Source organism: Corynebacterium nasorum (genome assembly GCF_030229765.1).
GTDB lineage: Bacteria > Actinomycetota > Actinomycetes > Mycobacteriales > Mycobacteriaceae > Corynebacterium > Corynebacterium kefirresidentii.
In genome coordinates this window covers 56,429-112,959 of record NZ_JASPGY010000004.1, presented here as the reverse complement: position 1 = coordinate 112,959, position 56,531 = coordinate 56,429, and the positions used below count along the sequence as shown (strand labels likewise).

The 56,531-nt window shown below is 58.6% G+C and carries 57 protein-coding genes (2 of these 57 running past the window's edge); 25 read left to right on the top strand and 32 right to left on the bottom strand.

Translation table 11 applies throughout. From position 1 onward, the window contains the following. Positions 1-98, bottom strand: partial view of a glyceraldehyde-3-phosphate dehydrogenase gene (locus tag QP904_RS05465; RefSeq protein WP_375545473.1) — the beginning only. It extends 1,357 nt beyond the left edge of the window; 98 of the gene's 1,455 nt are visible here — the first part of the coding sequence; it begins with the start codon at positions 96-98; its stop codon lies off the left edge, out of view. Between the two features lie 64 nt (positions 99-162). Further along, positions 163-1,146 (bottom strand): nitronate monooxygenase, encoded by a 984-nt coding sequence (locus QP904_RS05460; protein ID WP_248099084.1) that lies wholly within the window; start codon positions 1,144-1,146, stop codon positions 163-165. A gap of 35 nt (positions 1,147-1,181) precedes the next feature. Between QP904_RS05460 and pth the strand changes: the two genes are divergently transcribed. After that, entirely contained in the window at positions 1,182-1,829 is a 648-nt protein-coding gene (pth, locus tag QP904_RS05455; protein ID WP_284835680.1) for an aminoacyl-tRNA hydrolase, read from the top strand. Here the strand turns inward: pth and QP904_RS05450 are convergent. Together QP904_RS05450 and QP904_RS05445 are read right to left on the bottom strand one after the other, a co-directional pair. Continuing rightward, positions 1,826-2,518, bottom strand: a complete 693-nt coding sequence (locus tag QP904_RS05450) for a potassium channel family protein (RefSeq protein WP_023021931.1) — start codon at positions 2,516-2,518, stop codon at positions 1,826-1,828. The two genes, pth and QP904_RS05450, sit on opposite strands and share 4 nt — an antisense overlap. After that, positions 2,511-3,863: a TrkH family potassium uptake protein gene (locus tag QP904_RS05445; RefSeq protein ID WP_023021932.1), complete on the bottom strand. Its 1,353-nt coding sequence runs from the start codon at positions 3,861-3,863 to the stop codon at positions 2,511-2,513. The genes QP904_RS05450 and QP904_RS05445 overlap by 8 nt, the downstream gene beginning before the upstream one ends. 80 nt (positions 3,864-3,943) lie before the next feature. Here QP904_RS05445 and QP904_RS05440 point away from each other — a divergent pair, with 80 nt between their 5' ends. Together QP904_RS05440 and QP904_RS05435 are read left to right on the top strand one after the other, a co-directional pair. Beyond that, a complete protein-coding gene (locus tag QP904_RS05440) occupies positions 3,944-4,780 on the top strand; it encodes an SDR family NAD(P)-dependent oxidoreductase (protein WP_239207998.1) in 837 nt (278 codons plus the stop codon). Between the two features lie 24 nt (positions 4,781-4,804). Next, complete coding sequence (locus QP904_RS05435) at positions 4,805-6,439, top strand: peptide chain release factor 3 (RefSeq protein WP_239207997.1); 1,635 nt, start codon at positions 4,805-4,807, stop codon at positions 6,437-6,439. 82 nt (positions 6,440-6,521) lie between these two features. Here the strand turns inward: QP904_RS05435 and QP904_RS05430 are convergent, their stop codons facing one another. Both QP904_RS05430 and QP904_RS05425 read right to left on the bottom strand, forming a co-directional pair. Then, positions 6,522-8,087 (bottom strand): aspartate-alanine antiporter-like transporter, encoded by a 1,566-nt coding sequence (locus tag QP904_RS05430; protein WP_259824448.1) that lies wholly within the window; start codon positions 8,085-8,087, stop codon positions 6,522-6,524. 152 nt (positions 8,088-8,239) lie between these two features. Continuing rightward, a complete protein-coding gene (locus QP904_RS05425; RefSeq protein ID WP_259824449.1) occupies positions 8,240-9,109 on the bottom strand; it encodes a patatin-like phospholipase family protein in 870 nt (289 codons plus the stop codon). A gap of 25 nt (positions 9,110-9,134) precedes the next feature. Between QP904_RS05425 and QP904_RS05420 the strand changes: the two genes are divergently transcribed. The 3 genes from QP904_RS05420 to QP904_RS05410 are packed head-to-tail and all read left to right on the top strand — an operon-like array spanning position 9,135 to position 10,425. After that, positions 9,135-9,476 carry a hypothetical protein gene (locus QP904_RS05420; RefSeq protein ID WP_234288113.1) on the top strand — a complete coding sequence of 114 codons (342 nt, stop codon included), beginning with the start codon at positions 9,135-9,137 and terminating at the stop codon, positions 9,474-9,476. 11 nt (positions 9,477-9,487) lie between these two features. Then, a complete protein-coding gene (locus QP904_RS05415; protein ID WP_284835679.1) occupies positions 9,488-9,865 on the top strand; it encodes a hypothetical protein in 378 nt (125 codons plus the stop codon). Positions 9,866-9,885: 20 nt separating this feature from the next. After that, positions 9,886-10,425, top strand: a complete 540-nt coding sequence (locus tag QP904_RS05410; protein ID WP_284835678.1) for a gamma carbonic anhydrase family protein — start codon at positions 9,886-9,888, stop codon at positions 10,423-10,425. On the opposite strand, the gene QP904_RS05405 is transcribed toward QP904_RS05410, so the two are convergent. Next, positions 10,422-11,075 (bottom strand): hypothetical protein, encoded by a 654-nt coding sequence (locus tag QP904_RS05405; RefSeq protein ID WP_284835677.1) that lies wholly within the window; start codon positions 11,073-11,075, stop codon positions 10,422-10,424. The two genes, QP904_RS05410 and QP904_RS05405, sit on opposite strands and share 4 nt — an antisense overlap. Before the next feature lie 231 nt (positions 11,076-11,306). On the opposite strand from QP904_RS05405, the gene QP904_RS05400 reads away from it, so the two are divergent. From QP904_RS05400 to QP904_RS05390, 3 genes are read left to right on the top strand one after another with little or no spacing between them, the layout of a single operon-like run. Further along, positions 11,307-13,685, top strand: a complete 2,379-nt coding sequence (locus tag QP904_RS05400; RefSeq protein ID WP_284835676.1) for an MMPL family transporter — start codon at positions 11,307-11,309, stop codon at positions 13,683-13,685. Beyond that, a complete protein-coding gene (locus tag QP904_RS05395; protein ID WP_239207993.1) occupies positions 13,678-14,277 on the top strand; it encodes a TetR/AcrR family transcriptional regulator in 600 nt (199 codons plus the stop codon). The genes QP904_RS05400 and QP904_RS05395 overlap by 8 nt, the downstream gene beginning before the upstream one ends. 42 nt (positions 14,278-14,319) lie before the next feature. Next, complete coding sequence (locus QP904_RS05390; protein WP_284835675.1) at positions 14,320-15,495, top strand: DUF6882 domain-containing protein; 1,176 nt, start codon at positions 14,320-14,322, stop codon at positions 15,493-15,495. Here the strand turns inward: QP904_RS05390 and QP904_RS05385 are convergent. Beyond that, positions 15,472-16,515: a 3-hydroxyisobutyryl-CoA hydrolase gene (locus QP904_RS05385; protein ID WP_023021944.1), complete on the bottom strand. Its 1,044-nt coding sequence runs from the start codon at positions 16,513-16,515 to the stop codon at positions 15,472-15,474. The two genes, QP904_RS05390 and QP904_RS05385, sit on opposite strands and share 24 nt — an antisense overlap. Before the next feature lie 68 nt (positions 16,516-16,583). Here QP904_RS05385 and QP904_RS05380 point away from each other — a divergent pair, with 68 nt between their 5' ends. Together QP904_RS05380 and QP904_RS05375 are read left to right on the top strand one after the other, a co-directional pair. Next, positions 16,584-17,381, top strand: coding sequence for a Cof-type HAD-IIB family hydrolase (locus QP904_RS05380; RefSeq protein WP_023021945.1), 798 nt, complete (start codon positions 16,584-16,586; stop codon positions 17,379-17,381). 120 nt (positions 17,382-17,501) lie between these two features. Beyond that, a complete protein-coding gene (locus QP904_RS05375) occupies positions 17,502-21,194 on the top strand; it encodes an acyltransferase family protein (RefSeq protein ID WP_200287914.1) in 3,693 nt (1,230 codons plus the stop codon). Positions 21,195-21,378: 184 nt separating this feature from the next. Here QP904_RS05375 and QP904_RS05370 read toward each other — a convergent pair whose 3' ends face one another. Together QP904_RS05370 and QP904_RS05365 are read right to left on the bottom strand one after the other, a co-directional pair. Then, positions 21,379-21,702, bottom strand: coding sequence for a putative quinol monooxygenase (locus QP904_RS05370; protein WP_023021947.1), 324 nt, complete (start codon positions 21,700-21,702; stop codon positions 21,379-21,381). An 86-nt stretch (positions 21,703-21,788) separates the two neighbouring features. After that, positions 21,789-22,379, bottom strand: coding sequence for a hypothetical protein (locus QP904_RS05365; protein ID WP_200287916.1), 591 nt, complete (start codon positions 22,377-22,379; stop codon positions 21,789-21,791). Between the two features lie 167 nt (positions 22,380-22,546). Here QP904_RS05365 and QP904_RS05360 point away from each other — a divergent pair, with 167 nt between their 5' ends. Beyond that, positions 22,547-23,461: an AEC family transporter gene (locus tag QP904_RS05360; RefSeq protein ID WP_239205268.1), complete on the top strand. Its 915-nt coding sequence runs from the start codon at positions 22,547-22,549 to the stop codon at positions 23,459-23,461. Between the two features lie 4 nt (positions 23,462-23,465). On the opposite strand, the gene QP904_RS05355 is transcribed toward QP904_RS05360, so the two are convergent. Both QP904_RS05355 and QP904_RS05350 read right to left on the bottom strand, forming a co-directional pair. After that, on the bottom strand, positions 23,466-25,199 hold the full coding sequence (locus tag QP904_RS05355) for an alpha/beta-hydrolase family protein (RefSeq protein WP_200287920.1): 1,734 nt from the start codon (positions 25,197-25,199) through the stop codon (positions 23,466-23,468). After that, positions 25,166-26,974, bottom strand: a complete 1,809-nt coding sequence (locus QP904_RS05350) for an ABC-F family ATP-binding cassette domain-containing protein (protein WP_023021951.1) — start codon at positions 26,972-26,974, stop codon at positions 25,166-25,168. The genes QP904_RS05355 and QP904_RS05350 overlap by 34 nt, the downstream gene beginning before the upstream one ends. Positions 26,975-27,066: 92 nt before the next feature. Between QP904_RS05350 and QP904_RS05345 the strand changes: the two genes are divergently transcribed. Further along, entirely contained in the window at positions 27,067-28,410 is a 1,344-nt protein-coding gene (locus QP904_RS05345; RefSeq protein WP_248099115.1) for a hypothetical protein, read from the top strand. Here QP904_RS05345 and QP904_RS05340 read toward each other — a convergent pair whose 3' ends face one another. From QP904_RS05340 to QP904_RS05325, 4 genes are all read right to left on the bottom strand, one after another. Next, a complete protein-coding gene (locus QP904_RS05340; protein ID WP_284798979.1) occupies positions 28,411-29,391 on the bottom strand; it encodes a 4-(cytidine 5'-diphospho)-2-C-methyl-D-erythritol kinase in 981 nt (326 codons plus the stop codon). Then, the gene (rsmA, locus tag QP904_RS05335) at positions 29,391-30,251 is read right to left on the bottom strand and encodes a 16S rRNA (adenine(1518)-N(6)/adenine(1519)-N(6))-dimethyltransferase RsmA (RefSeq protein ID WP_034656465.1); all 861 of its coding nucleotides are present in this window, start codon (positions 30,249-30,251) and stop codon (positions 29,391-29,393) included. Before rsmA ends, QP904_RS05340 begins: the two co-directional genes overlap by 1 nt. Positions 30,252-30,322: 71 nt before the next feature. After that, the gene (locus QP904_RS05330; protein WP_284835674.1) at positions 30,323-31,504 is read right to left on the bottom strand and encodes a resuscitation-promoting factor; all 1,182 of its coding nucleotides are present in this window, start codon (positions 31,502-31,504) and stop codon (positions 30,323-30,325) included. Positions 31,505-31,789: 285 nt separating this feature from the next. Further along, positions 31,790-32,617, bottom strand: a complete 828-nt coding sequence (locus QP904_RS05325; protein ID WP_232212582.1) for a TatD family hydrolase — start codon at positions 32,615-32,617, stop codon at positions 31,790-31,792. 25 nt (positions 32,618-32,642) lie between these two features. Here QP904_RS05325 and QP904_RS05320 point away from each other — a divergent pair, with 25 nt between their 5' ends. Together QP904_RS05320 and QP904_RS05315 are read left to right on the top strand one after the other, a co-directional pair. Then, entirely contained in the window at positions 32,643-33,137 is a 495-nt protein-coding gene (locus QP904_RS05320; RefSeq protein WP_239205262.1) for a GNAT family N-acetyltransferase, read from the top strand. A 10-nt stretch (positions 33,138-33,147) separates the two neighbouring features. Beyond that, on the top strand, positions 33,148-33,648 hold the full coding sequence (locus QP904_RS05315; RefSeq protein ID WP_023021958.1) for a GNAT family N-acetyltransferase: 501 nt from the start codon (positions 33,148-33,150) through the stop codon (positions 33,646-33,648). A 113-nt stretch (positions 33,649-33,761) separates the two neighbouring features. Here the strand turns inward: QP904_RS05315 and metG are convergent, their stop codons facing one another. The 3 genes from metG to rsmI form a co-directional block, all read right to left on the bottom strand. Then, the gene (metG, locus tag QP904_RS05310; RefSeq protein WP_084279147.1) at positions 33,762-35,594 is read right to left on the bottom strand and encodes a methionine--tRNA ligase; all 1,833 of its coding nucleotides are present in this window, start codon (positions 35,592-35,594) and stop codon (positions 33,762-33,764) included. A 151-nt stretch (positions 35,595-35,745) separates the two neighbouring features. Then, positions 35,746-37,602 (bottom strand): BCCT family transporter, encoded by a 1,857-nt coding sequence (locus QP904_RS05305; protein WP_284835673.1) that lies wholly within the window; start codon positions 37,600-37,602, stop codon positions 35,746-35,748. A 247-nt stretch (positions 37,603-37,849) separates the two neighbouring features. Then, positions 37,850-38,704, bottom strand: coding sequence for a 16S rRNA (cytidine(1402)-2'-O)-methyltransferase (gene rsmI, locus QP904_RS05300; RefSeq protein ID WP_200287936.1), 855 nt, complete (start codon positions 38,702-38,704; stop codon positions 37,850-37,852). Between the two features lie 24 nt (positions 38,705-38,728). Between rsmI and pmt the strand changes: the two genes are divergently transcribed. Next, positions 38,729-40,348 (top strand): protein O-mannosyltransferase, encoded by a 1,620-nt coding sequence (gene pmt, locus QP904_RS05295; protein WP_239205256.1) that lies wholly within the window; start codon positions 38,729-38,731, stop codon positions 40,346-40,348. 17 nt (positions 40,349-40,365) lie between these two features. Here the strand turns inward: pmt and QP904_RS05290 are convergent, their stop codons facing one another. Then, positions 40,366-41,067 (bottom strand): zf-HC2 domain-containing protein, encoded by a 702-nt coding sequence (locus QP904_RS05290; RefSeq protein WP_284835672.1) that lies wholly within the window; start codon positions 41,065-41,067, stop codon positions 40,366-40,368. Further along, positions 41,054-41,467: a DoxX family protein gene (locus tag QP904_RS05285; RefSeq protein ID WP_284835671.1), complete on the bottom strand. Its 414-nt coding sequence runs from the start codon at positions 41,465-41,467 to the stop codon at positions 41,054-41,056. Before QP904_RS05285 ends, QP904_RS05290 begins: the two co-directional genes overlap by 14 nt. Before the next feature lie 154 nt (positions 41,468-41,621). On the opposite strand from QP904_RS05285, the gene QP904_RS05280 reads away from it, so the two are divergent. Continuing rightward, entirely contained in the window at positions 41,622-42,338 is a 717-nt protein-coding gene (locus tag QP904_RS05280) for a DNA-3-methyladenine glycosylase I (protein WP_248099119.1), read from the top strand. Between the two features lie 14 nt (positions 42,339-42,352). Here the strand turns inward: QP904_RS05280 and sepX are convergent, their stop codons facing one another. The 4 genes from sepX to QP904_RS05260 all read right to left on the bottom strand — a co-directional run bounded on the left by sepX (position 42,353) and on the right by QP904_RS05260 (position 46,897). Then, positions 42,353-43,750, bottom strand: coding sequence for a divisome protein SepX/GlpR (sepX, locus tag QP904_RS05275; RefSeq protein WP_284835670.1), 1,398 nt, complete (start codon positions 43,748-43,750; stop codon positions 42,353-42,355). A gap of 143 nt (positions 43,751-43,893) precedes the next feature. Further along, positions 43,894-44,604, bottom strand: a complete 711-nt coding sequence (locus QP904_RS05270; RefSeq protein ID WP_023021967.1) for a GNAT family N-acetyltransferase — start codon at positions 44,602-44,604, stop codon at positions 43,894-43,896. Beyond that, positions 44,604-45,914 carry a molybdotransferase-like divisome protein Glp gene (gene glp / locus QP904_RS05265; RefSeq protein ID WP_023021968.1) on the bottom strand — a complete coding sequence of 437 codons (1,311 nt, stop codon included), beginning with the start codon at positions 45,912-45,914 and terminating at the stop codon, positions 44,604-44,606. Before glp ends, QP904_RS05270 begins: the two co-directional genes overlap by 1 nt. Positions 45,915-45,970: 56 nt before the next feature. Then, positions 45,971-46,897 (bottom strand): UTP--glucose-1-phosphate uridylyltransferase, encoded by a 927-nt coding sequence (locus tag QP904_RS05260; RefSeq protein WP_034656428.1) that lies wholly within the window; start codon positions 46,895-46,897, stop codon positions 45,971-45,973. A gap of 67 nt (positions 46,898-46,964) precedes the next feature. Here QP904_RS05260 and QP904_RS05255 point away from each other — a divergent pair, with 67 nt between their 5' ends. The 3 genes from QP904_RS05255 to mscL all read left to right on the top strand — a co-directional run bounded on the left by QP904_RS05255 (position 46,965) and on the right by mscL (position 48,875). After that, complete coding sequence (locus tag QP904_RS05255) at positions 46,965-47,540, top strand: 5-formyltetrahydrofolate cyclo-ligase (protein WP_023021970.1); 576 nt, start codon at positions 46,965-46,967, stop codon at positions 47,538-47,540. Between the two features lie 48 nt (positions 47,541-47,588). Then, positions 47,589-48,269: an SAF domain-containing protein gene (locus QP904_RS05250; protein WP_023027832.1), complete on the top strand. Its 681-nt coding sequence runs from the start codon at positions 47,589-47,591 to the stop codon at positions 48,267-48,269. A 111-nt stretch (positions 48,270-48,380) separates the two neighbouring features. Beyond that, on the top strand, positions 48,381-48,875 hold the full coding sequence (gene mscL / locus QP904_RS05245; RefSeq protein ID WP_023021972.1) for a large-conductance mechanosensitive channel protein MscL: 495 nt from the start codon (positions 48,381-48,383) through the stop codon (positions 48,873-48,875). Positions 48,876-49,000: 125 nt separating this feature from the next. Here the strand turns inward: mscL and QP904_RS05240 are convergent, their stop codons facing one another. The 7 genes from QP904_RS05240 to QP904_RS05210 form a co-directional block, all read right to left on the bottom strand. After that, complete coding sequence (locus QP904_RS05240) at positions 49,001-49,222, bottom strand: hypothetical protein (RefSeq protein WP_023021973.1); 222 nt, start codon at positions 49,220-49,222, stop codon at positions 49,001-49,003. A gap of 16 nt (positions 49,223-49,238) precedes the next feature. Further along, on the bottom strand, positions 49,239-49,847 hold the full coding sequence (locus tag QP904_RS05235; protein WP_023021974.1) for a MogA/MoaB family molybdenum cofactor biosynthesis protein: 609 nt from the start codon (positions 49,845-49,847) through the stop codon (positions 49,239-49,241). Between the two features lie 85 nt (positions 49,848-49,932). After that, on the bottom strand, positions 49,933-51,381 hold the full coding sequence (locus QP904_RS05230; protein WP_248099122.1) for a S1C family serine protease: 1,449 nt from the start codon (positions 51,379-51,381) through the stop codon (positions 49,933-49,935). Positions 51,382-51,490: 109 nt separating this feature from the next. Then, positions 51,491-53,050 carry a HAMP domain-containing sensor histidine kinase gene (locus QP904_RS05225; protein WP_524811224.1) on the bottom strand — a complete coding sequence of 520 codons (1,560 nt, stop codon included), beginning with the start codon at positions 53,048-53,050 and terminating at the stop codon, positions 51,491-51,493. Beyond that, positions 53,047-53,745: a response regulator transcription factor gene (locus QP904_RS05220; protein ID WP_284835668.1), complete on the bottom strand. Its 699-nt coding sequence runs from the start codon at positions 53,743-53,745 to the stop codon at positions 53,047-53,049. The genes QP904_RS05225 and QP904_RS05220 overlap by 4 nt, the downstream gene beginning before the upstream one ends. Positions 53,746-53,889: 144 nt before the next feature. Beyond that, the gene (gene rpmF / locus QP904_RS05215; RefSeq protein WP_005279913.1) at positions 53,890-54,063 is read right to left on the bottom strand and encodes a 50S ribosomal protein L32; all 174 of its coding nucleotides are present in this window, start codon (positions 54,061-54,063) and stop codon (positions 53,890-53,892) included. 15 nt (positions 54,064-54,078) lie between these two features. Continuing rightward, complete coding sequence (locus tag QP904_RS05210; RefSeq protein ID WP_005323793.1) at positions 54,079-54,348, bottom strand: type B 50S ribosomal protein L31; 270 nt, start codon at positions 54,346-54,348, stop codon at positions 54,079-54,081. A 476-nt stretch (positions 54,349-54,824) separates the two neighbouring features. Between QP904_RS05210 and rpmB the strand changes: the two genes are divergently transcribed. From rpmB to QP904_RS05185, 5 genes are all read left to right on the top strand, one after another. Beyond that, positions 54,825-55,061 (top strand): 50S ribosomal protein L28, encoded by a 237-nt coding sequence (gene rpmB / locus QP904_RS05205; protein WP_005279911.1) that lies wholly within the window; start codon positions 54,825-54,827, stop codon positions 55,059-55,061. 2 nt (positions 55,062-55,063) lie between these two features. Beyond that, the gene (rpmG, locus tag QP904_RS05200) at positions 55,064-55,228 is read left to right on the top strand and encodes a 50S ribosomal protein L33 (protein WP_005279910.1); all 165 of its coding nucleotides are present in this window, start codon (positions 55,064-55,066) and stop codon (positions 55,226-55,228) included. 3 nt (positions 55,229-55,231) lie between these two features. Next, entirely contained in the window at positions 55,232-55,537 is a 306-nt protein-coding gene (rpsN, locus tag QP904_RS05195) for a 30S ribosomal protein S14 (RefSeq protein ID WP_005279906.1), read from the top strand. A gap of 15 nt (positions 55,538-55,552) precedes the next feature. Next, on the top strand, positions 55,553-55,807 hold the full coding sequence (gene rpsR / locus QP904_RS05190) for a 30S ribosomal protein S18 (RefSeq protein WP_005279904.1): 255 nt from the start codon (positions 55,553-55,555) through the stop codon (positions 55,805-55,807). A gap of 242 nt (positions 55,808-56,049) precedes the next feature. Continuing rightward, on the top strand, positions 56,050-56,531 hold the 5' portion of the coding sequence (locus QP904_RS05185; protein WP_023021978.1) for a putative nucleotidyltransferase substrate binding domain-containing protein. Its footprint extends 298 nt past the window's final position; 482 of the gene's 780 nt are visible here — the first part of the coding sequence; it begins with the start codon at positions 56,050-56,052; its stop codon lies off the right edge, out of view.

The following is a 56,531-nucleotide window of genomic DNA, read 5'->3' as shown; positions in this document are numbered from 1 at the left end:
TTGTTGCGGTGCAGCTGGTGGATGAGTGGAATCATCTGCTGCGCCAGCTCGAGGCGCTCGTTCCAATCATCATGGCCAACATGTGCGTTCGCAGTCACGAAATTCATTCCTTTTCTGTCACGGGGGTGGCATTAAATCTTCAAACCTAAATATTAGCGCCTACTAGTGTGGGTTTTGGCATAGTCGGTTAAGGATGTCGGCCACAGTACCCCCGTTTATTTTGCCTACCTCTGTACCTACGAGGCAGTAGGATACGGCATCATCGTGCTGCGCACGGCGTTTCTTTAGGACCGGATTCAAAAGTGGGTAGACCGGGGGCAAGTCAGGGTGTCTCCGGGTGTACTCGGTCTCCAAACCGCGGGCGAAGCGGCCTGAGAATGCACGGGTGGAAACGGTTTTCCCACCACGGCGAAGAAGCTGCCGGTTATAGTCGCTCGTGCCAGCCTCGGCAGCGAGCAAAAAGGCGGACCCGCAAGAGCAGGCGGCAACTCCGCTCCAGGACATAGCGTTGGCTACATCAGCCGCGGTGCGCAGGCCACCGGCTGCGATAAGGGGAAGTTCTGGAGAAGCGGCGCGCACATCGGCTACTAGCTCTTCTAAGCCCCGGGAATCCGGGGTTGCGGAAAGCTCCCAGGTTCCGCGGTGTCCACCAGCGGCCGGACCTTGGACGCACAGCACGTCAACGCCGCCACGTGCGGCCGCAATTGCCTCCGCAGGGGTGGTAACGGTGGTCCATGCCTCTGCTCCTGCGGCATGAATTTGCTCTAGGTGACCAGCGTTAAAGGTTCCAAACATGGACCACACCACCCGGGCGCCGCCGCGCAGGGCTAGCTCCAGCTTTTCTTCATAGCCAAAGGCATAGTCGGGCTCGGGTAGCGACTGGTTTTCTGCTTGAGCCAGCTCGCGTGCAGCTGCCAAGTACGGCTCGGTAAGTGGATCTTGAGGGCAAAAGAGGTTCACCCCGAACGGAATTCCGGCGCACTGTTCTATCTGTGTGCGAGCAGAGTCGATGCTGGCAGAGCCCAAACCTAGGGTGCCGAAAGACCCAGCCGCATAGGCTGCGTGCACTAGTTCCGGGGTGGTGGGACCGCCGGCCATGGGCGCGGGAATTACGCTACGGGAAAGGGAGCTAATAACCTGACTCATACCACCCCACCCTACCGAGAGAGGAAGCTAGCGCAGTGGCAGATTTAGGAGATTTTTTCGCGCGGATCTTTGGCGCAGGAAAAAAGACGCAACCGGGGCTCAATCCGAATGATCTGGAGGCAGACTGGCTTATCGTGGGCTTGGGCAACCCCGGCGCGAAGTATGCCGCTACCCGCCACAATGTGGGCTATATGGCCATCGACGATCTACTGGCTGCAGGCGGAGATGTCCTCGAACCGGTGCGCGGGATGGATGTCCAGGCAGCTCCGCTTAATTGGGAGGGCCATAAAGTACTTGCCGTGCGTTCGGGCACCTTTATGAACCTGTCGGGGGATCCTGTAGCACCGCTAGCGCAGCAATTAGGAATCGCTCCAGACCATGTGATTGTCCTCCACGATGAGCTCGATCTGCCGGCCAATAAGGTCCGGCTCAAGCAGGGTGGCAATGAAAACGGGCACAACGGACTCAAGTCCCTCACCGAGCGCTTAGGCACGCGCGACTACTTGCGTATACGAATTGGCATTGCGCGGCCGCCCAAGGGCTCGTCGATTCCGGACTACGTGCTTGGCCCAGTTGATGCCGGCACGGGATTCGACACCGCCATTGCTACCGCGGCCGAATCCGCCCGACTCATCGTCACCGAGGGGCTAGGCAAGGCCCAAAACCAAATTCACTCGCGTTAACACTGGGAGAATTTCTCTAGGGCCTGCGGGCTGCCGGCGGCGACGATGAAATCGGTGGGGGCGAGCTCGGTGGCGTCGGCAAGTGGGGCCCACTGCCCTTCCGCACAGCGCACCGAAACCAATTGCACGCGGTGGGTGCGCCAGATGGCGGAAAGGTCGAGCGGTCGGCCCACCAATGAGCTAGGAACGGCCATCTGGGTCACGCCATAGTCGGTGGCAATCTCCGCAAAATCCCGGAAACGCCCGCCCAAAAGGTAGGCGACGCGGCGACCCGTATCTCGCTCTGGCCGGATGACGTGGTGGGTGCCAATCTGGCTCAAAATGCGCGCATGCGCCTCTGAATCTGCCTTGGCCCAGATATCTTTCACCCCCAGCTCCACCAGGTTAGACGCGGTAAGAATGGAGTCTTCTAGGTGGGAGCCGATAGCAACGATGACGCGCTCGACTTCCTCCACGCCCAGCTGACGTAAGGCTTCCGGGTCAGTAGTATCTGCCGCAATGGTCTCAGTGAGGTAAGGCGCTTCTTCGCGCACGCGCTTTTCGCTGGAGTCAATGCCAAGGACCTCAACGCCATTGGCCATCAGCTCATGGGCTAGCGAGGAGCCAAAGCGTCCCAAGCCGATGACGACGACGGGTGGAATATCGATGCCGGCGCGGGTGCGGCCCAGCGCCTTGAGAATATTAGCCAAGGAACGGCCTTTCTTCGGGATAGCTAAAACGCCGACTTACGGTTTTTGCCGCCAGCGCCGCTACCAAGGTGGTTGGGCCAACACGGCCCAGGTACATGATGAGGCACAGCACTATCTGCGAGGGTGCAGATAGGCTGGCGGTAATTCCGGTGGACAAACCCACCGTAGCGAATGCGGAGAGTACTTCGAAAGAGACTTGGTCACCACTGAATTCCGGATCAAAAAAGCGCAGGGCCGCCACGCCGAGTGTGACCACCATGACTCCGGCAAAGCTCAAAGCCAGGGCCTGGCGGGTTACCGAGCGCGGAAGGCTGCGGTGCCCGATGGTCGTGGTTTCGCGCCCAGTGAACTCAGCCGCCATCGCCGCCAAGAGCACGCACGCGGTGGTGACCTTGATGCCGCCGGCGGTACCGGCAGACCCGCCGCCGATGAACATCAAAATATCGGTGCCCATCAGGGTAATGGGGTGAGCCTGCCCGTAATCGATGGCATTAAAGCCGGCCGTGCGCGGAGATGCACTGGCAAAGAAAGAGTTGAGCAATTTTTCTCCCAGCGACATGGACGACAACAGTCCGGTCCATTCCATGCAGGCGAAAAAGACCGCACCCGCTACCAAGAGCACGGTCGTAGCAACCAGAGTCATGCGCGCGGTAATGGAGATGCGGTGGACCACGTAACGGTTGCGGCGCACGAGGCGCACCAGCTCCGCCCATACCGGAAATCCCAAGCCGCCACCGATCAGCGCGGCGGCTAAGGGCAGCAGAATCCAGGCATCGGCAACAAAGGGCACTAGATTATCGCTATTGGTGCTAAATCCCGCGTTATTGAATGCAGAAATGGCGTGAAAGATGCCTTCCCATACCGCGCGCGGAAAGGAATGACCATAGCCAATCATCAACCGCGCAGCCACGATGAGAGCGATGATGATCTCTGCCACGGCGGTAAAGGCAAAGGTAAAAATCAGCGTCTTGCGAATTCCGCCAGGAGCAATGGGGCGCCCCTCATAGGCGCCCGTTTTGCGTGCTTTGAAGCTAATCCGGCCGGTAAAAAGCAGGCCGGATAGCGAGGCCAGGGACATGATGCCCAAGCCACCCAGTTGGATGAGTGCCAAGATGATCACTTGGCCGGCCGGGCTCCAAAAACTACCGGTATCCACCACGATAAGTCCGGTTAGCGATACCGCAGACGTAGCGGTAAAAAGCGCAGACAGAAAAGAAGCGCGGGCGGTGCCGGCCTCGGCGAACGGTAGCATGAGCAAAACCGTTCCCAGCAAAATGAGCAAAAGAAAGCCGGCGGCGGTTAAGCGCGCCGGTCCCCACTGCCGTATGGAAAGCAGATGTTTCACGAGCGGAAGTATAGACCTGCTTGGGGTGCAAGGAAACTGCTAGCAGGCACCACCCCCGCCGCGAAGTTAAGATTGGGGCTATGACTTCGCCACATAGCACTGCCAAGACGATTGTGATTACGGGCGCATCGGGCGGGCTGGGCGCCGCGGCCGCACGCCAGTTGCACCGCACCCGCCCGCAAGACAACCTGGTTATTATTGGCCGCAACCCGGAAAAGACTCGCGCGGTGGCACAGGAAGTGGGCGGCCAGTACTTCCTTGCCGATTTCGAGTCTTTGGGGCAGGTGCGCCGCCTGGCTGGAGAGTTGAGCGAGCTGGAGCATATCCATGCGCTAGGCAATAATGCTGGCGGCATTTTCGATGGCCCCTCCACCACTGCTGATGGATTTGAGCGCACCTGGCAGGTCAACGTGGTTGCGCCTTTCCTGTTGACCTCTTTGCTGCGCGAGAAGCTGCGCGCAGATTCTGCCAACGTGGTCCAGACCGCTTCGCTGGCCAATTTTCTCATGTCCTACTTTGAGCCAAACTATCCCGATACTGTGGAGCGCTTTAGCCCCGAGCGTGCTTATGGCAACGCGAAGTTGGGGGATATCCTGCTTACCCGCTATTTCGATGCCCACGGGCTTAATGCAGTCTCTTTCCACCCGGGCGTGCTGGCCACGGACTTCTCCAAGTCCTCGACTGGCATGATGTCCAAAATATATTCCGGACTGATCGGCAAAACCTTTGGCAAGCCTGCCGAAGGCGGCGATAACCTCGCTTACTACCTGACCGGCACGGAAGGCATCCACTTCGAATCCGGCGAATACTACAACGACAAGCGCAAACCCGGCCTGCAGCGTCCCATTGCGAAGAAGCTATCGGTAGCCCGCCGCGTCTTTGATGATTTGGGGCGCCGCCTCAATGTGGAGTGGTAGCGCAAACCCACTAGACTATGCCGCATGAGTTCTGTCGTTTCTGAGGCCTCGCGCCGCCGCACGTTTGCCGTCATCGCCCACCCGGATGCTGGTAAGTCCACGCTGACGGAGGCGCTGGCGCTACACGCACACGTTATTAACGAGGCCGGCGCGGTCCACGGCAAGGGCAACCGCAAGTCCACCGTGTCTGACTGGATGGACATGGAGAAGGACCGCGGTATTTCCGTGGCTTCCTCAGCGCTGCAGTTCGAGTATGCGCCCGAGGGACACGAGGGCGAGCCCTACATGATCAACCTGGTTGATACCCCAGGCCACGCGGACTTTTCGGAAGACACCTACCGCGTGCTCACCGCGGTAGATGCGGCAGTCATGCTTATCGACGCCGCCAAGGGCCTCGAGCCCCAGACCCTCAAGCTCTTCCGCGTCTGCAAGGCCCGCGGCTTGCCCATCGTCACCGTGATCAATAAGTGGGACCGTGTAGGCCGCGAGCCCTTGGAGCTCGTCGATGAGATCGTCAACGAAATCCAGCTGCAGCCCACTCCGCTGTACTGGCCGGTGGGCATAGCCGGTGATTTCCGCGGTCTGGCGCATATCAATGACGACGGCGAGGCCGATGAGTATATCCATTTTATCCGCACCGCTGGCGGTTCCACCATTGCTCCAGAAGAGCACTTCGATCCGGATGCCGCCGGTGAGAAGGAAGCAGATGTATGGGAAACCGCGGTCGAAGAGGCCGAGCTCCTCGCCGCCGATGGTGCCCTGCATGATCAGGAGCTTTTTGAGCAATGCGTGACTTCCCCACTCATTTTTGCCTCTGCGATGCTGAACTTTGGTGTGCACCAAATCCTGGATACGCTGTGTGCCATTGCCCCGGCCCCGCACTCGCGCGAATCTGATCCTAAAGCGGTTGAGGCTGCCACCAGTGCTATCGATGAGGTCCGCGAAGTAAGCGATGATTTCTCCGGCGTCGTCTTTAAGGTTCAGGCAGGCATGGACCAAAAGCACCGCGATAATTTGGCCTTCATGCGCGTGGTCTCCGGCGAGTTTGAGCGCGGCATGCAGGTGCACCACGCCCAGTCTGGCCGCAGCTTTTCCACCAAGTATGCCCTGACCGTCTTCGGCCGCACACGCGATACCGTGGACACCGCCTATCCCGGCGATATCGTGGGTCTGGTCAACGCCGGCTCACTCGCCCCTGGTGACACCATCTATTCCGGCAAAAAGGTCCAGTTCAAGCCGATGCCACAATTCGCCCCGGAGGCTTTCCAGATTCTGCGCGCGAAGTCGCTGGGCAAGTACAAGGCCTTCCGCAAGGGCCTGGATCAGCTAGCAGCCGAGGGCGTGGTTCAGATTCTCAAGAACGAAGCCCGTGGCGATGCCTCGCCGGTCATGGCGGCGGTCGGCCCCATGCAGTTCGAGGTTATGCAGGCCCGCATGGAGTTCGAATACAACGTGGAAACCGTCACCGAGCCTATCCCCTATTCCGTAGCTCGCCGCACCGATGCCGAATCCGCCCCAGAGCTTGGCCGTCAGCGTGGCGTGGAAATTTTCACCCGCCAAGACGGCGAGCTCATCGCGCTCTTTGGTGACAAGTGGAAGCTCGCCTTCATTGAGAAAGAACACCCAGAGCTGACCATGGAAACGCTGGTGGCGGATTAAAGCAGCACTGCTTTCTTTTCTCTACAAGACAAGCAAAAGGCCGCTTCCCATTCTTGGGAAGCGGCCTTGTTCGGTTGCCCGGTTAAAGCATCAACATCACTGGGACAACGGCGATTTTGACCACCTGTGCCACCACAATCGTGGCGGCGTAGCCGATCATAATACGTGAGTCGGAGCTAAGCCCCGTGGCGTAATTGACTACGGCTGGCTGGGCAAAAATGCCGGAGAGTCCGCCGACGGTGCGAGTTTCAGATTGCCCCATGAAGCGATTCGCCACGGCGAAAAACACAGCAGCCACCGAGGTAACAATGGCAGCAAGGATCATGCACTTCAGCCCCATCCAGGAGAATGCGGTGGACAGGAATGCCTCACCAGAAGATAGGCCCACGGATGCCAAGAAGATGACGAGGCCCCACTGCTGGAAGGCGGTATTAATGGAGGCCGGAACCTGCCACGGGATGCGGCGGGTGCGGTGCAGCGCGCCGAGGATCAGGCCGGTAATCAGCGGTCCGAGTGCAAAGCCCAGTTCGAAGGAAGCGCCTCCCGGCATCGGTACTACGACCTGGCCGAGCAGGTAGCCCAAGAAAAGACCGCCGCCTAGTGCCACCCAGTTCAACTCGGAGTAGGACTTAACGGAGTCACCGAAGTAATCCCGGATATCGCCCAAACGGTCAAACTTCACGATGAGCTCCAGCGTATCGCCAGAGGCCAAGTGGGTTTCATTATTGGCTAGGAACTCCTCGTCGCCACGCTGTACGCGCACGATGCGGCCGCCATAGCGAGAAAACAGGTTCAACTCCTCTACGGTGCGACCGGCAATATCCTGGTTAGATACCGCCACGGTTTCGATGACCAGGCGCTTATCCACGAACGGAGTCTGCGGCTGGCGCTTGCCCAGCATTTGGGTGAGCTCACGGGCCTTAGCCTTGGTGACCATCACGCGCAGGATATCGCCCTTGTGCAATTCGGGGCGATCGCCGGCAACCCGGACCTTATTACCGCGGCGAATGGTAGCGATAACAAAGTGATCCTTGAACTGTTCTTCCAAATCATCGTAGTTCACGTCTTTGGTAACGCGAATGGTGCGGGAACGGAAGATCTTGGAGGCAGAATTATCCTTATCGTGCTTGGCGGGCCAATTCTGCTTGAGCAGGAATGCCACGACCAAAATGGCCACCGCCACGCCCACGGGATAGCCCAGCGAGTAGCCCACGGCGGGTAGCTCTTCACCGGTTTGTTGCTGGGCAACTGCCAGCGACGGCGTCGAGGTCGTGGCGCCGGCAAATACACCAACGGAAGCCAAGGTATCCAGCCCCAGCATGCCACCAAAGAGGAGGGCTGCGCCCGCAGCCACCACAATCGCAATGGCCGCCGTGAGCATGTGCTTCATCTGCTTGGAAAAGCCCTTGAAGAAGCGCTCACCAGCGGAGAGCCCCTGCATATAAATAAAGAGTCCCAAGCCCAGCTCTTGCAGGGAGCTTAGGATGTCTTTGTCCAGGTCAATAAACGAGCCGAGGGCCAAACCCACAAAAAGCGTGCCGGCCGCGCCAAAGCGCAGCGGCCCGAAAGGAATCATGCCAAATAACGTGCCGAGCAGCACTATGAAAAAGATGCTCAGCCATATATTTCCATCAAAAATTGCTAACACGCTGGAATAGTTTAGGCATTTTCCAGCAAAGTGCCACGTGAAAGACACTTTCTTCAAAGCCTGCACTCGGCATCGCTACTGCTTAGACCAGTTTCACCGTCGACCGACCACCCCCAGCAGCGGTACATCTCACAGCAACTATCCAAAGTGAACTAGTCGAGGAGGAATTCCTTCCACCGCGGCCACTCCGTATAGGTCTGGGCTTTGCCCGCCTGATAATTCGCGCTCAGCTTGTGCACATTGCGCTCGGTAGAGACGACCTGCATGTCCTCCGGAAAAAATAGCTGGGCCTTGCCTTGGCGTTCCAATTCCACAAGGCGGTCCTTGGCGGCATTGTAGATAGCGGGGCGGGCTATCAGGGCGTCGGCAATAGCGGGGTACCTGCGGAAGATGCGGCGGATTAAGGCCGGGCGCGCCACCTCAGGACGTACATACCCACGCGGCTTAGTACCGATGAAAAGGAACTTCTCGTAGCCGGCCTCCTCCGCTTGCGCGATGGTAATGCCGCCGGAAGAGCCTAAAGCGCCGTCGACATAGGGAGCGCCGTCAATAAAACGCATCGGCATAATCAGCGGGAGCGTGGAAGAGGCTCGCACCCGCACAAAAAGATCCTCTGGGGTGTGGACATCCTCGCGAGTCCAATAAACGGACTCGCCGGTATCCGCCCGCGCTGCCGCCAGCACCATATCGGCCGGGTGCTCGCGGTAAGCCGTCCAATCAAAAGGCAGGTCCTTATCCGCGGCGCGCTCGTAGATATATTCCGCATTAAAATAGCCCGTTCCACGCACCAGCGACCCCACACCGCCAAAACTAGGATTCTTGGCAAAGTCCGTAAACGACTCTTCCGCACGCCGAGCATCGCGCGATAAATAATTAACGGTGTGGGATGCCCCGGCTGAAACACCGCCTACCCAACCAAAGTCCACGCCTTCTTCGATGAGCTTAACCATGCAGGCGGCGGTATAGGAATTGCGCATGCCGCCGCCTTCGATAACGAGTGCGGTGTTCTTAGCGTCAATCATGATGCCCCATACTACGCTGGACCCAATGAAGCGCATTTTCCGGCAATTACTCGCGGACGAGGAAGGCACCTTCGATATCGAAACCGGCCAGCAACCCCGCACCGGGTTTGCCTACGCCCCTACCGCAACGGCGCTACTGAAAGCAGATGAGCCCACTCCGGACGCGATACGCACAGCCCTCGCACGAGCCAGGCGAGAGGGCGCACGCTATTTCAGTACCTGGCGCCACCCAGGCGGCCCTTTAGTATTTTTTGCTACGTCGGTTACCCAAGACGAATCTCTCGCTCGCGAGCACGTTGCCGCCACGGGACAACGCACCTACTTCGATCTAGAGCGCGGCCACACCGTTACCGTGCGCGCTCACTAGGCTAGAGGCTTATGGGATTAAAAGATGCACTTGCTCGGCTCACCGGCACGCAGTCCCCGCGCTTAGCGCACCCCGATTCCACTGCCCCCACTGCCCAGGTGGAAAGGCTGGAAATCCACACCGCCGGCTCATTGATCATAGTGGTCACCAATCAGCCCGGCGCGGAGGTTCTGCGCGAGATAGCCCGCTCCCGCGAGTCGGCCACCCTGGTTTCTCCCACCGCAACGGTTCATTTCCCGACTGCGAAGAAGGATGCCCTGCCCATCAAGGATCCCCGGCGCGGCTGGGTTATTCCGCTTACGCCCGCGCTTGCCGACGCCCTCTTAGACCACCTTCCCCGCCCCGGCGAATATGAGCTCTCCCCCGCCTTGGCTTTAGTAGTCGAATAACTTTTGAAAGGAATCCGCACATGCTCCTGTTGCCCTTTGCTGGAAAGAAGCCACGCATCCATCGCAGCGCGTGGATTGCCCCTAATGCCACCATCATTGGAGACGTTGAAATCGGCCCGGAATCCTCCGTGTTTTATGGCAGCGTGCTGCGCGGTGATGTTGGGGAAATTCGGATCGGTGCGCGGTGCAATATTCAGGACAACTGTGTCTTCCACGTGGAAGAAGATACCCCCTGCGTACTGGAAGATGATGTCACGGTGGGGCACATGGCAATGGTCCACGCCGCACACGTAGAGTCAGGTTCTTTAGTGGGCATGTCCTCCTCATTACTTTCGCGCTGCACTATAGGTGCGGGCTCGCTTATCGCCGCCGGTGCCGTGGTACTAGAAGACACAAACATTCCGCCCCGCAGCCTCGCCGTCGGCGTGCCGGCCAAGGTCCGCCGCGAACTCAGCGCAGAAGAATCGGAAGCCTTCATCCCACACGCGGCGCGCTACGTGGAGTGCGCCCAGCGCCAATCCAATGAGGCATTAAGCCTGGATGAAGTCCTCTTTGATTAAAGCGACACTACGCCCATGAGGATGAGAAAGATCGCCACGAGGTAACCGCCAAAGAGCGCCACTTGGGTGCTATTGGCTCGGGCAGCGGCAAAAAGCCTGCCCGCCGCCGAATCGGGATGTGCGCGCACCACAGCGATAAATAGGCCGCAGATGGTGGGCAAGGATAGCGCTAGGCTGGCATACCACACTAGGCCTCCATATTGTGCTGCCGGAGAAATATCTTCTGTGGCCAAATGCATGAGCCCGTAATAAAAAGGCACCGAGGTCAGTGATTGCACCACACCCATCACAAAGCCGATGAGTGCCGTAATCAGCGACGGCGTGCGCAATGGTTCTAGTAGCCGGTTGACCAAGGCGTTGGGTTGCCCTTTGGAGCGCCACGAGCCGATAGCCACGGCGATGCCAACTGCGACAAGCACCCAGCCGGCAATGGGCGAGCTCAAAATGGCCTCAATTTGATCTTTTACCCCAAGCAGCAAAAACATAACCACGGCCGCTGCAACGAGCACCCCGACCCAATCTCCTACCACCACCAATGCGGCGATGCGCCGGTACTTACCGCGGGGCAAGATGATGCCGATGGCCACAAGGATGCCAATAAGCAAGGCATTAACGGAATCCAAAAGGGCGAAACTAACGGCATGGAGCATGCCGGATAGTCTACCGCTCCACGCCGAAATCTCCGACGCTGCAGAGATTGAATGTTTTATCTCTCGATAGCGTCAATTTATGATGCACCACACGTACCTTTGCGTACACTCAGTAATTTTGCATAGACTGTGCAATGTTTCTTATGAAATGTAATCTTTGCTCGCGGATCGCATATCCGCGCTTATCCGCGCGCATAACATTGCCCGTTCACTCGACTAGAAAGCACGCATATGTCTAAATTTCTCTACCGACTAGGAAGTTGGTCATACCGCAAGGTATGGCCCTTCCTGGTCTTTTGGCTTATCGTCTTGGTGGCCATGGTGGGCCTAACCGCCGGCTTTGCCAAGTCGCCGAACCCCAACTTCTCCATGCCGGAGATGGATTCGACCACCACCCAAGACAAGATGATGGAGCGCTTTGGCCAAGACACCGACGCCATGAGCGCTCCCGAGGGCACAGTGGTTATCCAAGCACCGGAGGGCAAAGACCTCACCGATAAGCAGGTGGCCGGCGAGGTGGATAACCTCCTCGGTGACCTCAAGGACACCGGTGCGCTCAAGGACCAAGACAAGCTGGTCAGCCCGGTTATGGCCGCCGCTGGCATGGAAAAGCAAATGGGCGAAAAAATGAAGGCCCAGCACATGCCGGAGGAGCAGGTGAAGAAGAACCTGCAACAGCTCTCCCCTCTCAGCGAGGATAAAACTACCGGTACCGTCACTATTACGTTCGACGCCGATGCTGTCATGGACATCCCGGAAGAGGATATGACTGCGGTAACGGATGTGTTGAAAAAGTACGACGAGGGCGAGCTCACGGTCAAGTACCAGGGCAATGCTTTTAACTCCGCTGGTCAAGAGATGGGTGGCAGCGCCGAAATTATCGGCCTTATCGTTGCCGCAATCGTGCTGCTGATTACCTTCGGTTCCTTCGTCGCCGCCGGCATGCCGCTCATTTCCGCCATCATTGGTGTGGGCATCGGCATCCTTGGCGTGCAGGTATCCACCGTATTCACGGATACCATTTCCGATATGACCCCGACCTTGGCCTCCATGATCGGCTTGGCGGTCGGCATCGATTACGCACTATTTATTGTTAACCGTTTCCGCAATGAGCTCATTACCTCTTCTGGCCTCAATGATCTCTCGCCTAAGGAACTAGCCGCAGAGCTCAAGAAGATGGATAAGGCCACCCGTGCTCACGCCATGGGCATGGCGCTGGGTACCGCGGGCGGTTCCGTCGTCTTCGCCGGCACCACCGTGGTCATTGCCTTGGCCGCTCTGACCATCATCGGCATCCCGTTCCTGGGCACCATGGCGATCGCCGCGGCAGCAACGGTCATCATCGCAGTGCTCGTTGCCAATACCTTTATCCCTGCCCTGCTGGGACTTTTGGGCACCAAGATTTTTGCCGGCCGCGTCCCCGGCCCCAAGGTGCCGGACCCAGAGGACGAAAAGCCCACCATGGGTCTGCGTTGGGTGCGCCGTGTGCGCGCCCATCCGTGGCTGCATCTTATCGCCGGCGTCGTCTTGCTGGGCATCCTGGCCGTACCATTCGCCCAGCTGCGCTTGGCCATGCCCACCGATGGCACCGCGAGGCCGGGTACCCCGCAGCGCGAGGCCTACGAGATTACGGCAGATGCCTTTGGCCCAGGCCGCAATGCGCCAATGATCGCCTTCGTTGACGTAGCTAACGTGTCCGAACAGGATCGCATGCCGGCGTTCCAGGACCTGCTGCAGGAATTCAATAGCACTTCGGGTGTAGAAAACGCCCAGATCGTGCAGACCACTGACAACGGTGATGCTGCACAGATCATGATCACGCCAACCACTGGCGCCACCGATGAAGAAACCACCGAGACCCTCAACCACCTGCGCGATTACCAGGGTGAGTTTGAAACGACCGGTGGCTCCTACGGCATCACCGGCATCACCCCCATCTTCGATGACATTTCTGAGCGCCTCAATAACGTACTCATTCCTTATGTAGCCATCGTGCTGGGCTTGGCCTTTATCGTCTTGATGCTGGTCTTCCGCTCCATCTGGGTGCCGCTTATCGCCGCAGCCGGCTTCGCGCTCTCCATGGCTGCCACCTTCGGCATCACCGTAGCTATTTGGCAGGAGGGTATGTTCGGCATCGTCGATGACCCGCAGCCGCTTCTTTCCTTCCTGCCCATCATGCTCATCGGCCTTACCTTCGGCCTGGCCATGGACTATCAGGTTTTCTTGGTCACCCGCATGCGCGAGGGATTTGTCAATGGCAAGACGGCTGGCAACGCTACCTCCAATGGCTTTAAGCATGGCGCCCGCGTGGTAACCGCTGCGGCCCTGATTATGATTTCGGTCTTCGCCGCCTTCATTTTGATGGATGAGCCGTTTATTAAGACCATGGGCTTTGCCCTGGCTGCTGGCGTGCTTATCGACGCCTTCGTGGTCCGCATGATGATCATCCCGGCCACCATGTTCGTGCTGGATAGGAAGGCATGGTGGTTCCCGCGTTGGTTGGATAAGATCACCCCAAACATGGATATCGAGGGAGAGGCTTTGCACTCTAAGCGCGAAGAGCTCTTGCGCACCCAACGAGAAAAGGTAGGCGAAACACACCGTGACTAGTCTGCGCGAAGAAAAGAAGCGAGCTACTCGTCAGGCCATGGCCGATGCGGCAGCGCGCCTCGTCCTCGAGGGTGGCGCTGAAGCTGCCACGGTTTCAGGCATCACTGCCGCCGTCGGGGTTTCCCCGCGCACCTTCCATAACTACTTCTCCTCGGTTTCTGATGCGCTGTTGTCCTTTGGCACCAATGTGCTTGCCGAGTTTTCTAAGGAAGTGCCCACCGTCTTTCCTAACTCATCCATTTCTGAATTCTTCGAACAGGTAACGCTCGATGCCACCGAAAATGAAGGAAAAGAGTTGCATTCCATCACCTCTCTTTTCACTATCGGCGAGGCTTTAGAAAACTTGAGCCATACCACCGAAGAGCGCCAACAATTCCAGGTCGTATCCGAGCAGGTTTTGGAAGCTTTCCACCAACGCGTTCCGGATAAATCGCGCTTTGAGGTCGCGGTCATCCTCCAGGCCTGTGCGGGCGCCGCCGCGGTGAGCATGAAAGAAATCCACCGCCGCTCCCAGGCCGAAGAATCACTGAGTGCTCACGCCAAGCATGAGATAGTACGCACGGCCTTTGCTGCCGTGCGCGCCATCGACTAGCTAGCCTAATGGGCGCTTTAATCCGTATGCTCGGCAGTAGTTATGGATAAGAAAGCCCCTTTATCGAGCACCGCGCATAACGCCCGCTTCATTCAGGCGGGCGTTAATGCCGCATTTCAAGACCGCATTGGGAAGGCGACCGACGTGGAATTTAATTTCCTCGGCCCCTCCACGGATGGTAAAGGCGATTTTGTCACCGATCAGCTAGTGGAGGCGAGGATAAGTTCCACGCAGCAGGTTTCTGATTTCCGTGGCGTGCGGCTAGCCGTCATTTCTGCCGACACCTGGCACTGGACCACCACGGCCACCGAGAATTGTGCTGATTTGCCACAGAGTATCTCGATGACGAGAGACCCTGAAAGCATGATTGCTTTAGCTTCCCTCATCGTGGGCAATATGCCGATACTTCGGGCCCAGCAGGGTGAGCACGTGGCTATCGTTGCGGTAGATTTTCACCCTCGCCTGGAGTTTCGCCAGGCCCTGCTGCACGGCCTGCGGCACAGCAGAGCGGACGAGGATGAAAAGGCCCCTACCCTCACCCTTGCTCGTTACTTGGACATGGACTCCACCGAGGAAGAGCCGTACGTGCATTTTTCCGATGGCACCACGGTGTGTTTCGAACCAGCCGACCACGGCGTGCACAAGATTTCCAGCATCACCCCGGGTTTTAGCGCCACCAGCATCCTCGAGGATGCCTTTTATCTCGGTGTGGAGAACCAACTCTATTTCCAGGGCCGTTTCCCCGCCGCCACAATTGACCTCGATGTAGACAAGGCCACCGCTACCGTGTCCTATCGCGGTGGGCAGTTTGCGGCGAAGGCGGTGCTTATAGCCACCATATCCGCTGAGGAATTCACCTGGGCTTGGGCCGATCCTTCGCTTAAGGACTCTGCGGCCGCCCGGTGGGCAGGCAGTTTGGCACGCTTTGGCATGAACGAGGTCGTCCCCGAGTTGGTTCGCCCACACCTTCCGCTCCAGCTGGCGCGCAGGCAACAACTGCCCCACCTGGCTTTGCCTATCCTTGGCATCTGGACGCTGGCTGGCACTACGCTTTCCGACGGCCGCGTGGGCCTCGTCCTCCTCGATGCGCCGGAGCTGCACTTGCCCAAGCCTACGCCCACCGCCACAGCGGCAACGTTAGAAGTTAGCCCTCCCGATTGGCTCGATGCAGATCGTGCCCGCGCCGCCTACGCGTCATTTCGCGGGGTGGACGTGTAGGGCGCTGCGGATGGCGTCCACGTCGACGTCGTCAAGCGCAGCTGGCTCAAACGCTGCATCGTTGGTTTTGTCTACCAAAACCGCACGCACTCCCTCGGCGAAGTCCGCCCGCCGATACATAAAGGCGCCCAGATTGGTTTCCATGTCCAGCGCCTCCCGCACGCTGCTGCACTCCTGCTCGGCGCGGAATAGCTCCATGGCTGCGACGATAGAGGTGGGGCAGGCCTGCGCAGTCAGCTCCCCTACCAGCTGCTTGAGCTCTGGGTGACTATCCAAGGCCGCGGTGATATCCTGCCAGGTCTCGTGGGAGAAGGCGTCTTCGATGGAATCAATAAGCTCAATCAAAGCGGGCTCACCCGCGGGTTCGGTGGCGTGCTGGGTTAGCGCTGCGGCCATGCCCTGCTCAATTACCGCGTGAGCAAAAGCCTCTGCGTCTGCCACGTAGTGAGTGGCCAACCCACTCCACAGGAGGTCTGCGGCGTACATGCGATACCCGGTAATACCCCAGAACTTCGCTAGCTCGGGCGAGGCCTTTCCGCGCGTTCCCACCGCGCGCTGGGCGGCATAGGCCATGCCTACGTCGGTGACGTAGCCGATATTCATCTCTGGCATAGAAGCAAAGGTCTTATCCGTAACTACTCGATGGGATCCATGGGCGGAGATACCCAGGCCACCTCCCATAGCGATGCCATCGATGAGCGCGATAACTGGCTTGGGATACTCCGCGATATCGCCGTTTAAGGTGTATTCATCCGCAAAGAACGTGTCGACTTCGCCTAATTTTCCTTCCAGGACCCTTTCGCGGGCATAGCGGACGTCACCACCGGCGCAATATGCCTTTGGGCTGGCCGAGAGAAAAAGCACCTGCTCCACCTCATCGTTTTCACGCCACTGCGCTAGCGACGCCGCGATGAGTTCTACCATCTCCGGGGTGAGGGAATTGAGAGCCTTGGGACGGTTGAGTTCAATCACTCCGGTATGGTTACGGATTGAGGACACGATGGGTGAAGCGTTGGTCATACCCCCTAGTGTGACACACAGCTCACCCCCTTAGCCACCATTGATTGATTCACAGATAGGTTCGGATTTTGCTCCCACAGCTCATCGCCCTGGATATGGACGGCACCCTACTGGACGGCAACGGCCAACTTCCACCAGATTTTTCCGCGATCAGCACCCGCGCCCGCCAGCTCGGCGTCACCCTTGTCCCTGCCTCGGGCCGCCAGCTTGCCACCCTGCAAGAAATGTTTCCGCATGAAGATACCTTCATTGCAGAAAATGGCTCCGTCGTCGTGCACGATAATCGGGTCATTAGCGCTACTACCCTGCCCACCGCGGCAGTCCGCGCTGCCGTTGCCGCTCTCCGCACTGTCGACGCCGCGCATACCGTCGTGCTGTGTACCCCAGATACCGCTTTTGTCCACAAGGGCGCCGATGAGCAGGCCCGCGCAGAAATTTCCAAGTACTACAGGTCAGTGGAATGGGTAGATGACCTCGGTGCCCTTCTCGACGCGGACATCATCAAAATCGCGGCTTACTGCGCCGACGGCAGCGAAAAGCACCTCCACCAGCCTCTCCTCGCGGCCGTTCCGGAGCACAATATCGCCATTTCCGGCGCCGTCTGGCTCGACGTCATGGCCGCGGGCGTCAATAAAGGCGAAGCGCTACACACCATGGCCGAGCTCCTCGCGGTTCCCATGTCTCGCACCGCCGCCTTCGGCGATTTCCTGAATGACTACGAGCTCCTCCGCGAGGCCGGCACTGCTATCGCAATGGAAAATGCGCACCCAAAATTGAAAGAAATCGCCGATCTCATAGCCCCACCCAATACCGAATTTGGTGTCATGACAGTCCTGCGTCAGCTTTTTGACAGCGAAGAGTCCTAGAATCGAATTTTCGTCTCCGGCCCGCGTGCCGCTTCTTTACTTCACCCTCATGGGAGAAAACCTCGTACGCAGGCTAAAATAGTCCGTTTAGAAAATATACGTAGTGCTTTGGGAGTTTTTGTGAAGCAGATTTTGCGCTCACTGCTGGGCAAGAAGAAACCTGGGCGTTCAGATGAACCACGCCCATCGGTCTATCAGGCAGTAAAGCCCAAAGCTGGCTCCACCAGTACATCTCGCCCTTCTGAGAACAAGGCCTCCGCGCCCCAAAAATCAGACAACACCGAGTCCACCACCGGTGCAAAGCCCACGACGCCGCAAGGCAAGTCCAAGGACCAAGCCAAGGAGAAGCCTACAAAGGCCCCCGAGGCCAAACCCGCGGCTGAGGGCACCCCCCGCCCCAGCACCGCGAAACCGCACGCTTCTCAGACCAATTCCGCTCAACCGCAACAGGTTAAGCGGTCCGCGCAGACACCTGCAGCCAAGGAGCCAAAGGCCAAGCCTGCCACTCAAAAGTCTGCGCCTAAGCCTGCCGGCGCCAAGCAAGACGCGCCAGGGGTTTCTCCTAAAGCAGCTACAAAGAAGCAGGCAGAATCGCGCGCGCCGGAAAAGAAGCCACAGCGCAACGCACATGAGCCGGTTCAGCGTCCACGCCGCGGTGCGAATTTTAGTACCCCGCCTACCCAGGCCGCCTCAAAAGACGACTCTGCCCGTGGTGCTTCCCCTAAACCTGCCGCAAAGCCTTCTCGGCAAGAGACCGGAAGGCCCTCACAGCAGGCTCGGCCTGCCACGCAAAAGCCAGCGCAGCCTCCCAAGCCATCCACTCCGCCTAGCGCAAAAAAGGCTTCCCAGAAAGCGGCGGCACCGCGCTCGTCCGCAACTGAAGCAAAGACGGTTTCTAAACCGGCCGCACAACAAAAATCCCATCCGCAACAGCCCAAGCCTGCCACCACCAAGCCGTCCCCAAGTAAACAGCAAACGCACAAGCCAGGCCCACAGAAACGCGTACAGACACACCCGACAAAGGAACAGTCCAAGCCACAGCCATCATCACCTAAGAAGAAGGCTCAGCCTTCTAATCGTTCCCAGCCATCTCAAGGCAAAAGTTCATCGCGCACGCCTACGGCACCACAGCAGAAGTCTGCCCCAGCAGCATCATCGAACGCCCCAGCGCCGAAGAAGGGCACCACTGCCCCAAAGCCACAGGAAAACACCCCAAAGGGCGCAGCGAACGCTCCCCAAAAGCAAACTAAGCCGGCTCAGAATAAATCCGCCGCCAAGGAGGAGAAGGCAGCGCCAGCAAAGCCTCAGCAAGGCAGCCCTTCACAAACCAACCTCCACAAGCAGCAGCCGCAGGGACAGCAGCCACGGCCCAAGGAGTCTATGCCACAGGGCAAGGCCAAGAAGGCTACAAAGCTGCGTCCACAGGTAAAGCCAAACGATATCAGCCGCGGATTGGCCCGAAAGTCACAACAGGTAGGCACTCCCACCCCGGCTCAGCAAAATCCAGCACGCGCTGCCCAGAAGTCAAAGGATAAGCAACAGCCTGAACAGCCTCAGCCGAAGCAGGTAAAGCCCCAAGCTGCTTCTAAGGGAGCATCTGCCAAGGCAGGCAAGTCCGCGGCTGAGGGCGCCATCGCGGGCTCGGGTGCGGTAGCCGCTACCGCCGCAGAGAAGAAGCGCGAAAACGCGCAGTCGCCCCAGTCACAGCAACCAGCGTCCGATAAGAAAAAGGCCCAAGCTGTGGCGACGCAGGCACCAGCGGCTGCGAATAAACCTGCACCTCAGAAGGCTCCGGCTGGGCAGTCAGAAGGCAAGTCCAAATATCCGCTTCAAAAACAGACCAAGGACCCTGAGGCGCTGGCGACACCGCCGGAGAGCAAGGTAGTCAAGAAGAAGCGCCATGCCCGCCTCCGCCAGGTCAAGGGGCTTGACGGACTGCGCGGCCTCGCGGTCATTGCCGTGGTGCTCTATCACTTCTTCCCTGCCCTCCTTCCCGGAGGTTACTTGGGCGTTGACCTCTTTTTCGTCCTTTCCGGATTCCTCATCACCTCGTTGCTGGTGCGTGAATTCCGTACCTCCGGCAGGATTAGCTTGAAGGACTTCTGGGTGCGACGATTCCGGCGTATCCTCCCAGCCGCAGTATCAGTTCTCGTCATGTGCACCGCACTGGTGGCATGGATCGGCGGGGACTTAGCGGTGGGCTTGCGCCAACAGTTCTTGGGCACTTTGTTCTTTGTCAATAACTGGACACAGATTGCGACCTCCCAGTCCTACTTCGCGGACAATGAGATTCAGGTCTTTGCCCACTATTGGTCGCTGGCCGTGGAAGAGCAGTTCTATGTAATTTGGCCGCTCCTTATCACGGGCATTTTCCTCATTTCTCGCCATAAGCCGCGCCGACTTCCTATCCTCGTGTCCACGCTTTTAGCCCTCGGATCCGCCGTGGCCATGGCGCTTATCTTCGTGCCCGGTGAGGACCCGACGCGTGTCTACTACGGCACAGACACCCACGCTTTTGGCCTGCTCACTGGCGCCGTGCTGTCTCTCCTGATGACTTCTACCCAATCGAATCCACAGGCCGATTCTTGGGCCGCGGCGGGCAAGGCTGAATCCCGCATCGCTGGAGTCATCGGCACTTTGGCTCTCATCGGCTACGGTGCGCAGCTATTCCTCATGCCGGATGACGCGGAGTTCACCTACCGCGGTGGGCTCTTCCTCACCAGCGTGCTCGGTGTCCTTATGGTGTGGGGCGTGGTCCGCGAATACGGTCCTATGACCCCGCTATTTAGGACCAAGGTCATGCGCTGGTTTGGTCAGCGGTCCTTTTCGCTATATCTCTGGCATTGGCCGGTCATCATGATGCTCAAGGCGCTTTTCGAGGGCAACCAGAATTCCGATAAATCGTGGATTCTGGGCCTGGTGGCCGTACCTATTTCGCTGCTACTGTCCGAGATTTCCTACCAGTTCATTGAGAATCCTTTCCGCCGCGGCGGCTATAAGAAGACATGGAACACCTACTGGTCGTCCCGCCCAGGTTTTAGCGAATTGCGCGACGGATTTGGCAAAACCATGTGGCCGGTAGTCCCGTTCCTCGTCATCGCCTCGGTGGCCGGGGTAGTCTACGGCGTAATTAACTCCAGCGATAAGACCGAGTTGGAGCAGCAATTAGAGCAGCTTCAGCAGCAGAACCAGAGCAGCAACAATGCTCCGGCTCAACCTAATGATGCTGCCCCGCAGCCGCCTGTCGCGGGCGACGCCGACAAGGATGACTCGAAGAATACGAAGACCCGCCCCATGCCGCAGGGCAAGGACATTACCGCCATCGGTGACTCAGTGATGCTGGCTTCTAGCGGCGCCCTCAAACAACGCTTCCCGCAGATTTACGTCGACGCAGACGTATCCCGCCACTACACTGCAGGCATTCAGATTCTGCAGCAGCTCAAGGATTCCGGAAAGCTGCGCGATACCGTCTTCCTCGGGTTCGGTACCAATGGCCCTGCCTTCCCGGATCAGATCAAGGAAGCTCTCGATATCATCGGCAAAGACCGCACCGTTGTCATGGCTGTACCCTATGGTGACCGTGAATGGATGTCCCAGTCCCAGCAGGATGTCCTCGACGCAGCCAAAGAATACGACAATGTATACGTCGCTGACTGGTGCGGACACGCTCAGAGCGACCCCGCAATCCTCTATTCCGATGGTGTTCACCCAATGCCAGAGCGCACCGGCGAGTACTCGGACGCATTCTACGATGCTCTGCAGCAGTACTCGAAATACGACAAGACCGTGTCCTCGCAGTGCGTGCCGCAGTAAGGCAAAGGCAATATGGGGAGGTAACGGCGTCGGCAAGCGCCTAGCCCCTCCCCCGCCCTTCGCGCTCACGGAGGGCTCGTGCTCCACGGATAGCAACGACCACAGTGAGCGCGAAGGGTAGTGAGCTAAAGGAAAAGGCTCGTCTTCTACCACGTGGTAGAGGACGAGCCTTTTCTCTTTAGGATTAGTCGACGGAAAATTCGCCCATCTTGTCCCAGCCGGTGCGGCCGTCAATATGGACGTTAATGATGTCTGGGGTTTCCACGAGGTACTTCGGGAACTCCTCGGTCGAGCGCTGGAAGTGCTCGCTCTGGACGTGCTCGACATCCTTGCCGTCGGCGTAGGACTCCAGAAGCAAGAAACGCTGACGATCTTCTGGATCGCGGAACCACTTGAAGTCGATGCAGCCCGGCTCTGCATTGCAGGCCTCGGTGTACCAGTTGATTTCATCGAGGAAGGTCTCTGCGTATTCGGGCTTGACGTGGAACTGTACGTTGATCAAAATCATGCCCCGATTCTACCGGCGCCGTGCGGCTTCGTCATCGTTGCAGATGAATGCTAAGAACGCGGCGGAATCGAGGCTTGGGGAAAAGTTTAGTTGAGGAAGAACTCCGCAACATAGATGTAGGTCCCGTCGTAGGCGGTTGCCACGCCAAAGCCGTGCTGGGGAGCAGCGTTGACCGGGACATCGCGGTTGAACCAGTTCAGGCGATCTTGCGCCTGCTGTTCGCTAAGGCGACGAACTGTGCCCTGGCCCTCGTCCTTGTGATTCAAACCGTGAGCAATGCCGCCCTTGTACTCAAGCTTGCCGGCAGCACCTTGATTGGCCCATTCCTGGGCGATAGCCGCTGCACGCGCATCTTTATGGTGCCCAGCCTTTTCGAGGTGGGCGGTGGTGGCGGCGCCTAGCTGGCCGGCAACCTTGGGCGCCTGGCCCACCGGTTTGGCGAGGAATTCTGGCAGCGGGATATTGTACTTCTCAGCCAGCTCATAGGCCTGCGGCGGCAGGGTGAGGCGGAAATCTTCTAAAGCGGCGAAAGGATCAGAAGAAAGCTGCTGAGCCTGCGAAGAAGCCTGCTGGATCTGTGGCGGCAAGGCCGGCTGAGCAGAGGCCACGGTGGAAGTACCGGTGACGACAAGAGCGGTGGATACGGTGGCTACGATTGCGCGGTGAGAAAGCTTCATGCCCTCCACCGTGCCATAAAGCACAAGCAGTGTGGAAGGCGTTTCCGTGGTGCTCAGGCATTTCGATACAACTTTGTTATGGTCCCCCGTGTCTTATGACCGACAGAGATAATGGGACAATTGCCCACAGCGAATTTTTCTTTAGTACTGCGAAAGGTTGTTGACTGTTGCTGGACGTATTGACCGGTTTTGCAATCATTTTCGTAGTCATCGGTGTGGGATTTGTGCTGGCGCACAGGGGCGTTATTGGCAAAGGCGAGGCACGATTGCAATTCAATCGAACGGCCTTTTGGGCGGCCACGCCGGCACTCATTTTCTCCAGCGTGGCTAAATCCGATACCTCTGCCTTCGTGTCCCCAGTGGTGGCTGTTATAGCTGCTGCATCCATCGCCACCATGGCGTTGTATTGGCTGTGTAGCCAGCTATTCTTTTCCCGCAGCGGTGCCGAAACCATGGCCGGTGCCGCAGCGGCAAGCTATTACAACTCAGTCAATATCGGTCTGCCCATCGCTACCTATGTCATTGGTGATGCCACGTATGCTATCCCGGCCTTAGTTCTGCAAATGGCGGTGCTTTCTCCGTTTATCATCGCGGGGCTCAATGCGCAGGGTACAAGCCTGCAATCTATATGGCGCTCCGTAGTCTCAGGGGTTACCGCGCCCGTAGTGTTGGCAGCGGTGGCGGGATTCATAGTCTCCGCGGCAAGGTGGCAGGTACCGGAAGTAATAATGAAGCCACTGGAGATTCTGGGCGGCGCCTCTATCCCCATGATTCTCATGAGCTTTGGTGCCTCTTTAAAGGGCGACGCGCTGCTGGAGGAAGACCGCCTGCCCACCATTACCGCGACGGTATTGAAGTTGGTGGGAATGCCCGCTATCGCGCTGGCCGTTGGTGCAGCGCTAGGTCTTGACGGCGCGGAGTTGTATGCTGCGTTAATTCTGGCTGCCTTGCCCACGGCACAGAACGTGTACAACTATGCCGCCACCTATGAGGTAGGAGAAACCGTAGCCCGGGATACGGTTTTTCTCACGACCTTCCTCTCGCTGCCGGCGATGTTGGCGATCGCGGCCCTGTTTGGCTAAACACCTAGTAAACGCCGACGTCGAGCGCGGCGAATTCGTGCTGTAGCTCATCGGGGTCGATGGCTCCTGCCACGTCTGGACCTGCGATGGCGGCAAAGCCATCAAGTACCGATGCTCCATAGTTGTGACCGTGCCCATCGGAAACGTCTTTTGCACCGGGCAGATCGGCCGCCACTTGGAGAGAGGAGATGATGGGCATCCATCGCATCACGCGCTCGGCAGAATACGGCGTCCGTTCGCGCATCCAATCCGGCTCTTTGAAAGCCATCTGTGGAGACCACCAGGCCACTGGGTCCGAGGGATGTTGGATATAGAGCATGCGGGTGCGTCCCCACTCTTCTTCCGGCACCGGTCCCCACTGGCGTACCTGCGCGTCATCGTTAGCAAAACGCACCACGAGGCCCCCGGCGTATTCGGGGGAAATTTCGGAGGATCCGGGATCACGCCTTTCCACAAATTGCGTGCGCAGGCGATTGAAGTGCGGCGGGCCGGTAAGGAGGATTCCGTCCACAGAATTGGCAATATCACGCACTCCAGAAAACGCTGCTTCGATGCCCGTAGTACCCAAGGATTCGCCGTATAAGTAGAGCTTCGGGCGCTTGCGTTCTGGCAGACCGTTCCACCAGTCCACGATGGGGTTGATGAACTCTTCCCCGGCGCGCTCTACCTGGCCACCGCCCGATAGGAAGTGCAGGGCGGAAGGCATAGCGGAGTATTGGGCAGCCGCAATGGCGGTATCGCCACCGTAGAGTAGTTCGAAGGCTTGAGCAGAATAGGAAGACACCCAGCCCGTACCGGTGGTCATAATGAGAAGCAGGGCTTTGCGGTCTTGGGCGTGGGTGCGCTCGAGTTCGTCGATGAGCAGCTGCGCTCGCTCCTCATTCGAGTCACGATTGCCCAATCCGGCATAGGCGCGGATGGGTTCCTTGGCAGGCTTTCCGCTTACCTTCTCCAATTCCGCGCGGTGCGCACCGGAAGAAAGGAAACGCGAGCCCTGCAGGCCCACGCCGTTCCAGTCCACACGGGACTGCGGGGAACCACTGCGCTCTGCGGACATGGGCCGCTTCATGGCGGGATCGGGGTCGGCGTTTTGAGCGGTAAAGATCCTCTCGCCCACGCCAACGATGGCGCCAGGGATGAGGTTTTCCACGGTATACGTGCCCACTAGGGCAACGATGAGCACCGCACCCACGACGCGGTAGGCGGCGCGAAAGCGGTGGGGAAAGTGGCTGGAGAGCCAACGCACACAAAAGCGCAGCACGCGCAGAATAAAAAGGAAAGCAGTGAATACTGCAAGAGCGAGCGGAACCACAAGAAGATAGCTGGCAATGGTCGGCGCTGGGGCGGCGAGGGCATCTGCAAGTTGACGCTGCCAGCGCACGGCGAAGACCGCAAAGCCCACCATCCACAGCACAAAAACTCCGGTGGCGATGCGAGAAGCAAGGCGGTAGCGCCGGGGCGGCCACGTGGTGGCATCGAGCCAGGAATACCGTGGTGCCGCATAACGCACTACGAGGCGGTACCACACGTGTTTGAGGGCAATACCCAGCGTATAACCAAGTCCTGCGGCAATGCCGGAGACCAGCCCTTGGTAGAGCCAGTCACGCGGCAGGAGGGATGGGGTAAGGCCTAGGGTAAAAAGCGCCGCAGCGCCGATAATGCCCCACAGGTCAAGGTGGCCGACGATATCGGCGATGCGGGCTTCTACCCTTCGAGCTTCTCCCCCAACTCTAGCCATTCCATCTCCAGTTCCTCGTAGGCGCTACGGTTGTCCTTTAGTTCTCCGTCTAGCTCGGTCAAGGCTTGAGTGTCGACCTTTTCCGCGGCAGTCGCCATCTTCTCATTAATCTGCGCGGCCGCCTTCTCGAGCTTGTGCATCTTGCGCTCCAGCGCGTTCATTTTCTTGGTGATTTCACGTTCTTGCTGGGAAGAGAGCTTCTTTTCCGGCTTAGGAGCAGAGCTGTCTGGCTTCTTTTCGCCCAAGTTGAGCACGCCGGAGTTGTGTTGCGCCTCAAGTGCGGCGCGCTTGCGCAGGTACTCATCGATGCCGCCGGGAAGGTTGGTGAGTTTGCCATCGCCAAAGAGCGCATAGGTATTGTCCGCGATGCGCTCAATGAGGTAGCGATCGTGCGAGATAACCACCATCGTGCCCGGCCAAGAGTCAAGGAGAGACTCCAGTTCCTGTAGGGTATCGATGTCGAGGTCGTTGGTGGGCTCATCGAGCAACAGCACATTGGGCTCGGCCATCAGTACGCGGGTGAGCTGCAAGCGGCGGCGCTCGCCGCCGGAGAGATCCCCCACCGGGGTGCGCTGGCGCTTGGCGGAAAACCCTAGGCGCTCAGCAAGTTGGGAGGCAGAAAGTTCCTTTTTGCCGAGCTGGACATAGGTGGCAACGTCCTCGACGGCGTCGATAAGCCGACGCTGCGGATCCAAGTCATCGAGCTCTTGGCGCAACCAGCCAAGGCGCACGGTTTGGCCCTCGATGCGCTTGCCGGCCGCCAGCTCGTATTCGCCGGCCAGGGTGCGCAGCAGCGTGGTCTTGCCGGAGCCATTGACGCCTACCAAACCAATGCGCTCGCCGGGGGCTAGGCGCCAGGTAAGGTGATCCGCCAAGGTGCGACCGTCTGGGGACTTCACGGTGGCATCCTCAAGCTCGATGACCACGCGGCCTTGGCGCTGCTTAGAAAAGGCCATGAGCTCGACCTTATTGCGCGGCTCCGGCACGTCTGCGATGAGCGCCTCGGCAGCTTCAATCCGGTAGCGCGGCTTGGACGTGCGGGCAGGCGCGCCACGACGCAACCATGCCAGCTCTTTGCGGGCGAGGTTCTTGCGTCGCTGTTCCATGGCATCGGCCTGGCGGGCGCGCTCGGCGCGGGCGAAGGTCCAATCGTTGTAGCCGCCCTCGTAGGTATCAACCACGCCATCGTGGACTTCCCAGGTCCACGTGGCTACGGTGTCGAGGAACCAGCGATCGTGGGTGACCACGACTACGGCCAAGTTGCGCTTAAGGAGGTGATCTGCGAGCCACTGCACTCCCTCCACGTCAAGGTGGTTGGTGGGCTCATCGAGCACCACGAGATCCAAGTCCTGTACCAGCGCGGCGGCTAGGTTCACGCGGCGGCGCTCGCCACCGGAGAGTGAGCCAACTGGGGTATCCAATCCCAAATCCACAATGCCCAGGCCGCCCAAGACATCGCGCACCTTGGCATTGGATGCCCACTCATAGGTTTCCAGTTCGAGGGGTTCGATAATGACTTGGGCGATGGTCAGTTCATCGGGTAGATCGAAGCGCTGGGTGACCACGGCCATGCGTAGATCAGAGGTATGGGATACGCGGCCGGCATCGGGTGGTTCGATGCCGGTAAGTACCTCCAGCAAGGTGGTTTTGCCACCGCCATTAACGCCGACGATGCCGATGCGATCGCCGCTTTGCACACCTAGGGACACCCCGTCTAAAAGGGTTTTTAATCCATAAGTTTTGCTGACTTGCTCGAGGTTAATCAGGTTTGCCATAACGAGTGTCCATCTTAATACCTCCCTGCCTGTACCCCCGCATTTCTGCAACCTATTGCTATTGATTTTCAAGTCCAATACTCTGCCAATGTATGAAACGCTACACACTTTCTCTCTGCGCCGTGCTTTCCACTGCGGCGATAGCCATCGCTTCCTGCTCTGCCCCCACCGAGGAAGAAAAGGACTCACTGCACTCCCACGACCACGCACATAGCGAAGCCGAGCATGCCCATGAACACGACCATGACCATGACCACGAGCACGGCCATGACCACGCCGGACACTCACACGAAGGCTTTGAAGCCGAAGAGGGAGAAACCGAGGTAGCCCAGCTGCCCACCCGCATCGTTATCTCCCATGCGGATGGTCTAACCGCCTATGACGCCAAAACGGGCAAAGTAATCGGCGAGGACAAGATGAATGCCTTCCTTCGTCTCAGCGATGCCGGCGATAATCGCCACGTCATGGTCACTAAGGGCGATAGCTTCCTCACCTACGACACTGGGCGCATCACCAAGGGCCATGGCGATCACAACCACTACTACACCGCTGAGCCCGCGCTTGGCGACGCCCCCATTAAGGCACCGCATGCCGGCCACGTGGTCCACCACGATGGCTTTACCGCACTATTTTCCGATGGTGATGGCGTGGCAAAGATTTATAAGACCGAAGACATTGGCAAAAAGGACGCCCAGCCAGTCAATACCGTTGACACCGGGGCCGCACACCACGGCGTGGCCGTACCGCTGAAGGATGGCTCGGTGGTCATCACTAAGGGCACCGAGGACGAGCGCCACACCATCCAGCATCTGGATAAGGAGGGCAAAGTTCTTACTGAGACCACCAAATGCCCTGGTGTCCACGGCGAGGCTGCCGCTGGAAACGGCAATATTTTCTTTGGCTGCGAAGACGGCCCGGTGGTCTTTGATGGCAAGGAGTTCCACAAGGTAGACGCCTCTGCTTATGCCGGTGCAGGCGGCTACCAGCGCTCTGGCAATGCCGCCGGTTCGGAGGAATCCGATGTCATCCTGGCCGATAATAAGACCGACAAAGACGCAGAGCTCGAACGCCCTACCTCCGTAACCTTGGTAGATACCAAGGATTTTTCGGCCAAGAAGGTAGACCTCGATGCTTCTTATTGGTTCCGCTCCCTAGCCCGCGGCCCGCTGGGCGAGGCACTTGTGCTGACCACCGACGGCAAACTCAACGTCATCGACCCAGATTCCGGTGAAATCACCAAGCAGATTGATGCCATCTCCCGGTGGAAGGAAAACAAGGAATGGCAGCAACCAGGACCTATCCTTCAGGCTGCCGATGGCTATGCCTTTATCACTGACGCCCAGAAGAAGCAGCTCGTAGTCATTGACCTCCTGCAGGAAAAGGAAGTCAACCGCTTCGACCTCGACATCGAGCCCACCGAAATGACGGTGCTCTAGCTACAGCACCACGGCGCCGCTAGCTGGCCCCTGGGTAGCCACTCCCTTGGTTCCGGGAATCTCCACCGTCACTTGGGACACTACTTCCTGAGCTTCTTCTGCCCCAGCGCAAAGGAAGGCACAGGTCGGACCACTGCCGGAGACAATCCCTGCTAGGGCTCCGGCGGCCACACCGGCCTCCAAGGTCTTGCGCAGGTCTGGGCGCAACGACAGCGCTGCCGGCTGCAAATCGTTATGCAAGTGCTGCGCCACTCGGTGCGGATCGCCCGAGATGAGCGCCTGCGATACCGCTGCGGTGTCCATGTGTGGCTCACCGCCGCGGCCCTTTTCCCGCATCTCATCGAGCTTATGAAAGACCTGCGGGGTAGAAAGCCCACGGTCCGAGGCGATGAGCGCCCAATCGTAGGTACCGCGCGTCATCATCGGGGTCAGCTGCTCGCCGCGCCCCGTGCCGAGCGCGGTGCCTCCCAGCAAGGTGAAGGGAACATCCGAGCCCAATGCCGCGCCCAGCGCGTCTAGGATTGGCTCCCCCACCGAATCGATGCCGTAATAGCCGCCATAGCAGCGCTCGGCCAATCGCAGCGCGGCCGCCGCATCCGCCGAACCACCTGCCATGCCACCGGCGGTAGGAATGGCTTTGTGGATTTCCAGCGCTACCTCCGGCAGCGCCTTCGGCCCATGGGTGCTGTACAGGTACTGCATGATACGGTTTACCGCGGTCCACGCTAGGTTCGTATAGTCTTCTGGCACGCCCTGCGCGTGAGGGCCTGTAACCTTCAGGCCCTGAATGCGTGGCTTATCTACCTCGGGGTTCCCCAAGTCAGTCAGCGTTACTGTGTCATGTAGCTCTAAGGACTGAAAAACACTGGCAAGCTCATGAAACCCATCCTCTCGCGGTTCCTCCACTCCCAGGTGAATATTGACCTTGGAGTGAGCCCGCGCCGTGTAGACGAATGGTTCGTTATCGATGGGGGCGGTCATTAGATTCCTGCCAATCGTACGAAGTCCTCCACGGCGAGCTTTTCGCCGCGTTGCTTCGGATCGATGTCCGCAGCTCGCAATGCTTCCTCGGCGGCTGCTCCCGAACCAAAGTGACCCGACAATGCCGCACGCAGGGTCTTGCGGCGTTGGGCAAAGGCGGCGTCGATAACCGGCCAGACCTTAGCACGCGACTCGTCAGTGACGGGCCACGGAGCAGAGTCGAAGACGTCAATACGCACCAACCCAGACTCAATATTGGGCGCAGGCCAAAAGACGTTCTTACCAATAGTGCCCGCCTTGGAGACCTTGCCATAAAATCCCGCTTTGACCGAAGGCACGCCGTACACCTTGCTGCCCGGCTGCGCAGCTAGGCGGTCCGCCACCTCTAGCTGGACCATAACCAGCACGCGACGAATGGACGGGAAAGTCTCCAATAGGTGCAGCAGCACCGGGACGGCGACGTTATACGGCAAGTTGGCTACCAGAGCGGTCGGCTCAGTGACGTCAGCTTCTGTTACCCGCAGTGCATCCTTTTCCACCACCTGAAGGCGCTGGGCATATTCCGGGGCGCGCTCAGCCACGGTATCGGGCAGCTGTGCAGCCAGGCGTGAGTCGATTTCTACCGCGGTAACTTCTTCCACAGCCTCTACCAGGCCGAGGGTTAGCGAGCCCAAGCCCGGCCCCACCTCGAGGACGCGGTCTGCGGGATCCAACTCGGCCGCAGCGACGATGCGCCGAATGGTATTCGGATCATGCAGAAAGTTCTGCCCTAGCTTCTTCGTGGGCACAATGTTGAGCTTCTCCGCGAGGGCGCGGATCTCTACGGGGCCCAAAAGCGCGGCGCCGGTGGAATCAGTCATGCCTTCTAACTTAGTAGAAGAGATGAAAAAGCCGCACACCACTTAGGTGTGCGGCGATAAAGCGCTTCAGTCTAGCGCAGGCCCAGCTTGGAAGTACATGCCGGCCAAGCGCCCCAGCCCTGCGCCGCCTGCACCTTCTGTGCCACGGCAATCTGTTGCTCGCGGGAAGCCTGCCATGCCTCCGGTGCGTACTCGGTGCCACCGAATGCGGCCCAAGTGGATGGAGTGAACTGCAGGCCACCGGAGAAGCCATTGCCGGTATTGATAGCCCAGTTACCGGTAGCCTCGCACTGTGCGATGGAATCCCAGACGGAGCCATCGGCGACAGCCGGAGCAGCAGCACCAGAGTTACCGCCCTCCTCTGGCTTTTCTTCTTCGGCCTTCTTGGTGCCGCGGGCGATGGTGGCAGCCTTAGGCTCTACGGTCACCTTTTCTTTGATGACGTCATTAGATTCCTTGGCGCCGTCCTTCATCACCAGCTTGCGAGTGATAACGCGCTTGCCCTTAACGCCTTCCTCGCGGACCTCTTCGGTGCCCTCTTCCAGCTCCGGGTCATCAACAAAGTTAGGCTCGGCTTCGAACTCTTCCTCAGAGTCATAGGTCGTAGTGGAAACCTGATCCACCTTGATGGACATGCCATCGGTAACCTTGGTGTCCTTGGACGGGAAGACACGATCATCGTCATCAACGTCGATATTGCGCGCCTTAAGAACGTCCTCGACGGTCTTAGCAGCAATCTTGGTATAAGTTACCTTGCCACCATCATTAATCTTGACGATCTTCGGGGAAACGACCTCTAGGTCCATGCCCTCTTCCAGCTGGGCATCCTGGTCCACGTCAGCGTCACCGGACTTGACGGAAGCGCCCTTGGCCACGCCGCTCAAGTTACCCAATAGGTCAGAAACGGTGAGGTCGGTGGTGGACAACTGCTGCTGCACGCCGTCGATAGTCACGGCCACCGGCTTGGCGGTGCGAACGGAGATCTCATCGCCATCGCCCACAGACTCGGACGGTGCCGGGTAGACGATGTCTTCCTCGCTCACCTGAACGCCAGCTGCCTCCAGCGCGCCGTCAACGTCTTTGGCAAAGGTAGCCAGTTCCACCTTGTCGCCGTTAACGTCCACGGTGACATCCTTTTGTGCCGCAACGGCAACGACGCCGCCCACGGCCAAGGTGCCCAAGATGCCACCCGTTGCCAGGCGCAGTGGCAGCGAGCGGGAGTTATTGATGCGCTTGATTTGATGAGGTGACATGCCGAATGAATCTCCGATAGTGCAGGTTTCAACAATTATTAGAGTTTAGGCCAGCAAGAATTTCCGCGCAGGCAATTGCATTGCTCAGATCTGCTGCTGCCGCACCGTGGGCGGCGCTGCGGATCCCTAAAACCTAAACGAACGATTAATAACAATACGATAACAGCAACATAAAGTCGAGAACCAATCCGCCACATGCCTCACTGAGCACACAACCGCCACACCAAACACCCACGCCACCCCTGGCCAGCGGGTTTTGAAATTGTGAAAACCATCACCCAGGAGTTAGCCCAGGCCGTAGACGCGGTCAAAGGTTTCGTTAACCTCCGCCGCTAGCGCCTGCACCGTCTGGTGGCGTACACGGGCGATGCATTCATATGTGTGCCCGATAAGAGCCGGTTCATTGCGTTGGCCGCGGAAGGGTTCTGGCGTCATATACGGTGCATCAGTTTCCACCAGCAGCTGGCCGGCCGGCGCCTTGGCAGCCGCCCGCCGCAGCTCGGCGTTGCGCTTAAAGGTTACGTTGCCGGCAAAGGACAACACGTAGCCGCGCTCCAAGGCCTCCTCTGCTACCTTCAGCGGCGAGGAGAAGCAGTGCAGCATGACGGTGTGGGGAGCGGGGGCGTCGGCAAGGATGCGCAGCAAGTCCGCATCCGCTTCGCGGTTGTGGATCATCAGCGTCTTGCCATGGCGCACTGCAAGGTCAATATGCCACCGCAGGGATTCCTCTTGCTGGGCCATGGTCGCGGTGGTCTCTGGCTCATGCTGCACCCAGTACGCATCCAGTCCTGTCTCCCCCACCGCGACGCAGCGCGGATCCGCCACCATCTCTTCCAGCGCTGCCTTGGTCGGCGCATCCAACTCATTAGCGCGCACTGGGTGGATGGCACAGGCAGCATAAACATCCGGGAAGGCATGTGCAGTCGCCAGAGCCGCTGCCGATTCGCGGCGGTCATCACCAACCGTCACCATGCGGCTGATACCGGCGGTGCGTGCGCGATTCACCAGCACTTCATCGGTGTCCTTGTGCGAGAAAAGATGCGTGTGCGCATCAATAAGGCCACTGAGGCCCGGTGCCGGAACGGGAGTGGGTCGTCGCTTCTTTTTAGCCATGCACGCAATTGTAATATTGGCTGCCATGTTGATCAGACCCGCCGGCCTTGCGGATGTGCCCGCCATGACCGAAACCCTCAACTGGGCCATCGCACACACCGACGTCATCTTCCGCGCTACCCCGGCCAGCATCGCAGAGCGCGAAGACTACCTACGCGAGCTGTGGGAAAAGGACTGCCCATGCCTCGTCGCGGAGTCCGATTCTGGCGACTACCTGGGGTGGGCGCTCTACCACCCCTACCGCGATCCGCAGGTATGGACAGGCTGTTATGAAACCACCATCTATCTTTCCCCCACCGCTCAGGGCCAAGGCGTAGGCACTGCTTTACTTGGCGCCTTGGTAAAGGCGGCGCGCGCCGATAAAAAGGTTCATTCGCTGCTCGCCCTCATCGTCTCCACCAATGCGGCATCACTTAAGTTGCATGAAAAGTTTGGGTTTGAAAACGTGGGTATTCTTAAAGAGGTTTGCTACAAGTTCGATCGTTGGCTGAGCCTCACCCACCTACAACTTCTGGTGTAAAGGAATTTCTATGCATATCCGCCCTGCCGAGCTTGCCGACGCCCCCGCGCTCACCGCCATCTACAACGCCGGCTCCGCAGCGAAACCCGCCGCCAACTTGGTCACCTGGCAAGAAGATGTGGCTGACCGTGAAAAGTGGCTCAAGGAGATGTTTGAGGCCGGCTCCCCGGTCTTCGTAGCCGTACACGATGATGAAATCATTGGTTGGGCCGCCTATTTCCAGTTCGTGACCCCTGCCATCTATTACGGCACCGTCGAAGATTCCGTCTACATTGCTCCCTCCGCCCAGGGCAAGGGCGTAGGCTCCGAGCTTCTCGACGCCCTCATGGACTACGCCGCTGATGACAGCTACGTACAGACGATGATCACCTATATCGTCGATACCAACGAAGGCTCTATCGCCTTGCATAAAAAGTTCGGCTTTACCGAGACCGGCCGTATGCCGAATATCCATACCAAAGACGGCGTCCGCCTCGGCCTGGTACACCTCCAGCGCGATTTCCAGCGCTAACCGCCAGGTTTTTCCCCGCCGCTCCGCGCCCCTCAGCACTGGAGCACACAAATAGCCGCGTTATGCCCTTAACTTCCTAAAAATCGGGCGATAACGCGGCTATTTATATGGTGTTACTTGGAGACAGGCGCCCACTCTGGACCGGTTTCACCCAGCTCTGGGTCCAGCTTGGAGACGAGCGGCTTAGGCTTTGTCAAAGCGGTGCCCGGCTCTACTTGGATGCGCTCCCACTTCGCCTGCTGCTGGGTGTAGTCACCCATGATAATCGGATATTCGTGGCCCTCTGGCGGTAAACCAGCGCCCACGAGTTCTACCGGAATATCGTCCTTGACGTCGTGTACCTCCGGCTGGGCGGCCCACACGCCGCTGCGGCCCAAGGTTTCGTGCACCTTCTGCGCGGTAAACGGCAGGTAGGGCGTGAGCATGACATTGCAGTCAGAAACGACTTGGAGGGCGGTCCACAGCACGGTGGCTAGACGCTCGCGCTGAGACTCATCCTTGGCTAGTTTCCATGGCTCCTGGTCTGCAATATAGGCATTGGCCTCGCCGACGACGTGCATGATAGCGGTAATCGCCTGCTTAAATTTGGACTGCTCCAGCAAACCACCGGCAGTGTCGAAGGTCTCCTCCGCCAGCTGCAGGATTTCTTTGTCCTTTTCTTCTAATGCTGCTGGTGCGGGAACCTCTCCGAAATTCTTAAAGGCCATAGATACGGTGCGGTTGACCAAGTTACCCCAGCCATTTGCCAGCTCATTATTGATACGGCGAACGAACTCATCCCAGGTAAAGTCCGTGTCATTGTTTTCAGGGCCAGCCACGGCAATGAAGTAGCGCAGGGCGTCAGGGCCGAACTCCGCCAAGAAGTCCTTGACATAGATGACAACACCCTTGGACGAGGAGAACTTGGATCCAGACATGGTCAAGTACTCGGAGGAGACGATTTCCGTAGGCAAGTTGAGCTCGCCGTACTTGTGGAGTTCCCCGCCCTTGTTGCCCTTACCGGCATAGCCCAATAGCTCGGCCGGCCAGATCTGGGAGTGGAAGGTGATATTGTCCTTGCCTTGGAAGTAATAGTGGCGGGCGTCTGGGTTCTGCCAAAAGTCCTTCCAGGCCTCGGGCTGACCGGTGCGGTACGCCCATTCGATGGAGGAAGACAGATAGCCGATGACCGCATCGAACCACACGTAGAGTTTCTTGGCGTTATTGTCCTGCCAGCCCTCGACGGGGATAGGAATTCCCCAGTCAATATCGCGCGTCATGGTGCGCGGGCGCATATCTTCAAGCAGGTTCAGGGAAAACTTCAGTACGTTCGGGCGCCAATCTTCGCGGGTAGAAAGCCACTTTTGCAGCTCATCCTTGATGGCTGGCAGATCCAGTAGGAAGTGTTCGGTTTCGATGAATTTCGGGGTCTCACCGTTGATCTTAGATACGGGGTTGATAAGGTCCACGGGGTCGAGCTGATTGCCGCACTCATCGCATTGGTCACCGCGGGCGCCATCCGCACCGCAAATTGGGCAGGTGCCCTCGATATAGCGGTCCGGCAGGGTACGTCCGGTAGACGGCGAAATAGCGCCCTTGGTGGTCTCTTTGAGCATGTAACCGTTGGCATACAGGCCTTTGAACAGCTCCTGCACCACGGAGTAGTGGTTACGGGTGGTGGTGCGAGTAAAGAGATCATAGGACAGGCCAAGGTTGGACAAGTCAGTAACGATCTGACGGTTATAGCGGTCTGCGAGCTCACGAACGGAAACGCCCTCTTTATCCGCCTGTACCAATAGCGGAGTGCCGTGCTCATCCGTACCCGAGACCATGAGTACGTTGCGGCCACGCATTCGCTGGAAACGTGCAAAGACGTCGGAAGGAACACCAAAACCGGCCACGTGTCCGATGTGGCGCGGGCCGTTGGCGTAGGGCCAAGCAACATTAACTACTACAGACTCAGTCATGGGTTCTACTTTATCGAAGCCGACTCCTATACACACGATTAGGGCAGACATTTCTCCCGCAGGTGAACTGCATTTTCAGCAGAAAGCGCCCACCGCTTCCCTACCACTAAGGAAACAATGGGCGCTTTAGAGCAGCCGCGAAGAAAGCGATTTACTTCCGCTTCATCGGGTGCTTCAGGCGTTCGTTGCGGCGCTTCTTCAGAACCTGCGTGCGCTGGTACTCGCGGTGCAGGCGGCGCTCGCGGGCCATCTTGCGCTGGAACTGCTGTGCCTCGCGGTATTCGAGGTAGATAACATCCTCGCTCAACGCCTTGTAGATGGCGAACATCAGTCCAACCACGATGAACAGGAATGGCAGTGCAGCAACGATGGTGACGTTCTGCAGGTTAGACAGTGCATCCTCATTGGCCAAGAGCAGGGTCAGGCCTACCAAGGCAGTCAATCCACCCCACGCGGCGGAAAGCCACGGCTTAGCAGTAGCGGCACCATTTTGGGACATGGAGCCCATCACCGTGGACGCGGAGTCTGCCGAGGTAACGAAGAAGGTAGCCAACAGGATTGCTGCAACGATGCCGGCAACGAAACCGCCAGGCATGGACTGCAGGAGGTTAAACAGCTCTTCCTCGGCAGATTCGCCGGTGATGGATTCGCCGTTTTGCTCCATGTGGATGGCGGTGCCACCGAAGATAGCGAACCACAGGGTGGATACGCCGGCTGGGATGAGCAGGACGCCCAAGCAGAATTCGCGGACGGAACGGCCGCGGGAAATACGAGCCAGGAACATGCCCACGAACGGGGACCAGGAAACCCACCAAGCCCAGTAGAAGATCGTGTAACCGGAAAGCCACTCAGCGGCGGCGCCGTTTTCGGACTCGGCGGTGCGGCCGATCATCTCGGTGAAGTAGTTGAGGTAGTTACCAATGGAGCCAGGAATCTGGTTCAGGATGGTAACGGTCGGGCCCAAGATGAACACGAAGATCGCCAACACTGCGGCGAGGACCATATTCGCATTGGAGATATACTGAATGCCCTTGCCCACGCCGGACATCGCAGACAGGATGAACGCGAGGGTCAGAACCAACACAATGCCGATAACCACGGAGTTGGTGGGATTATCGATGATTCCGGATGCCTTCAGTCCGGCCTGAATCTGCAGGGCACCCAGGCCCAGGGAGCAGGCGGTGCCGAAGACGGTGGCGAAGATAGACAGGATGTCAATGAGCTTGCCCACTGCACCATTAGCATTACGCTCGCCAATCAGCGGCACGAAAGCCTGGCTCAACAACTGCTTACGGCCGATGCGGAAGGTGGAGTATGCAATGGCCAAGCCAACGATGGCATAGACCGCCCAAGGGTGCAGCGTCCAGTGGAACATTGCATAGGCCATGGAAGATCCAACGTTGCCGGTGCCCTCACCTGGGGTGCCGTCACGGTAGTTAGCTAGCGGCTCGGAGGCACCATAGAACATCAGGCCGATGCCCATACCGGCGGCAAACATCATGGCGATCCATGAGGGCGTGGAAAATTCCGGCTCCTCATTAATGCGGCCCAGCTTGATGGAGCCGAACTTGGAGGCGGCAATGAAGACAACGAACACCACAAAGACGGTGCCGAAGAGAATGTATGCCCAACCAAAGTTGTCGACTACCCAGGTCAGGGCCGAAGCGGAGAAGTTGGCAAAGTTATCCGGGGCAGCCAAACCCCAGACGACGATCGCGGCAACAAGCACGCCGGCGATGCCGACGATGGACCAATCGATTGGCATATTGTCACGATCGGCCACAATTTCTACCTCAGGATCGTCGTAGCGCTCCGGGTGGAAACCGTCGGAGTGAATCATATCCTGCAGCTGGCCGGTGGCAGATTGTGCGTCCAGCTGTTCGTCTACAGTCTGATAATTCTCAATAGGCTGCTCGCTCGAAGAAGCCGAAGCCGGCTGCGCATGTGCGCCGACCGGTTCCTTTCCTTCTTCTGGCACGCCTGTGCCCATATTTTCCGAGTTTGTCATGAACTATACAGTGGTGCGGAACTACTCAATTATCAAACGAAGCAGTAAGAAACTTCGCTGCTCAGCGCCATTTCCCAGGAATTTTCCACGCTAATTTGAACAGTTTTTACGCTTCATTTCCCCATGTAAATAGCGCTTTAAGCCACCCACACGCCCGAGCACTATAACAATTCAGTTACAAAGTTTGCTTTAGTGAAGCCATCTGCGGGTACCAAAAGTTGTGACTTAATCAGCACGTCGATAGGGGCTAGTCCTTGCGAGCTGCTAAAGCGGCGTCATAAAGCTCGCGGTTGGAAACCTCGGTGTCTTTCGCTACCTGCTTACAAGCATCCTTTAGCCGCATCCCCGCCGCCGCCAATTCCATCGCCTGGGGAACCAAATCTGCGGCGGTAGCGGCCGCGGCGGTTCCGCCCTCGATCACCACAGTGATTTCTCCCCGTGCCCCTTCAGCCGCCCACTCGGCCAACTCTTCCAAACTGCCGCGCCGGACTTCCTCATAGGTTTTAGTAAGCTCCCTGCACACCGCTGCCGGGCGCTGGGCGCCGAGGATATCCGCGGCCTCGGCTAGAGTTTCGGCTACCCGGTGTGGGGATTCAAAAAAGACGATGGCGCGCTTTTCGTTACGCAGTGACTCTAACCAGGCCTTGCGAGGTCCGGGCTTGCGGGGAGGAAAGGCGTCGAAGAGGAAGTGACCCACGCCGAGGCCGGACAGCGCCAAGGCCGTTGGGACGGCAGAAGGGCCAGGAAAACAAGTCACGGGAATATCCCGGTCAGCTGCTGCAGCCACAATAGACAGTCCTGGATCAGAAATGATGGGCATGCCGGCATCCGTAACGACGAGGACGGTGCCGGCTGCGGCGGCGTCGATAAGCTGCTGGGCTCGCTCCTTTTCATTGTGATCAAAATTGGACACCACCCGCCCAGAAATCTCGATGCCCAAAGCTTGCGCCAAGTTCCGCACGCGCCGCGTATCCTCGGCCGCAATGACGTCCGCATGCCGCAAGGCATGCATTAAACGCGCGGAGGCATCTCCCACGTTTCCCAGCGGCGTGGCGGCGAGGATGACCCCGCGCGGTAATGGATCCAGACCTGAAACAGACATATCTCTAGCATTCCATACTCTCTAATGCGCGGGCGCGGTGCCTTGTCGCCTAGACTCAACCAAGTGACTATTGCTACCGCTGCCCCATCGCGCACCACGCACGACACTGTGGCCCCGCCAGCGCCCCGCACCTATCAGTGGGGCAAGGCTGACTGGATAAGCACTAGCGTCGTTGGCGTACTCGCGCTCATTACCCGCTTTGCCGGATTGACCGCGCCCGTATCAAAGGGCACTCCTGTCTTTGATGAAAAGCACTACGTTCCGCAAGCCTGGGACATGGTGCGAAGCTGGGATAACCTCTTCATCGGAGGTATAGAATCCAACCCCGGTTATGGCCTGGTGGTTCACCCACCGCTGGGCAAGCAGATTGTGGCGCTGTCCGAATGGGTCGCTGGCTATTCCCCACTGGGCTGGCGTTTTATGACTGCCCTCTTCGGCGCAGCCACCGTGCTCTTGACGATGTCCCTGGCCCGCCGCGTCTCTTTATCCTGGCAGGTAGCAACCCTGGCTGGCCTCATCGCCGTCTTTGATGGTGTGCTTTTGGTCTCTTCCAAGTTCGGCATGTTGGACATTTTCCAGGTCTTCTTTGTTGTCTCGGCCGCCTGGGCACTTGCTCGCGATCATAATCAGATGCGCCAGCGCCTCCACACCGCTTTCCTTAAAAATCGTTTGGGCTCCTCCGCCTTCGGACCACGCTTTGGATTCCGCTGGTGGCGACTCCTCGCGGGCGTCTGCCTTGGCCTTTCCCTGGGGGTGAAGTGGTCCGGCCTGTACTTCATCATGTTCTTTGGCCTCATGTCCGTCTTTAGCGATCTTGCCCTGCGCAAGCGCTATGGCGTACGCCGCTACATAGTGGGCACTCTCGTGCGCGATACCCCTGCTGCCCTAGCCTCCCTCGTACTGGTGCCGGTGCTGCTCTACGCCTGGACCTGGCGAGCCTGGTTTTCCTCCGAAACCGCCGTGTACCGCCACGCCAAAGTAGATGGAACGATCGAGGACGGATCGTGGCTGATGCACCTGCCCGAATCCCTGGCAGGCTGGTTCTACTACCATTCCTCTGTCCTAGAATTCCACGCCAGCCTGACTTCCTCCGGTGGCCACCACCACCCGTGGGACTCTAAGCCTTGGGCGTGGCTGGTAGCCGCCCGCCCCATCTTGTACTACTCCTCCACCGACCTGCAATGCGGTGATGGCAGCAACGAGTGCCGCAAGATGCTCTACCTCTTTGGCACACCGGCTATCTGGTGGCTGGTCATCCCGGCCGTCCTGTGGGGCCTGTGGTCACTTATCATTCGCCGCAATCGCAGCTTCCTCATCCCCTTGGTGGGCTTTGGGGCAGGTTTCTTGCCCTGGCTTGCAGCCTTTGACCGCCAGATGTACTTCTTTTATGCCACTGCGTTTATCCCCTTTGTCATCGTGCTCATTGCCTTAGCGCTCGGCCAGCTCATCGGCCGTGGCAGGCCAGTGCAGTGGGGATGGCTCAAGAGTTTGGCAGGCGGCCCCGTACGCTGGGGAACAATCGCCGCCGTGTTCTACCTAGCCCTGGTAGTGGCGATGTTCTTCTATTTCTCTCCCATTTTGTACGGCTACAAGATTCCAGATTCTTGGTACCACTCCATGATGTGGCTGCCTAGCTGGACCTAGCCGCACGAAAGCGGGGCTTATTGAGGTTGCGCGTTGAGGGACCTCCACCAGGCGCGCACTAAGTAGCCCTTTTCTGCCGCCCAAGCCCACGCCAAGCTGAAGGTCGCCAGCGCGGTAGCGATAAGAAAATATACCTGTTCCATGGTTACGGTGCCCAGCGCAATATCGCGCATGCCGAACCCGAAGAGGAAAGCAAACATCGTGGCCGAGACTGGGAGCAGGCCAGTCACCGCCGCGGGGCGCCAGGCACAGAAAAATAGGCCGCAGGCCATGCCGAAGCGCACGGCTGCGCCTTCCATCAGCAGGTTGGCCCGTTCAGGATCCGCCGTGGGATCTAGTACCTTTCCTTCCTCACCCAACGGTACGAGCCCAGAGGAATGGACGATGAGCACTACTGCCCAGATCGCAAAGATGGCACCCATCAGCACCATGGCGGCACGCGCAACCGTCAGGTTGGCTTGGCGAGCGCTCGAGGTGCGCCGCCATTCCGGCTCCACGCCGGCCAAGATGACATCGGAGAGATCCGTTGGTGGCGCCATACCGGATTCCGCAGGCTCCACAAAACGCAATGATCGCGAAAGCGCGGCCGCCTTATCGCGAAAGGCGCGGCATTCGGCGCAGCTTTCCAAGTGCGCATCGATTACGTCCTCTGCTAAATCTGAGTGCTCACCATCCAGCTGCGCAGAAATCGCCGCTTGGACTTGGCTATGCGTCAACATTGCTGAGCACCCCGTCCATGCTGGCTCGACCGGAGCCAAAAATCACGATCATCAATAAGGACATCAGCAAAACCAGTGGGTATTCGATTCCGCCTTCGGCAGCAAAAAGACCATGTTCCAAATGCACAAAGTACAGTGCGCACCCCATCAGCAGGGCAAGCGCGCCGGCCACAAAAGTGGTGAGCAAACCGACGACGAGGAAGGCGCCCCCAACCATCTCCCCGATGGCGGCGATATAGCCGGAAAGCTGTGGCTGCGGCACCCCAAGGGCGGAAAATTGCCCCACGGTTTCGTCCATGCCGGTCATAAACATCTTATCCACGCCGTGTGCGACAAAGATTAATCCGAGGACCGCTCGAAAAATAAGCAAAGCAGCATCGCGTACGGCAGGTCTATTCATGCTGAACAGATTACCCTGAACCCCTCACCCGATGCGAAGGCAATGGCCTTCGCCCATACTGCTGGGGATTTCGCCCTTTGCCGGGGAAGGAACGGCATATAGTGACGCGGACTGTTTCAATGGGAACCACGCAGAAAGATTAAAGGAGAACACCATGAGCAAACCAGCTACGCAGTCCGAAAAGCGCACCGCCTTAGTCTATGACGATGATGGACTTGGCCGCCCGCCTTGGGCAATGTCCTCGCCGATGTTGAAGGAGTATTACGACACCGAATGGGGCCTGCCTATTTTTGATGAAGCAGCTCTTTACGAGCGTTTGAGCCTCGAGTCTTTCCAGTCCGGGCTTTCCTGGGCGGTGGTTTTGAAAAAGCGCGAGGCCTTCCGTGCGGACTTTTGCGGCTTCGATCCTGAAAAAGTCGCTCAATTTACCGAAACGGATGTTGAGCGATTGCTTGGCGACGCCTCCATTATTCGCAACGAGACCAAAATCCGCGCCGCCATCACTAACGCCAAAGCCACTATCGCCTTACGCGAAGAAGGCGGGCTGGCGGAATTCATTTGGTCCTTCCAACCGCCGGAGAACCTCTACCCCACCGCAATGGAAGATATTCCGAAAAAGAGCGACGAATCCAAGTTGATGTCACGCGAGCTCAAGAAGAAGGGCTTCCGCTTTGTTGGCCCCGTCACCTGTTTCGCACTCATGGAGGCGATCGGCATGATTGATACCCATCTCATCGGCTCTCACCGCCGCGGAACCTCCGGGGTATGGCACGACAGCGGTGTGCCGCATTATGGCCTAGCGCAGGAATACAACGCGCTCACGAACCCGCGGTCAGCGCCTTCCACTGAACTTCGGAACGCGGCCTGCTAAGCCGGCTTCAGTTCTTATCCAGCGCGACGGGCTGCTAGGTCATCGCGCCGGCTATAGCCGTCGGGCCCGGCGTGGGGGCCATCAAAATCGCCGTCTTCCCCATCGTTATAGCGCAGCGGAAGGTGCACAAAGTCAGGGCTTTCGTCATCGATCTCCACGATCACAGCGCCTGGGCGGCGCAAGTTGCGCGGAATCTTCAAAGCTTCATCCTCGGCGTTGCGCACGCCCAAACGGGCGCGGCGCAAGTGGCGCACACGGCGGCGCATCAGGGCTCGCTCCTGACGAACCTGAGCGCGAAGAGCCATCAGATAGACAACTGTGAGCACACCGGCCACCGCAGCCAACCACCAGGTCCAGCCGCCGGCCACGATCCCCAGTGCCACCGTGAGTACCACGGCCACGGCTAGGCCCAGCAGGGTGCGCTGACGGCGCTGGTAACGAGTAACAGACTTTTCCTTTTCTGCTACCGGGTCCCAGCCGCCACGGCCCATGCGACGCTGCGCGAATTCCACCTCATCCTCGGACAGGTTGGTATCCATACCGGCGTCCTCTGCTACAGCGGTTTCCATGAGTTCCCCAGAGTCCTCGGCCTCTGCCTTGTCCACGGATACCGGCTCAGCGTTAGCCGTGCCTTCCGAATCGGCAGAATCCTTCTCAGCGACCTCGGCCTTATCTACGGCACCGGGGTACATAAGGTCCACCGGCGAGGTATAAGTCTCGTCGTAGTCATAGGCATCACTCGCCACGGTAGAGACCGCGGGAGCGCTAAAGACCTCTGACTCGGCGGCAGCAATATCGGAAGAGTCATCTTTTGCGGCCTGGTCTGCGGCGTCTTCCTCGTCCTCAAGAAGTACGTCATCGGCATCATCGAATTCGGTGTCGTCACCAACTGCCGCCGTATCAGCCTGCTGGGAGGCTGGGACCGCGACTGCTTGGGGCTGAACTGCAGAATCGTCGCCTTCTACAGTCGCTTCCTCGACCAGTTCGCCGTCGATAGTATCTGCTTCTGGCTGAGTGTCCTCACCAGCTGCGGAGGAAGACGCCGCAGAAAACGCACGGCTGCCGGTACCGAAAGGCTGGGACTTCGCGCGGCGGGCAGCACCGGCAATAGTCACGGAGCGCGAAGAGGGCTTAGTAGCCTCGGCATCCGACTCATCCACGCCGGTGTCTGCGGCCTCTACTACTTCATAGTCCGCCTCGTCCTGGTCCTCGCGGCGGTGCACATCATCGGCACGCAGGCGTGGACGCCGGCGGCCAGCGACCTTGCCAGAATCTCCTTCAAAAAGGACGCGAGTATCTTCAAAGGCCTCACCAGTATGGCTCATTGGGCGGTTATTCCTACCCAGAATCCATGGTGCGAGGACGAAGAGCCACACCACGATGATCGCGATAACCGGCACAGCTGTCGACACGAAAAGGACCTTCCCCTTGAATACAGATGATTACTCCACTCTAAACGGTGAAACCGCACCATAGCACCCCAAATTCCCACAAATTACAATGTTGTGACTTCTGTGAAAATTGAGGTCGAAATCCCAGCAACTGTGGAGCTATTTCACGCCAACCGGCCAGCCTGGCGCAGGCGCTCGACAGCCGTGGAGGCATAGTCTTCTTTAACTAAAGCCACGTAATGGTGGTCCTGCCAGGCACCGTCTATATGCAAATTGCGACGCAAGTATCCCTCGTGTCGAAAGCCATTGGCGGCTAAGACGCGACCAGAGGCAGGATTGCTCTCTAGATAGGTAGCGGTCACCCGGTGTAGGCCCACCCGTCCAAAGGCGTGGTCCACGCCTAAGGCGGTGGCAGCCGTAGCCACCCCGGCGCCGTGGATCGCGGAATAAACCCAGTAACCAATCCAGCAATCGCGAATGCTGCCATGCTGAATATTCCCCAAGGTGATTTGGCCTACGAATTGGCCCTCCACTTCAATGACAAGTGGGACCACCAGTGCCTCACGGGCGGCGGTACGCAGGTACATCAGATGATTCCACCACGCCTGCTGGCTATGCGCCGCCGCCCAAGGTGCCGCTTGGGTCGGCTCGACTGAGCGGAGGAAGCTTTCATCTTCGATACGTTGGCGCCGCCACTCATGCCCATCAGATCGCAGCAGCGGCCGCAGGCGCATCCGCGCCCCCGAAGGGAAGACAGCGGAAGCGGGAAGCCTAACAAAAGGAGTAGATTCCGGCCATCCCGGATGCATGTCATCCGTGGGGCCGGTAGCGGGAAGGCGGAACCTATCCGCCGCAGTGCCGAAGGGATCGAGCATTAGCTACGCTGGGTCAAAAACAACACATCGACCACATCGCCCGGGCGGATTTCCGTTACCTCTTCCGGCACGCGAATCATGGCATTGGCCTCCGAAAGACCGGCCAATAGGTGCGCTGGGGCACCCGCGGCACCGCCCAGCCCTTCCACCAGATAATCCGCGGTTTCCGCATCGCGCATCAAACGAGCGCGGATGAAGCCGCGCCGGCCGGGGCGGGAATCGATGTGGTTCAGCGCGCGGGCACGCACCACACGGCGGTGCGCATTGCGTTTGCCCAGTGCCAAACGAATGAGCGGGCGGATATATACCTCGAAGACCACGAGCGCGGATACGGGATTAGACGGCAGCAAGAAGGTAGGAATGCGTTCCTCGCCCACCAGACCAAAACCCTGGACGGAGCCGGGATGCATGGCAACACGAGAGGTATCGATATCACCAAGGTCATCAAGGATCTCACGGATGGCCTCGGCGCCGGCTCCACCAACCGCACCGGAGATGACCAGGACCTCGCTGCGAGCGATGTGCTTTTCCAGCGCTTCGCGGATGCGGCGCGGTTCACCCTCGGCGATGCCAACGCGATGCACCTCTGCCCCAGCCTCGCGAGCCGCGGCGGCGAGGGAATAAGAGTTGACGTCAAAGACTTGGCCCAGTGCCGGTTCTTGGTCCAAATCAACCAGTTCGCGGCCAAAGGAGATGATGGTGATGCGCGGGCGCGGATAGACCAATACCTTAGAGCGGCCAACTGCGGCCAGCAGGCCGATCTGGGCGGGGCCCAAAACGGTGCCGGAAGATACAGCCACATCGCCAGGTTGGATATCGTCGCCTACCCGGCGAACAAAGTCACCGGAGCGCACCGGGCGATGGGCGGTGACGCGTTTGCGGCCGCGGTCGGTCCACTCGAGGGGAAGGACGGCGTCGGCAAGCGTGGGCAAAGGCGCACCCGTATACACACGCACGGCTTGCTTGGGCTGCAGGCGTAACGGCTGCTTGGAGCCGGCCGGAACCTCGCCCACCACGGGCAAGGAACGCTCGACCTCCGGTTGCTGGGGTGCCTTCTCTTCTTCCCCCTCCGCAGCCTGCTCCTCCTGCTCCTTGGGACGGCGGAGCCTTAGGCCGCGCTCGCCTCCAATATCAACGGCGCGCACCGCATAGCCGTCGATGGCTGCCTGCGGAAAGCCCGGCAGGGGCTGGTTTGCTTGCACCTCCTCGGCGCACATTAACCCCAACGCGTTGGAAATACCGATGCGCACCGGCTCCGGCGTGTTCGCCGCATCCGTTACCAGCGCCAACTGGTCATCAACTGAACGCATAAGGTCTATGCCAGCCCTTTCTTCGCTTTCATGTCCTCTGCCCTTGGGAAATCTCCCTAGTTTAGGCCGTGCTCATCCTCATACTCGGCCACAATCTGCTTAATCGCTTTATACAGCGTGGGGCCATACTTTTCATCGCGCAGACCAAAATCCACATTGGCGGGGATATACCCACCGGGATTTCCCAAATCATGACGCTTTCCTTGGTGGACTACCACGTGCACGGGCTCGCCTTCCTCGATGAGGAGCTCGATGGCGTCGGTAAGCTGCAGCTCGCCGCCCTTGCCTGGCTTAATACGGCGGAGGGCATCAAAAATCTTGCGATCCAATAGGTAGCGACCGGTGGCCACGAGATTAGACGGGGCATCTTCCACCGCCGGCTTTTCCACCATGCCCACGACCTTCTTAACGCCGGGGGCATTGGTATCTTCTACGTCGAAGACGCCGTAGTTATAGGTCTGCTCGCGCGGGACCTCGAAGGCGCACAGCACGCTACCGCCCAAAGCCGCGCGCACGCGAGCCATGTCTGCCATGACGGTGGCAGGCAGCACGATGTCATCTGGAAGCATGACGGCAAAAGAATCCTCATCTTCGCCGAGTACCTCTTCTGCCAGGCCCACCGCGTGGCCCAAGCCCAGTGGCTTTTCCTGCTCCACCGCAACAGGGTGAATGAGCTGATTAGCGCGCTTAACCTTGGCAACCTGCTCGTCCTTGCCGCGGGATTCAAGGGTGTCTACCAGTTCTGGGAAAGCTTCGAAGTGGCGCATGACTTCTTGCTTATCGGGCGCGGTAATCACCGCAAGGCGGCGGGCGCCCACAGAGGCCGCCTCCTCTGCGATGAGTTCAATGCCGGGAGTATCAACAACGGGAAGCAGTTCTTTGGGAACCGTCTTGGTGGCGGGCAAAAATCGGGTGCCCATACCTGCCGCTGGAACTACAACCGTGGTGATTCCGCGGGCGGAATCTTCGCGTTCTATAGCCATGCGTAATAGCGTACAACGCCACATTATTTTCCCGTGCACCGCTACGCCGCGGGGTTATGATTAATTTATGACCTCTTCCATGACTGCTAAAAACGAGCTGCGGGCCCGCTTGGTCCAGGCCCGCCGCGAACTTTCCGCCGAAGACCACGACGCCTTTACTGCTGGCGTGCGTAAGCATCTCGAGTCCGAACTCACCGAGTCCATGACCGTGGCTGCCTACTGGCCTTTGGGTTCGGAGCCGGGCGGCGCCGATTTTGTGCCGTGGCTCAAGGAGCATGTCTCCCGCGTCCTCTTGCCAATTTCCGGCGAGAATGGCACGTTGACCTTTGCTGAATACCGCGGCAAAGAAGCAATGCACGAAAGCGCGATGGGTTTGAATGAGCCCCAAGGCCCAAGCTTTGATAGCAGCGTCCTGGCCGAGTGCGATCTGGTACTCGCCCCAGCCATGGCCGTAGACGCCAAGGGCAACCGCATGGGCAAAGGCGGCGGATACTATGACCGCGCACTAGAGCCACTTCCCCACGGCAAGCCACCGGTCTTCGCCATGGTCTACCCCACCGAGCTGCTAGATGAGCTACCTACCGAGGACCACGACCGCAAGGTCGATGCCGTCGTCACCGCCCACGGCATCACTCGCTTCTAGTTTCCGGGGTACGGGAACCATGAGCGGTTTTGGACAGTCTAAAAAAGTATGCCCACTTCTCATTTTCCCCGCCTCGTTGATACCCTCCGCACCCCTGGCCACCGCCGCGGCGTACTAGTGCGCCGCGCCATTGCGGTGGCCCTCCTTATTGCCGCGCTAGCCTCGGCCCTTTCGGCGGCCAAGGAGCTACCGCGCGTTCCCGTTTTTAGCCGCGATCTGCCGGCGGGAGCAGAGCTTGCGCTTGCCGACGTCGACCTAGCCCGGCTTCCTGCCTCCTCTATCCCCGATTCTACGCTAACGGAAAAGCCAGAAGAACTAAGTGGCCGCGTTATTACCGCCGCCGCCAACAAGGGCGAAGTGATTACCGGTGCTCGCCTTCTAGGAGAAGATCTTGTCTCCAGCTTGGTGGGTGGCACAGGGGCCGAGGCCGGGCGGATGATTCCGGTCAAACTTGCCGAGCCCGATATCATCCCCCATTTGCATCACGGCGACACCGTGGACGTGGTGACCGCAGTTGAGGCGGGGGCGGCCGCCGCAACCCCTACCGCACGCGTTATCGCCTCAGGCGGACGCGTGGTGTCTACCTCCAGCCCGGAAGGCGAGGCTTCCTCGTCGACCGTTTTACTCGCATTGCCCCAAGATCACGCTAATGATGTTGCCGCGGCGTCGTTAAGCCAGCCGCTCACGGTGGTCATAGTTGGTGATCGCGCTCACCCGCAGCAACACTAGACCTTTTCAGCCACAACAGTTGTGGTCGGTTACCGGCTCCATTAAGGTTTCGCAGTGTCCATGGTTTTTACCTACCGTTAGTTATTCCCAGAAAGGTTGGTGCTTATCACCATGCTCAAGGGCTTCAAAGACTTCATCATGCGTGGCAACGTCATCGAACTTGCCACCGCAGTCATCATCGGTTCTGCCTTTACCGCAATCGTCAAATCCATTACGGATTCTATTATCCAGCCGATCATTAACTCCCTCGGCTCCGCCGAGGTTGGGGCCGTTGGCTTCCAGATCACGGAGGCGAAAAACACCTTTGTGGACTTCGGCGCCGTCATCTCCGCGGCGATCAACTTCCTCATTATCGCCGCAGTAGTCTACTTCCTCATCGTGATGCCGATTAATAAGCTCACCGAGGCCGCTAAGCGCCGCCACGGTGTCGACCCTGAGGCTCCCGCCCCAACCTCCGAGGAGCTCCTGGCAGAAATCCGCGATCTGCTCGAAGCCCAGAATGTCTCCGATACGGACATCCCGGGAACCGGCACTAGCCGTTCCTCCCACGCCGCAGAGGACGCAGACTACGGTTCCACCGGCGGCGGCCGCCACCAGGCCAAGTAGCCTTTCGCTATACGCCTGTCGCTGTTCGCAGCACAAAGCCCGCGGTTTCGCTTCCGAGGAAGTAGGAACCGCGGGCTTTTATCTATCCCTTTACTGAGTGCGTGATTGCACTCTTCTCCTTCGCACTAGCCGCCATAGTGTGGGGGCTGGTTCTCGCGGTAGAACTGCTCATCGCGCTGACCAGACTCCCCTTCTGCTGCGGTGGCCGATTCCGCGTCATCAACGTTAACAATTCGATCCTCATCGACCCCGTGGGCAGCCGATGTGCCGGGCTTATCAGCACTACGGTCATAATCGGCAGCTTCCGATTGACGGAAGACTCTCCGACGATTTTTCCGGAACGTCATAGACTATGCCTTGTGATTACTGAACGCTGGATTGTTGCAGCTGCTCAATGAGGTGGTGCACCAGCGGTGCCAAGGTAGCCATGCCATCGCGAACCGCAGCGCGCGACGAGGCAAGGTTGACCACTACAGTCGAACCAGAAACGCCCGACAAGCCGCGGGACGTGCAAGCATCCACCGCGCCACAGGCTTGACCGGAAGAACGCAGCGCCTGGGCCACGCCCGGAACCATCTTGTCAATGACGGAGCGGGTAGCCTCCGGGGTCTTGTCGCGCGGGCCTACACCGGTGCCGCCTACGGTCAGCACCAAATCCACGCCACCGACCACGGCGGTCTCAATGGCCTGGCGAATCTTGGACTTCTTGGAACGCACCACGATGGCGCCATCGACACGGAAGTTAGCTTCCGCGAGCAACTCACTGACCAACTGAGAGGTGCTATCGGATTGCTCCCCAGGGTGATCAGTGACAATAACGATGAGAGCACGGCGTGGCGCGGCTAGGCTATCCTCCTGCTCGCTCGCTAGCAGGAAGGCATCATCGGGTTCGGCAACATCCATCAAGGAATCGTGCTTGCCTTCGCCTTCCGGTTGCGCGGAGTCGGTCAAGTCCTGCTGCAAATCTGGCATTATTCTCCTTAAATTAAGGCAGTAGGGCCTTTCGGCGGTGTGAGGTACGGTGCATTCAGCACCTAATGAGGTCTTGCACAGTAATTTACTCGCCTGAGAGGGTTACCTCTACCTGACGAGACTCATCCGAGTCTTCGCGTGTAACCTCCAAGGTCACTGTCGCGCCAAAATCTTGCGACCGCGCCGCCGCAATCAGGGCATCGGCATTCTCGATCAAGCGATCATTGACGCGGGTGACGATGTCACCTTCCTTCAGGCCCGCCTTATCTGCTGGGCCACCTGGCTCAACCCCGGCGATACGGGCACCATTGCCGTCGTCACGCGCCAGCACCTTCACGCCTAGGGTCGGGTGAGTGACCTTGCCATCATTAATGAGCTCGTCCGCCATGCGCTTGGCAAAGTTCGACGGGATGGCGAAGCCCAGTCCGATGGATCCGCCCTCCCCGGTGGAATTACTGGACAGCGAAGCAATCATGGAGTTCATGCCCACGATATTTCCGTCCCGGTCCACCAGTGGACCGCCGGAGTTGCCCGGGTTGACCGCGGCATCAGTCTGAATGGCGTCAATCAAGGAAGACTCGCCGCCTTCTTGGGAGGCGCGCACTGGGCGGTTTTTGGCAGAAACGATACCGGAAGTCACGGTCGCATTAAGGCCCAGAGGAGAGCCCACGGCCACAACCTCCTGTCCCACGGCGACGGAATCAGAATCACCGAACTGCAAGAACGGCAGGTCTTTGACATCCTTTATCTTCACAATGGCCACGTCAGTATTCGCATCGGAAGCCACCACGTCAGCATCATGCTTGCTGCCGTCGTTCATGGTCACCTGCATCATGCCGCCGTGCTCAGCGCCTGCAACCACGTGGTGATTGGTCAGCACGTAGCCGTCCGGGGAGATAACGGAACCGGAGCCTTCTGCCCCGCCCGTCCGGGTCATCGTCTGGATAGAAACCACCGCCGGCAAAACCTTGGAGGCTACCTCTTCAACGGAGCCCTTTTCTGGTTCTTTGCCGGTGCTGTTATTGGCCGGCTGGGCCTTGAGCGCCTCATTGACCACTGACGTATCGTTGTTGCCTCCCCCAGAATTCATACCGACCACGGCTCCAGCGATTGAACCCGCGGCGATTGCGGCTACGGCAGCCAAGGCAGTTGCGGCGCCGAGGCCAATCTTTTTCTTTTGTTCCGGTTGCGGGGGCAGCGGGGTGACCATCGGACCTTCCTGGCCCTGAGTATTAAAGCTTTGGGTCTGCGGGCCCTGCGGGTACGGCGCCTGTGAACCTAGCGCGCTGGGATCAGCTCCTTCTGCACCGCCGCGTGGTTGATTCCAGCCTTGTGAATACGAGCCAGTCCCATATTCCTGCGCGTCGGCGTCGCTGCTATAGGGGCCGGCGGTGCCAGCGTTTGGGTTTGGCTGCCCGATGTCTCCAAAGTTCGGACCACCGTGTACCGGCTCGGCCTTACCCGGCCCTTCTTGGGACGCTCCCTCCGGGAAGGAACCATCAAAGCCGCGGTAATCGTCATTCCTCATGTTCATGAGAAAACTATGCCTCACTTCGCTTAGTCAAGACTGTTACTGATCTGCCAACCTACTAGGAATTCCTGAAAGGTAGCTGTATGCGATCACCAGTATAAAAGGCCGCAGCCTACCCTTGGTTAAACCAGCGTTGAGCAAAGATTTCACCGCGATCGCTGGAATCTTCATTGCCGCCCGGCTGCCCCTCATGCGGTTCTGCCAAACCATCGACAAAGATTTCTCCGGACACGGGCTTGCCCGGCAGGACTACTTCCATGCGCGTGCCACCATCATTAGACTCACGGATCTTAATCGTGCCGTCGTGGCGCTCAATCACCGATTTCACGATAGCCAGGCCCAAACCAGAGCCAGGCATAGAACGCGCCTCTGCCGAACGGTAGAAGCGCTCGAAAACCTTCTCCCGCTCCTCCGGCGCAATGCCCGGACCGGAGTCATCAAAGCGCAAGCGCACCTCGTGGGAAGATAGCTGTTCCATGGACACGCGTACCGTGCCAGTAGCCGGCGACCACTTAGCCGCATTGTCCATCAGATTCAACGTAGCGCGGCCCAATGCGAAGGGGTCACCATCCAGCTCCCACGGGATAAAGCGCACCAGAAATTCCACGTCCGGGCGGCGGCGACGGGCACGCTCTAAGGAAGACATCATGACCTCGCACAGGTCCACCGGTTCCGGTTCTCGTTCGTTGCCATCCTCACGCGCCAAGTCAACGAGGTCACCAATCAAGGTGGAGAGTTCGTTCATCTGGGACATGACGTCATCTTCAAGGTCCTTGCGGTCCTCATCGCTCATGCCAAAGCCGCCACCGGCGCGATTAAGCATCATCAAAAGCTCAATATTGGTACGCATTGAGGTCAACGGCGTCTTCAGCTCGTGCCCGGCATCGGCGACGAACTGGGCCTGCTGCGACCGAGACTCTTGCAGAGCTTCCAGCATCTGGTTAAAGGATGTGGTCAGCTGAGCCATCTCGTCATTATTGGATACTTCGATGGGGCGCAGATCATTGGTCTGCGTCACGTAATCCACCGCGCGTTTCAAGCGCGCGATGGGTTGCATGCCGGTTTTGGACACGATGAGACCAGCAAAGATGGCGAGCAAAATGCCAAGCGCAACAATAATCAGCAAAACCGTGCCGAGGATGGCGATGAATTCTTGGGTCGGAGCCAGAGATTGCGCAACGATAACGGTAGAGCCTAGATCGTGGCGTTTGGCCAGAATACGCTCGCCGCCGACCGTACGCACGGAGGTATCTGTATAGTCTTCCGTCCGATGGAAGTCTCCACCGAGGGGAATAGTATCGCCATAAGACATGCTCGTGGAGGGCGGCGATAAGGAAACGCGCGTATCAGGGTTATAGGACTTAAATTCGTCAATTTCCTGATCCACGTTGTCGATAAACCGCGGGTCCTGGCTCTTGCGCAACAAGGCATCCGCTTTGGCCTCCAAGCGGTCATCTACGGAGGCAGTCAGGGACATAGATACTACCCAGTACGTTGCCAAGGTCATTAAGGCAACGGCCACGGCCACCACAAGGCCAGTAACAGTAGCAAGGCGCCACCGCAGTGGCGCCCGTGAAGCCCAGCTCCCTTGACTTTCAGAGAACTCAGTAAGAGGTGTGGGCTGTGCTTTCCCGGAAGCCACTGCAGGGGAAGCGGGCTTCCTTAAGATCACGGATGAGACTCCCTCAAGACATAACCGACGCCACGGACTGTGTGGATAAGACGCGAGTCGCCGTCTCCCTCCGTCTTCTTCCGCAGGTAGCCAATATAGACCTCGAGCGCATTGCCAGAGGTAGGGAAATCATAGCCCCATACCTCCTCCAGAATCTTGCTACGAGAAAGCACCTTGCGGGGATTTTCCATAAGGAGCTGCAGTAGGGAAAATTCGGTACGCGTCAAAGAAATTGCGCGGCCGCCGCGGCTTACTTCACGAGTATCAGCGTCGAGTTCTAGGTCTTCGAAGCTAAGCTTGCTCTCCACCGGAGCCTCAGCAGCGATGGAATCTGCGGAAGCGCGGCGAACCAGGGAACGCACGCGCGCCAAGAGCTCTTCCAGTGCGAATGGCTTTGGCAAGTAATCATCGGCGCCAGCATCGAGACCAGCTACGCGGTCCGATACGCCATCGCGCGCGGTCAGCACGAGAATCGGACGGTCCCAGCCTTCGCTACGCAGGGTGCGGCACACCTCAAGTCCATCCATGTTTGGCATCATGACGTCCAGAATCAGCAATTCTGGATTCTCAGAGCGCACCGCCTCCACTGCCTCTAAGCCGTCGCTAGCAGTCAGCACATCGTAGCCGTTGAAACGTAGGGAACGGCGTAGCGATTCACGGACGGGTTGTTCATCATCCACCACAAGGATTTTCATGATCCTAATTATTACTGATGAAACGCAACTTCATGAAGTTATGAGAAATATTTACCCCCATAGCCCCCCAAATAATACTTAAGGTAGCAAAAATCCCCGCTCAACCCTCCTACAGAGAGCGAACGGGGAAAGTGCGAAACGAGCTTAGAACTGCTCTACGTCAACCAGGCCCAGCTTGGCAGCCTTGACCAAGCGGCGCGGGATGCGGACGGTCTGTCCGTCGATGGTGACTTCCTGGAGGGCCACGTTGTCAGCCTTCCACTGGGAACGACGTGCGTGGGTGTTCGCACGGGACTTCTTAAACTTAGGAGTTGCCATTTTCTATTCTCCTCCTTACGCGTTCTTCTTCTTACGGCGAGCCATGCCACCGAAGCGCTGGTTGAAGCGCTCGACGCGGCCGGCGGTATCCATAACGCGCTGTGCACCAGTCCAGAACGGGTGGGACTCAGCGGTAACGTCAACAACGATCAGTGGGTACTCGTTGCCATCTTCCCACTCCACGGTGCGGTCGGAGGAAGCGGTGGACTTAGTCAAAAAGGAGTGACCGGTACCAGCATCACGGAAGACTACCGGGTGGTAATCCGGGTGAATATCTTTCTTCATATATATTCCCTCAGGGTTGGACTACAGGTCGGTTCCACCCACTTATGGAGCGGATCGTGCCCGAGTTGGGACGTACAAATTTCACTCTGCTAACCGCGTGCCGTGCGGCACGGGTCAACAACCTGAATTATCCTACAGTCAACTACCCCAGATGCGAAATCCCCTTCCCGCTCCGACCACTCATTTCACACCAGTTTCTTGTATTACGCATGGCGGCACGCCACAGCCAAATGCCACCCCAAAACCACAAACAGCCCCACTAACCACAGCAAGGTAGCGATTAGGTAATTCGCGCCCAAGGCTGTAAGATTTTCCCTTGCTGTTGTCAAAATATACGTTTTACGCCCCGTCTACTGGCGTTCGACGATGGCGCCGCACCCGCTCACACCTCACTTTTGAGCACTGCCACCCTCACTCGGCAGTCGGCGTTTCATTGTCCATAGCCATGATGTGGGCGGCTAGGAGAAAGAAGACCCATGTCGGCTATTTGCCAGGTAACGGGCCGCAAGCCGGAATTCGGCAAGCAGGTCTCGCACTCGCACCGCCGCACTTCGCGCCGTTGGAACCCCAACGTGCAGCGTCGTCGCTACTACCTGCCCTCTGAGGGCCGTACCATCACCCTGAATGTTTCCACCAAGGGCATGAAGATCATCGACCGCGATGGCATCGAGTCCGTTGTGGCTAAGATTCGCGCACGTGGGGAGAAGATTTAAGTATGGCACGTAACGATATCCGCCCAATCATTAAGCTGAAGTCCACTGCGGGCACCGGTTACACCTACGTGACCCGTAAGAACAAGCGCAACAACCCGGATCGCATCACCTTGAAGAAGTTCGATCCGATTGCCCGCAAGCACGTCGAATTCCGCGAGGAGCGATAATCAATGGCTAAGAAGTCCAAGATCGCTAAGAACGAGCAGCGCAAGGAAATCGTCGCCCGCTATGCGGAGCGTCGCGCTGAGCTCAAGAAGATCATCAAGAACCCGAACACCCCGGATGAGGAGCGCCTGGAGGCTCAGTTCGAGCTGAACCGCCAGCCTCGTGACGCTTCCCCAGCCCGCGTACGTAACCGTGACGCTGCCGATGGCCGCCCACGCGGTTACCTCCGCAAGTTCGGCCTGTCCCGTGTCCGTATGCGCGGCATGGCTCACCGTGGTGAGCTGCCGGGCGTTCGTAAGTCCAGCTGGTAAAGGGGTAATTGCACAATGGCTAATAAGCGCAATAACCAAAAGAAGTTCCGTATGGAGCAGAGCCGTCGCCCGAAGAAGAACCCTTTGAAGGCTGAGGGCATCGAGAAGGTGGACTACAAGGACACCAAGACTCTGCGTCTGTTCATCTCGGATCGTCACAAGATTCGTTCCCGTCGCGTCACCGGTCTGACCCCGCAGCAGCAGCGTCAGGTTGCTACCGCAGTCAAGAACGCACGCGAAATGGCTCTCCTGCCGTTCACCACCCGCTAAACAGTAGCTGGGTATCAACAGCGCACTTTTGCCGCTGGCAAGTGTGACACGGTAAAAGATCCATAGACTATCGCCGCCTCCCTCCTCGAGGGCAGGCGGCGATAGTCGTTTTCTCCCTCTTACTCCCGCCTTTGCACCCAGATATTCAGCCCACGCGGCCAAGGTGTTAGATTTAAAGCATTCGTGCGCCCCGCAGCCGCTGGGGGAAGCACCGGCTTCGCACTAGTGAAAGGCAGTGAGCAATGGCCCTACACCAATCCCTACTCGATCTCTCCGAGCTTGCCCCGCACTGCCAGTCCCGCGCTACGGCCCGCGGGCTGCTCGCAGAGGCCCAAGATATCTTGCGCAATGCGGTCGCTCACCAAGATAATGAGATTGAATTGGCTCACTGGTATTCCCACTTGTTGGTAGATATCGTTCGCTCCCCTGGGGTCAACTCACCGGTACGCCTTACCGGTGCTGCCGCTCGGGGCGACCAGCTGCCATCTATGCCTGTGGAGTGGATTGGCCAGGACTCCGATCTCCAGGAAGTCTTTTCTGATGTCGGCCTCCAGGCTCACGAGGCCGCCGATTCGATTGCCTCGCGCGTCGATGCCGGCCTCCCCCTAGGAAACGGCGGCGAACAAGCACTCCTGGAAGAAGCTTTGACCAAGCGCCCGCCTACTCTGAAAATGGTGGACGGCCTGCCGGACCGAGATGCAGCTGTGGACATCAAGGCGACACT

Bases quoted from the DNA above. Each gene is read 5' to 3' on its own strand.
- QP904_RS05460 (WP_248099084.1), bottom strand. From the start codon at position 1,146: ATGAGTCAGGTTATTAGCTCCCTTTCCCGTAGCGTAATTCCCGCGCCC.
- QP904_RS05440 (WP_239207998.1), top strand. From the start codon at position 3,944: ATGACTTCGCCACATAGCACTGCCAAGACGATTGTGATTACGGGCGCA.
- QP904_RS05435 (WP_239207997.1), top strand. From the start codon at position 4,805: ATGAGTTCTGTCGTTTCTGAGGCCTCGCGCCGCCGCACGTTTGCCGTC.
- QP904_RS05425 (WP_259824449.1), bottom strand. From the start codon at position 9,109: ATGATTGACGCTAAGAACACCGCACTCGTTATCGAAGGCGGCGGCATG.
- QP904_RS05420 (WP_234288113.1), top strand. From the start codon at position 9,135: ATGAAGCGCATTTTCCGGCAATTACTCGCGGACGAGGAAGGCACCTTC.
- QP904_RS05415 (WP_284835679.1), top strand. From the start codon at position 9,488: ATGGGATTAAAAGATGCACTTGCTCGGCTCACCGGCACGCAGTCCCCG.
- QP904_RS05410 (WP_284835678.1), top strand. From the start codon at position 9,886: ATGCTCCTGTTGCCCTTTGCTGGAAAGAAGCCACGCATCCATCGCAGC.
- QP904_RS05405 (WP_284835677.1), bottom strand. From the start codon at position 11,075: ATGCTCCATGCCGTTAGTTTCGCCCTTTTGGATTCCGTTAATGCCTTG.
- QP904_RS05400 (WP_284835676.1), top strand. From the start codon at position 11,307: ATGTCTAAATTTCTCTACCGACTAGGAAGTTGGTCATACCGCAAGGTA.
- QP904_RS05390 (WP_284835675.1), top strand. From the start codon at position 14,320: ATGGATAAGAAAGCCCCTTTATCGAGCACCGCGCATAACGCCCGCTTC.
- QP904_RS05385 (WP_023021944.1), bottom strand. From the start codon at position 16,515: ATGACCAACGCTTCACCCATCGTGTCCTCAATCCGTAACCATACCGGA.
- QP904_RS05370 (WP_023021947.1), bottom strand. From the start codon at position 21,702: ATGATTTTGATCAACGTACAGTTCCACGTCAAGCCCGAATACGCAGAG.
- QP904_RS05365 (WP_200287916.1), bottom strand. From the start codon at position 22,379: ATGAAGCTTTCTCACCGCGCAATCGTAGCCACCGTATCCACCGCTCTT.
- QP904_RS05355 (WP_200287920.1), bottom strand. From the start codon at position 25,199: ATGGCTAGAGTTGGGGGAGAAGCTCGAAGGGTAGAAGCCCGCATCGCC.
- QP904_RS05350 (WP_023021951.1), bottom strand. From the start codon at position 26,974: ATGGCAAACCTGATTAACCTCGAGCAAGTCAGCAAAACTTATGGATTA.
- QP904_RS05345 (WP_248099115.1), top strand. From the start codon at position 27,067: ATGAAACGCTACACACTTTCTCTCTGCGCCGTGCTTTCCACTGCGGCG.
- QP904_RS05340 (WP_284798979.1), bottom strand. From the start codon at position 29,391: ATGACCGCCCCCATCGATAACGAACCATTCGTCTACACGGCGCGGGCT.
- rsmA (WP_034656465.1), bottom strand. From the start codon at position 30,251: ATGACTGATTCCACCGGCGCCGCGCTTTTGGGCCCCGTAGAGATCCGC.
- QP904_RS05330 (WP_284835674.1), bottom strand. From the start codon at position 31,504: ATGTCACCTCATCAAATCAAGCGCATCAATAACTCCCGCTCGCTGCCA.
- QP904_RS05325 (WP_232212582.1), bottom strand. From the start codon at position 32,617: ATGGCTAAAAAGAAGCGACGACCCACTCCCGTTCCGGCACCGGGCCTC.
- QP904_RS05320 (WP_239205262.1), top strand. From the start codon at position 32,643: ATGTTGATCAGACCCGCCGGCCTTGCGGATGTGCCCGCCATGACCGAA.
- QP904_RS05315 (WP_023021958.1), top strand. From the start codon at position 33,148: ATGCATATCCGCCCTGCCGAGCTTGCCGACGCCCCCGCGCTCACCGCC.
- metG (WP_084279147.1), bottom strand. From the start codon at position 35,594: ATGACTGAGTCTGTAGTAGTTAATGTTGCTTGGCCCTACGCCAACGGC.
- QP904_RS05305 (WP_284835673.1), bottom strand. From the start codon at position 37,602: ATGACAAACTCGGAAAATATGGGCACAGGCGTGCCAGAAGAAGGAAAG.
- rsmI (WP_200287936.1), bottom strand. From the start codon at position 38,704: ATGTCTGTTTCAGGTCTGGATCCATTACCGCGCGGGGTCATCCTCGCC.
- pmt (WP_239205256.1), top strand. From the start codon at position 38,729: ATGCGCGGGCGCGGTGCCTTGTCGCCTAGACTCAACCAAGTGACTATT.
- QP904_RS05290 (WP_284835672.1), bottom strand. From the start codon at position 41,067: ATGTTGACGCATAGCCAAGTCCAAGCGGCGATTTCTGCGCAGCTGGAT.
- QP904_RS05285 (WP_284835671.1), bottom strand. From the start codon at position 41,467: ATGAATAGACCTGCCGTACGCGATGCTGCTTTGCTTATTTTTCGAGCG.
- QP904_RS05280 (WP_248099119.1), top strand. From the start codon at position 41,622: ATGAGCAAACCAGCTACGCAGTCCGAAAAGCGCACCGCCTTAGTCTAT.
- QP904_RS05270 (WP_023021967.1), bottom strand. From the start codon at position 44,604: ATGCTCGATCCCTTCGGCACTGCGGCGGATAGGTTCCGCCTTCCCGCT.
- glp (WP_023021968.1), bottom strand. From the start codon at position 45,914: ATGCGTTCAGTTGATGACCAGTTGGCGCTGGTAACGGATGCGGCGAAC.
- QP904_RS05260 (WP_034656428.1), bottom strand. From the start codon at position 46,897: ATGGCTATAGAACGCGAAGATTCCGCCCGCGGAATCACCACGGTTGTA.
- QP904_RS05255 (WP_023021970.1), top strand. From the start codon at position 46,965: ATGACCTCTTCCATGACTGCTAAAAACGAGCTGCGGGCCCGCTTGGTC.
- QP904_RS05250 (WP_023027832.1), top strand. From the start codon at position 47,589: ATGCCCACTTCTCATTTTCCCCGCCTCGTTGATACCCTCCGCACCCCT.
- mscL (WP_023021972.1), top strand. From the start codon at position 48,381: ATGCTCAAGGGCTTCAAAGACTTCATCATGCGTGGCAACGTCATCGAA.
- QP904_RS05240 (WP_023021973.1), bottom strand. From the start codon at position 49,222: ATGACGTTCCGGAAAAATCGTCGGAGAGTCTTCCGTCAATCGGAAGCT.
- QP904_RS05235 (WP_023021974.1), bottom strand. From the start codon at position 49,847: ATGCCAGATTTGCAGCAGGACTTGACCGACTCCGCGCAACCGGAAGGC.
- QP904_RS05230 (WP_248099122.1), bottom strand. From the start codon at position 51,381: ATGAACATGAGGAATGACGATTACCGCGGCTTTGATGGTTCCTTCCCG.
- QP904_RS05220 (WP_284835668.1), bottom strand. From the start codon at position 53,745: ATGAAAATCCTTGTGGTGGATGATGAACAACCCGTCCGTGAATCGCTA.
- rpmF (WP_005279913.1), bottom strand. From the start codon at position 54,063: ATGGCAACTCCTAAGTTTAAGAAGTCCCGTGCGAACACCCACGCACGT.
- QP904_RS05210 (WP_005323793.1), bottom strand. From the start codon at position 54,348: ATGAAGAAAGATATTCACCCGGATTACCACCCGGTAGTCTTCCGTGAT.
- rpmB (WP_005279911.1), top strand. From the start codon at position 54,825: ATGTCGGCTATTTGCCAGGTAACGGGCCGCAAGCCGGAATTCGGCAAG.
- rpmG (WP_005279910.1), top strand. From the start codon at position 55,064: ATGGCACGTAACGATATCCGCCCAATCATTAAGCTGAAGTCCACTGCG.
- rpsN (WP_005279906.1), top strand. From the start codon at position 55,232: ATGGCTAAGAAGTCCAAGATCGCTAAGAACGAGCAGCGCAAGGAAATC.
- rpsR (WP_005279904.1), top strand. From the start codon at position 55,553: ATGGCTAATAAGCGCAATAACCAAAAGAAGTTCCGTATGGAGCAGAGC.